General features: G+C 67.2%; 54 protein-coding genes, 1 tRNA gene and 1 riboswitch (1 of these 56 running past the window's edge). Of the genes, 26 read left to right on the top strand and 29 right to left on the bottom strand.

All coding sequences use genetic code 11. The annotated features are described in order from the left end of the window. Together NBRGI_RS31065 and NBRGI_RS31060 are read right to left on the bottom strand one after the other, a co-directional pair. Window positions 1-1,513, bottom strand: the 5' portion of a protein-coding gene (locus NBRGI_RS31065) for a glycoside hydrolase family 13 protein (RefSeq protein ID WP_370627870.1). The gene continues 89 nt to the left of window position 1, outside the view; 1,513 of the gene's 1,602 nt are visible here — the first part of the coding sequence; the start codon lies at window positions 1,511-1,513; its stop codon lies beyond the left edge, outside the window. A gap of 145 nt (window positions 1,514-1,658) precedes the next feature. Continuing rightward, a complete protein-coding gene (locus NBRGI_RS31060; protein WP_029900744.1) occupies window positions 1,659-2,087 on the bottom strand; it encodes a globin in 429 nt (142 codons plus the stop codon). 337 nt (window positions 2,088-2,424) lie between these two features. Here NBRGI_RS31060 and NBRGI_RS31050 point away from each other — a divergent pair, with 337 nt between their 5' ends. Beyond that, window positions 2,425-3,129, top strand: coding sequence for an HNH endonuclease (locus NBRGI_RS31050; protein ID WP_171904451.1), 705 nt, complete (start codon window positions 2,425-2,427; stop codon window positions 3,127-3,129). A gap of 30 nt (window positions 3,130-3,159) precedes the next feature. Here NBRGI_RS31050 and NBRGI_RS31045 read toward each other — a convergent pair whose 3' ends face one another. Continuing rightward, window positions 3,160-3,729, bottom strand: a complete 570-nt coding sequence (locus tag NBRGI_RS31045) for a helix-turn-helix domain-containing protein (RefSeq protein ID WP_036561609.1) — start codon at window positions 3,727-3,729, stop codon at window positions 3,160-3,162. 80 nt (window positions 3,730-3,809) lie between these two features. On the opposite strand from NBRGI_RS31045, the gene NBRGI_RS31040 reads away from it, so the two are divergent. Both NBRGI_RS31040 and NBRGI_RS31035 read left to right on the top strand, forming a co-directional pair. Next, complete coding sequence (locus NBRGI_RS31040) at window positions 3,810-4,553, top strand: AzlC family ABC transporter permease (protein WP_029900742.1); 744 nt, start codon at window positions 3,810-3,812, stop codon at window positions 4,551-4,553. Next, complete coding sequence (locus tag NBRGI_RS31035) at window positions 4,550-4,861, top strand: AzlD domain-containing protein (protein WP_029900741.1); 312 nt, start codon at window positions 4,550-4,552, stop codon at window positions 4,859-4,861. Before NBRGI_RS31040 ends, NBRGI_RS31035 begins: the two co-directional genes overlap by 4 nt. Before the next feature lie 24 nt (window positions 4,862-4,885). Here the strand turns inward: NBRGI_RS31035 and NBRGI_RS48810 are convergent, their stop codons facing one another. From NBRGI_RS48810 to NBRGI_RS30985, 10 genes are all read right to left on the bottom strand, one after another. Continuing rightward, entirely contained in the window at window positions 4,886-5,041 is a 156-nt protein-coding gene (locus NBRGI_RS48810) for a hypothetical protein (protein WP_200882251.1), read from the bottom strand. A 195-nt stretch (window positions 5,042-5,236) separates the two neighbouring features. Then, the gene (locus NBRGI_RS31025; RefSeq protein ID WP_029900739.1) at window positions 5,237-5,902 is read right to left on the bottom strand and encodes a hypothetical protein; all 666 of its coding nucleotides are present in this window, start codon (window positions 5,900-5,902) and stop codon (window positions 5,237-5,239) included. A gap of 15 nt (window positions 5,903-5,917) precedes the next feature. Next, window positions 5,918-6,376 carry an acyl-CoA thioesterase gene (locus tag NBRGI_RS31020; protein ID WP_256656734.1) on the bottom strand — a complete coding sequence of 153 codons (459 nt, stop codon included), beginning with the start codon at window positions 6,374-6,376 and terminating at the stop codon, window positions 5,918-5,920. Window positions 6,377-6,384: 8 nt separating this feature from the next. Continuing rightward, window positions 6,385-11,337 carry an NAD-glutamate dehydrogenase gene (locus NBRGI_RS31015; protein ID WP_029900737.1) on the bottom strand — a complete coding sequence of 1,651 codons (4,953 nt, stop codon included), beginning with the start codon at window positions 11,335-11,337 and terminating at the stop codon, window positions 6,385-6,387. 452 nt (window positions 11,338-11,789) lie between these two features. Beyond that, window positions 11,790-13,466 carry an energy-dependent translational throttle protein EttA gene (ettA, locus tag NBRGI_RS31005; protein ID WP_029900736.1) on the bottom strand — a complete coding sequence of 559 codons (1,677 nt, stop codon included), beginning with the start codon at window positions 13,464-13,466 and terminating at the stop codon, window positions 11,790-11,792. Between the two features lie 574 nt (window positions 13,467-14,040). Further along, a complete protein-coding gene (gene darG, locus NBRGI_RS46785; protein ID WP_081878308.1) occupies window positions 14,041-15,111 on the bottom strand; it encodes a type II toxin-antitoxin system antitoxin DNA ADP-ribosyl glycohydrolase DarG in 1,071 nt (356 codons plus the stop codon). A gap of 13 nt (window positions 15,112-15,124) precedes the next feature. Continuing rightward, window positions 15,125-15,820: a DUF4433 domain-containing protein gene (locus NBRGI_RS45930; RefSeq protein WP_014982531.1), complete on the bottom strand. Its 696-nt coding sequence runs from the start codon at window positions 15,818-15,820 to the stop codon at window positions 15,125-15,127. A 187-nt stretch (window positions 15,821-16,007) separates the two neighbouring features. Continuing rightward, complete coding sequence (locus NBRGI_RS44435) at window positions 16,008-16,502, bottom strand: single-stranded DNA-binding protein (RefSeq protein ID WP_036561604.1); 495 nt, start codon at window positions 16,500-16,502, stop codon at window positions 16,008-16,010. Between the two features lie 422 nt (window positions 16,503-16,924). Continuing rightward, window positions 16,925-17,878 carry a serine/threonine dehydratase gene (locus NBRGI_RS30990; protein WP_029900733.1) on the bottom strand — a complete coding sequence of 318 codons (954 nt, stop codon included), beginning with the start codon at window positions 17,876-17,878 and terminating at the stop codon, window positions 16,925-16,927. A 167-nt stretch (window positions 17,879-18,045) separates the two neighbouring features. Further along, window positions 18,046-20,103: a cytochrome c oxidase assembly protein gene (locus tag NBRGI_RS30985; protein WP_029900732.1), complete on the bottom strand. Its 2,058-nt coding sequence runs from the start codon at window positions 20,101-20,103 to the stop codon at window positions 18,046-18,048. An 82-nt stretch (window positions 20,104-20,185) separates the two neighbouring features. Here NBRGI_RS30985 and NBRGI_RS30980 point away from each other — a divergent pair, with 82 nt between their 5' ends. Next, on the top strand, window positions 20,186-20,572 hold the full coding sequence (locus NBRGI_RS30980) for a DUF4345 family protein (RefSeq protein ID WP_014982527.1): 387 nt from the start codon (window positions 20,186-20,188) through the stop codon (window positions 20,570-20,572). A gap of 69 nt (window positions 20,573-20,641) precedes the next feature. Continuing rightward, a tRNA-Arg gene (locus NBRGI_RS30975) sits at window positions 20,642-20,718 on the top strand. Window positions 20,719-20,849: 131 nt separating this feature from the next. Here the strand turns inward: NBRGI_RS30975 and NBRGI_RS44430 are convergent. Further along, the gene (locus NBRGI_RS44430) at window positions 20,850-21,503 is read right to left on the bottom strand and encodes an AraC family transcriptional regulator (protein WP_148311007.1); all 654 of its coding nucleotides are present in this window, start codon (window positions 21,501-21,503) and stop codon (window positions 20,850-20,852) included. 192 nt (window positions 21,504-21,695) lie between these two features. Here NBRGI_RS44430 and NBRGI_RS30960 point away from each other — a divergent pair, with 192 nt between their 5' ends. From NBRGI_RS30960 to NBRGI_RS30950, 3 genes are all read left to right on the top strand, one after another. After that, complete coding sequence (locus NBRGI_RS30960) at window positions 21,696-21,917, top strand: hypothetical protein (RefSeq protein WP_029900729.1); 222 nt, start codon at window positions 21,696-21,698, stop codon at window positions 21,915-21,917. A gap of 205 nt (window positions 21,918-22,122) precedes the next feature. Further along, window positions 22,123-22,992, top strand: coding sequence for an alpha/beta fold hydrolase (locus tag NBRGI_RS30955; protein ID WP_029900728.1), 870 nt, complete (start codon window positions 22,123-22,125; stop codon window positions 22,990-22,992). Window positions 22,993-23,543: 551 nt separating this feature from the next. Then, window positions 23,544-23,981, top strand: a complete 438-nt coding sequence (locus tag NBRGI_RS30950; RefSeq protein ID WP_148311006.1) for a hypothetical protein — start codon at window positions 23,544-23,546, stop codon at window positions 23,979-23,981. 62 nt (window positions 23,982-24,043) lie between these two features. On the opposite strand, the gene NBRGI_RS44425 is transcribed toward NBRGI_RS30950, so the two are convergent. Further along, window positions 24,044-24,721 (bottom strand): TetR/AcrR family transcriptional regulator, encoded by a 678-nt coding sequence (locus tag NBRGI_RS44425; protein WP_036561602.1) that lies wholly within the window; start codon window positions 24,719-24,721, stop codon window positions 24,044-24,046. Here NBRGI_RS44425 and NBRGI_RS30940 point away from each other — a divergent pair. After that, window positions 24,672-26,258, top strand: a complete 1,587-nt coding sequence (locus NBRGI_RS30940) for a flavin monoamine oxidase family protein (RefSeq protein ID WP_268808444.1) — start codon at window positions 24,672-24,674, stop codon at window positions 26,256-26,258. The genes NBRGI_RS44425 and NBRGI_RS30940 overlap by 50 nt on opposite strands. A gap of 47 nt (window positions 26,259-26,305) precedes the next feature. Here NBRGI_RS30940 and NBRGI_RS30935 read toward each other — a convergent pair whose 3' ends face one another. After that, the gene (locus NBRGI_RS30935) at window positions 26,306-26,539 is read right to left on the bottom strand and encodes a hypothetical protein (RefSeq protein WP_148311005.1); all 234 of its coding nucleotides are present in this window, start codon (window positions 26,537-26,539) and stop codon (window positions 26,306-26,308) included. Between the two features lie 221 nt (window positions 26,540-26,760). Between NBRGI_RS30935 and NBRGI_RS45570 the strand changes: the two genes are divergently transcribed. From NBRGI_RS45570 to NBRGI_RS47745, 4 genes are all read left to right on the top strand, one after another. After that, window positions 26,761-29,283, top strand: coding sequence for a serine/threonine-protein kinase (locus tag NBRGI_RS45570; protein ID WP_051728163.1), 2,523 nt, complete (start codon window positions 26,761-26,763; stop codon window positions 29,281-29,283). A 1,331-nt stretch (window positions 29,284-30,614) separates the two neighbouring features. Continuing rightward, on the top strand, window positions 30,615-31,229 hold the full coding sequence (locus NBRGI_RS30925; protein WP_148311004.1) for a hypothetical protein: 615 nt from the start codon (window positions 30,615-30,617) through the stop codon (window positions 31,227-31,229). A 25-nt stretch (window positions 31,230-31,254) separates the two neighbouring features. Further along, on the top strand, window positions 31,255-31,884 hold the full coding sequence (locus tag NBRGI_RS30920) for a hypothetical protein (RefSeq protein ID WP_029900721.1): 630 nt from the start codon (window positions 31,255-31,257) through the stop codon (window positions 31,882-31,884). Further along, the gene (locus NBRGI_RS47745; protein ID WP_148311003.1) at window positions 31,881-32,168 is read left to right on the top strand and encodes a hypothetical protein; all 288 of its coding nucleotides are present in this window, start codon (window positions 31,881-31,883) and stop codon (window positions 32,166-32,168) included. The genes NBRGI_RS30920 and NBRGI_RS47745 overlap by 4 nt, the downstream gene beginning before the upstream one ends. A gap of 4 nt (window positions 32,169-32,172) precedes the next feature. Here the strand turns inward: NBRGI_RS47745 and NBRGI_RS30915 are convergent, their stop codons facing one another. Both NBRGI_RS30915 and NBRGI_RS30910 read right to left on the bottom strand, forming a co-directional pair. Next, window positions 32,173-32,553, bottom strand: a complete 381-nt coding sequence (locus NBRGI_RS30915) for a PLDc N-terminal domain-containing protein (protein WP_029900720.1) — start codon at window positions 32,551-32,553, stop codon at window positions 32,173-32,175. A gap of 208 nt (window positions 32,554-32,761) precedes the next feature. Further along, on the bottom strand, window positions 32,762-33,076 hold the full coding sequence (locus tag NBRGI_RS30910) for a DMT family transporter (protein ID WP_029900719.1): 315 nt from the start codon (window positions 33,074-33,076) through the stop codon (window positions 32,762-32,764). Between the two features lie 8 nt (window positions 33,077-33,084). After that, window positions 33,085-33,150: riboswitch (guanidine-III (ykkC-III) riboswitch) on the bottom strand. A gap of 227 nt (window positions 33,151-33,377) precedes the next feature. On the opposite strand from NBRGI_RS30910, the gene NBRGI_RS30905 reads away from it, so the two are divergent. The 8 genes from NBRGI_RS30905 to NBRGI_RS30865 all read left to right on the top strand — a co-directional run bounded on the left by NBRGI_RS30905 (window position 33,378) and on the right by NBRGI_RS30865 (window position 42,692). Beyond that, on the top strand, window positions 33,378-34,373 hold the full coding sequence (locus tag NBRGI_RS30905; protein ID WP_029900718.1) for an aldo/keto reductase: 996 nt from the start codon (window positions 33,378-33,380) through the stop codon (window positions 34,371-34,373). Window positions 34,374-34,503: 130 nt separating this feature from the next. Then, window positions 34,504-36,102, top strand: a complete 1,599-nt coding sequence (locus NBRGI_RS30900; RefSeq protein WP_029900717.1) for an esterase/lipase family protein — start codon at window positions 34,504-34,506, stop codon at window positions 36,100-36,102. A gap of 137 nt (window positions 36,103-36,239) precedes the next feature. Further along, window positions 36,240-36,371, top strand: a complete 132-nt coding sequence (locus NBRGI_RS49725) for a hypothetical protein (protein ID WP_256656720.1) — start codon at window positions 36,240-36,242, stop codon at window positions 36,369-36,371. 63 nt (window positions 36,372-36,434) lie between these two features. Continuing rightward, window positions 36,435-39,353, top strand: coding sequence for an AfsR/SARP family transcriptional regulator (locus NBRGI_RS30890; protein ID WP_081878306.1), 2,919 nt, complete (start codon window positions 36,435-36,437; stop codon window positions 39,351-39,353). Between the two features lie 132 nt (window positions 39,354-39,485). Beyond that, on the top strand, window positions 39,486-40,397 hold the full coding sequence (locus NBRGI_RS30880) for a diacylglycerol/lipid kinase family protein (RefSeq protein WP_051728161.1): 912 nt from the start codon (window positions 39,486-39,488) through the stop codon (window positions 40,395-40,397). Window positions 40,398-40,428: 31 nt separating this feature from the next. Next, the gene (locus tag NBRGI_RS30875; RefSeq protein ID WP_029900714.1) at window positions 40,429-41,670 is read left to right on the top strand and encodes a phthiocerol/phthiodiolone dimycocerosyl transferase family protein; all 1,242 of its coding nucleotides are present in this window, start codon (window positions 40,429-40,431) and stop codon (window positions 41,668-41,670) included. Between the two features lie 195 nt (window positions 41,671-41,865). After that, a complete protein-coding gene (locus tag NBRGI_RS30870) occupies window positions 41,866-42,417 on the top strand; it encodes an RNA polymerase sigma factor (RefSeq protein WP_029900713.1) in 552 nt (183 codons plus the stop codon). After that, window positions 42,414-42,692 (top strand): hypothetical protein, encoded by a 279-nt coding sequence (locus NBRGI_RS30865; protein ID WP_036561599.1) that lies wholly within the window; start codon window positions 42,414-42,416, stop codon window positions 42,690-42,692. The genes NBRGI_RS30870 and NBRGI_RS30865 overlap by 4 nt, the downstream gene beginning before the upstream one ends. 19 nt (window positions 42,693-42,711) lie before the next feature. Here the strand turns inward: NBRGI_RS30865 and NBRGI_RS30860 are convergent, their stop codons facing one another. From NBRGI_RS30860 to NBRGI_RS30845, 4 genes are all read right to left on the bottom strand, one after another. Further along, window positions 42,712-43,620: an alpha/beta fold hydrolase gene (locus tag NBRGI_RS30860; protein ID WP_081878304.1), complete on the bottom strand. Its 909-nt coding sequence runs from the start codon at window positions 43,618-43,620 to the stop codon at window positions 42,712-42,714. Window positions 43,621-43,648: 28 nt separating this feature from the next. Then, complete coding sequence (locus tag NBRGI_RS30855; RefSeq protein ID WP_029900710.1) at window positions 43,649-44,488, bottom strand: alpha/beta fold hydrolase; 840 nt, start codon at window positions 44,486-44,488, stop codon at window positions 43,649-43,651. Window positions 44,489-44,612: 124 nt separating this feature from the next. Next, entirely contained in the window at window positions 44,613-45,506 is an 894-nt protein-coding gene (locus tag NBRGI_RS30850; RefSeq protein WP_029900709.1) for a LysR family transcriptional regulator, read from the bottom strand. 24 nt (window positions 45,507-45,530) lie between these two features. Continuing rightward, entirely contained in the window at window positions 45,531-46,349 is an 819-nt protein-coding gene (locus tag NBRGI_RS30845) for an alpha/beta fold hydrolase (protein WP_370627869.1), read from the bottom strand. Between the two features lie 275 nt (window positions 46,350-46,624). Here NBRGI_RS30845 and NBRGI_RS30840 point away from each other — a divergent pair, with 275 nt between their 5' ends. Continuing rightward, window positions 46,625-47,356 (top strand): GbsR/MarR family transcriptional regulator, encoded by a 732-nt coding sequence (locus tag NBRGI_RS30840; RefSeq protein WP_029900707.1) that lies wholly within the window; start codon window positions 46,625-46,627, stop codon window positions 47,354-47,356. Between the two features lie 84 nt (window positions 47,357-47,440). After that, window positions 47,441-48,283: a hypothetical protein gene (locus tag NBRGI_RS30835; protein ID WP_029900706.1), complete on the top strand. Its 843-nt coding sequence runs from the start codon at window positions 47,441-47,443 to the stop codon at window positions 48,281-48,283. Here NBRGI_RS30835 and NBRGI_RS30830 read toward each other — a convergent pair. From NBRGI_RS30830 to NBRGI_RS30815, 4 genes are all read right to left on the bottom strand, one after another. Beyond that, window positions 48,260-49,228: a helix-turn-helix domain-containing protein gene (locus tag NBRGI_RS30830; RefSeq protein ID WP_029900705.1), complete on the bottom strand. Its 969-nt coding sequence runs from the start codon at window positions 49,226-49,228 to the stop codon at window positions 48,260-48,262. The two genes, NBRGI_RS30835 and NBRGI_RS30830, sit on opposite strands and share 24 nt — an antisense overlap. Further along, window positions 49,225-49,956 (bottom strand): PAS and ANTAR domain-containing protein, encoded by a 732-nt coding sequence (locus NBRGI_RS30825; protein ID WP_200882250.1) that lies wholly within the window; start codon window positions 49,954-49,956, stop codon window positions 49,225-49,227. The genes NBRGI_RS30830 and NBRGI_RS30825 overlap by 4 nt, the downstream gene beginning before the upstream one ends. Window positions 49,957-50,043: 87 nt before the next feature. Next, window positions 50,044-50,181 carry a hypothetical protein gene (locus NBRGI_RS48280; RefSeq protein ID WP_158439948.1) on the bottom strand — a complete coding sequence of 46 codons (138 nt, stop codon included), beginning with the start codon at window positions 50,179-50,181 and terminating at the stop codon, window positions 50,044-50,046. Between the two features lie 103 nt (window positions 50,182-50,284). Beyond that, window positions 50,285-51,247, bottom strand: a complete 963-nt coding sequence (locus tag NBRGI_RS30815) for a hypothetical protein (RefSeq protein ID WP_029900703.1) — start codon at window positions 51,245-51,247, stop codon at window positions 50,285-50,287. A 372-nt stretch (window positions 51,248-51,619) separates the two neighbouring features. Between NBRGI_RS30815 and NBRGI_RS30810 the strand changes: the two genes are divergently transcribed. Then, window positions 51,620-52,135 (top strand): GtrA family protein, encoded by a 516-nt coding sequence (locus NBRGI_RS30810; RefSeq protein WP_029900702.1) that lies wholly within the window; start codon window positions 51,620-51,622, stop codon window positions 52,133-52,135. A 4-nt stretch (window positions 52,136-52,139) separates the two neighbouring features. Here the strand turns inward: NBRGI_RS30810 and NBRGI_RS48275 are convergent, their stop codons facing one another. Further along, entirely contained in the window at window positions 52,140-52,277 is a 138-nt protein-coding gene (locus NBRGI_RS48275; RefSeq protein ID WP_158439946.1) for a hypothetical protein, read from the bottom strand. Window positions 52,278-52,418: 141 nt separating this feature from the next. Here NBRGI_RS48275 and NBRGI_RS30800 point away from each other — a divergent pair, with 141 nt between their 5' ends. Next, window positions 52,419-52,628: a hypothetical protein gene (locus NBRGI_RS30800; RefSeq protein WP_029900701.1), complete on the top strand. Its 210-nt coding sequence runs from the start codon at window positions 52,419-52,421 to the stop codon at window positions 52,626-52,628. On the opposite strand, the gene NBRGI_RS30795 is transcribed toward NBRGI_RS30800, so the two are convergent. Further along, entirely contained in the window at window positions 52,625-53,953 is a 1,329-nt protein-coding gene (locus tag NBRGI_RS30795; RefSeq protein ID WP_029900700.1) for an MFS transporter, read from the bottom strand. The two genes, NBRGI_RS30800 and NBRGI_RS30795, sit on opposite strands and share 4 nt — an antisense overlap. A 201-nt stretch (window positions 53,954-54,154) precedes the next feature. On the opposite strand from NBRGI_RS30795, the gene NBRGI_RS30790 reads away from it, so the two are divergent. Further along, a complete protein-coding gene (locus tag NBRGI_RS30790; protein ID WP_029900699.1) occupies window positions 54,155-55,030 on the top strand; it encodes an LLM class F420-dependent oxidoreductase in 876 nt (291 codons plus the stop codon). Window positions 55,031-55,085: 55 nt separating this feature from the next. Here NBRGI_RS30790 and NBRGI_RS30785 read toward each other — a convergent pair. Beyond that, on the bottom strand, window positions 55,086-56,546 hold a 1,461-nt coding region (locus NBRGI_RS30785), incomplete at its 5' end, for a Xaa-Pro dipeptidyl-peptidase (RefSeq protein WP_036561595.1).

Genomic DNA, 56,546 nt, shown 5'->3' with positions numbered 1-56,546 from the left:
TCGGCGTGTTCGAGGCGTTCAGCACACAGACCAGCCCACCCGGGCGGCGGAAGGCGAGACAGCCGGGTGGGCTGCCGTACCACTCGATCCGGTCCCCCGCGAACTCCGGCCGCATGCTGCGCAGGTCGATGGCCATCCGATACAGCGACAGGGTGGAGCCGAGTTCTTCCAACTGCGCCTCGACCGTCTGGTTGGCCCAGCCGACCGGCATCGGCAACCACGGTGTGCCAGTGGTGAATCCGAACGGCGGCGTTTTACCCTCCCACGGAATCGGCACCCGGCAACCGTCGCGACCGCGTTCGGTGTGTCCGGACCGCTCCCACGCCGGATCCTGAAGCACCTCGTCCGGCAGGTCGTCCACGTTCGGCAGGCCGAGTTCCGCACCGTTGTAGATGAATACAGCGCCGGGCAGTGCGAGTTCGAGCATGATCATCGCGCGAGCCCGCGCCACGCCCTCGGGACCGCCGCCGTACCGGGTGACCTCACGTTTGATGTCATGGTTGGACAGCGTCCAGGTGGGCACGGCCGCCACCGGAGCGACCGCGGCGAGCGAATTGTCGATGGCGTCGCGCACGCTGTCCGCGTCGAACGTGGTCTCGGCCAGTCGGAAGTTGAACGCCAGATGCAGTTCGTCGGCGCGGACATATTCACCAAAGCGGACGTTGTCGTTGACCCACACCTCGCCGATGGACACCGCTTCCGGGTATTCGTCGAGCACCTTGCGGATCCGGCGGTGGATCTCGTGCACCGCCGGATTGTTGAAGCGCAGATCGTCGTCGTCGTTGACGAGTAGCGCGGAGGTGACCTTCGCCATATCCGGCAGGCCTTCCGGCTTGGCCATCCCGTGCGCCACGTCGAGCCGGAAGCCGTCGACGCCGCGGTCCAGCCAGAAGCGCAGCGTCTTCTCGAAATCGGCGGCTACCTCGGGGTTTTCCCAGTTCAGGTCGGGCTGCTCGGACGCGAAAATGTGCAGATACCACTGACCGGGCCTGCCGTCGGACTCGCGGACCCTGGTCCATGCCGGGCCGCCGAAGATGCTCGGCCAGTTGTTCGGCGGCTCGTCACCATTCGGCCCGCGACCGTCGCGGAAGATGTAGCGGGCCCGCTCGGGGCTGCCCGGCCCCGAGTCGAGCGCGGCATGGAACCACGGATGTTCGCTGCTGGTGTGGTTCGGCACCAGGTCCATCGTGATCTTGATCTGGCGGTAGTGCGCCTCGGCGATCAGCTCGTCCATCGCGGCCAAGCCGCCGAACATCGGATCGATATCGCGCGGATCGGCGACGTCGTAGCCGCCGTCGGCCATCGGTGACCGCATCACCGGGCACACCCATAGCGCGTCGACGCCGAGCAGTTCCAAATAGCCCAGCTTGTCCCGGATCCCGCCGAGATCACCGACGCCGTCGCCGTCGGAATCCGCGAAGGAACGGGGATATACCTGGTAGAACACGGCCGACCGCCACCATGGTTGTGTGGTGCGATCCACCGTCGCCGGCCCGGCTGGTGTATCAGTCACACAGCCAATAGTGCCAAAGATCTACGGCAAAAACCCTTAGGCGGAGCAGCAATCTCGACTTCGGGCAAATTACCAGCGAGCACGCGCGTACTCCGGCCAGGACGGGAACTACCTCGGGCCGTAGGGGTGTGCGCGCGAAACGACCTCACCAGGGTGCGTTCATCAGCGAATTCGCCGCCATCTCCATGTAGTCGAGTAGGGCCTTGCGATGCTCGTCGTCGAGCAGCTCCGGTTCGATCTCGGCGACGGCGATTCGCATGCACCGCAGCCACGCGTCGCGCTCGATCGGCCCGATCACGAACGGGTGGTGCCGCATCCGCAGCCGCGGATGGCCCCGCTCCTCGGAGTACGTGCGCGGACCGCCCCAGTACTGCTCGAGGAACATGCGCAGCCTGCGTTCCGCGGGGCCGAGATCCTGCTCGGGGTAGAGCGGGCGGAGCACCTCGTCGGCCGCCACCTCGCGGTAGAACGAGGCGACGATCCGCCGGAACGTTTCCGCCCCGCCGACCGCCTCGTAGAACGACGTCGTCGGCTCGCCCGCCGTTGCCGCTGCTGCCTGCTCGCCCGAAGTCATAGACCCTCTCGATTCGCTGGATGCGCCACCACCATTGTGCGGCCTCCGGAGTCCACCGTCACCTTGCCCCCATCCCCCTCCCGTCGCGCAAGGCGATAACTCCGCAGCCGAGCATCGCCCGCGGCAGGTGCTGCCTGATCGCTCCGCACTGGCCCCCAAAGCTCGCCCACATGGCCGTTTCCGGGGGTGGAAAATCGCGGAGCGGTGGCTCTTCAGCCACAGTTAACCGGACATTGTTGAAAATCACCGTGCAATGGCCGACGTTCCATGGTCAACTGAGTGGCAATCTCTGCCGAGCTAACAGCATGATCCTGCCAATCATGAAATTGAGGTCCAGATGAAGCAGCGGCACAGCGCCAGGTCACACGAGGCGCGGACACACCGACAACTCCAGCCCGCCGACGTCCACAATCGTGGGTCGGGGGCTACTCCGCTGCATATCTTGTCCGATCATTATCCGGGCGCGCATCACGGTCATTCCGATCATGCGCACCGCTACGCACCGCCGCCCAGTGAGACTCCGAGCTGGTTGAAGCGCCGGGTGCTGCTGCTGAACGCCACCTACGAGCCGCTCACCGCCCTGTCCGCGCGCCGCGCGATCGTCCTGCTCATCTGCGACAAGGCCGACACCGTCCACCATGACGCCGAAGGTCCGGTAGTCCATTCCGCGGAATCGGCCGTGACCATTCCCTCGGTGATCCGCCTGCGCAGTTATGTCCACGTGCCATATCGGGCCCGCGTCCCGATGACCCGCGCCGCTCTCATGCACCGCGACCGCTATCGCTGCGGCTACTGCGGAAGCAAAGCCGAAACCATCGACCACGTGATTCCGCGCAGCCGGGGCGGCGAACACTCCTGGGAGAATTGCGTGGCCAGCTGCGCGCCGTGCAATCACCGCAAGGCCGACAAGCTGCTGAGCGAGCTGGGGTGGACGTTGCGTTCGCCGCTCGTCTCGCCGAAGGGCCCGCACTGGCGGTTGCTGTCCACGACGGCCGATCTCGATCCGGTCTGGTTGCAGTACCTCGGCGAGGGCGCGGCCTGACCGCTTGTAATCGGCGAACCCGCTAGTGGCTCACGGGTATTCGTTCACCAGCACGGCCCAGGTTCCGGGCTCGAGCGCCTCGAAGACGTGCGGAAGATCGCCCGGATACGAGGTGTAGTCACCGGGGTGCAGTTCGACCGGCTCGTCGGCCAGACCGACCAGGGCACGGCCGGCCGCGAGCAGGACGTGTTCGACCACGCCCGGCATATGCGGGTCGGAGCTGCGTGCATGCCCCGGCTCGGCGGTCACCCGGAACAGGTCACGACGCGAACCCGGCGGGCTGGCCGCCAGCAGTGTGGCGCGATAGTCGGAACGTTCGGCAGCGAGCACCGGCCCCTCCCCCGCCCGGATCACCTGGACCCGCGGCCGCGGCGGATCGAGCAAGCGCGAGAACGGCATGTCCAGCGCGACGCACAGCGCCCAGAGCGTCTCGATGCTCGGGTTGCCGGTGCCCGATTCCAATTGCGACAGTGTGGACTTCGCGATGCCGGCGCGGCCCGCGACCTCGGTGAGGGACAACCCGGCCCTGGCACGTTCGCGTCGCAACGCGACCGCGATCATCGCCTGGGGTGTCGTCACCGTCGGTTCGTCCTGCGCCATCCCCAACTCCTGTCACGTAGCAGACCGCTCAACAGAAAACCATATTGACGAACCGGACGACCATGTTCACTATAAACAACATGCGTTCGATATGGCGAACACTCGGCCGGGACACGTGCACGGGGATCGCGGCGGTGTGCCTCGCGGTCTGGGTGATCGGCGTCTCGTATGGCGCCACCGCGGTGACCAGTGGCCTGCCGGCCTGGGTGCCCATCGTCCTCGGCTGCATGGTGCTGGCGGGCGGCGCCGAGTTCCTGTTCATCGGGATCGTCGCGGCGGGCGGCAGCCCGGTCGCGGCCGTGCTCGCCGGACTGGTGGTGAACGCCCGGCACCTGCCGTACGGACTCTCGGTGCCGGACGTGGTCGGAACCGGCTGGCGCCGAATGTTCGGCGTGCATCTGATGAACGACGAATCCGTGGCAATGGCTCTGGCCCAACCCGACGCCGAGTGTAAGCGTGCGGCCTACTGGGCCACCGGTTTCGGCGTGCTGCTCGCCTGGCCGAGCGGCGCCGCGATCGGCGCGCTGATCGGGTCGGTGGTGCCCGACACCTCGATCCTCGGGCTCGACGCGGTGTTTCCCGCGGTACTGCTCGCGCTGGTCATTCCGTCGCTGGCGGACCGCACCACACTGCGAGCAGTGCTGGTCGGTGTGGCTCTGGCCCTGATCAGCGAACCCTTCCTGCCCGCCGGAATGCCTGTGCTGGTGGCACTTTTGGGCGTGCTGGTAGCGATCCCGCGACGAGACGACCAGACACCCACGCCGGAGCAGCCCGTCACGGTACCCGAACGCACACCCACGAACTCGGAGGCGAATTGCGAATGATGCTGGTGGCCGGAATGTTCGCCCTCGCCGCAGGCACGTTCGCGTTCCGCTGGGCCGGACCGGCGCTGCGCGAGCGTATTCGCTTCCCCGCGCGGATCGTTCGCGTCCTCGAGGTCGGCGCGGTGGTGCTGCTCGCCGCCCTGGTGGCGGTGACCGCACTACCCGCGGGGACCGGCCACCTCGGATTCGCCTTGCCCGCAGGCGTTCTCGTCGCCGGGGTGCTGGCCTGGCGCAAGCTGCCGATCCTGGTGGTCATCCTCGCGGCCGCCGGGACCACCGCGCTGCTCCGCTTCCTCGGCGTCGCTTGATCGACGAGATCCGTTGCACGACAGTCACACTGCCGCCTCGGTGCGCAACCGATCCTGATTGATGTCGTAACACACCAGGCCGTGCGCGACCGCTCGCTCGACGCAGTAGGCCGACACTTCCTCGGCCATCGAATAGACCATGGTGAAGTAGATGTACGGGCCGCTGGCCCCCTCGAGCAACGGCCCATTTGCCCACGGGCGGTCGTCATCGTCATCGGTCCCGTCGAGATCCGGCCAGCGCTCGAGGAGATCCGCGACGAACGCGCGGATACCGTCCGTCGGCGGGACGGTGGCCTCGGTGTCGAAAGGCTAGCCAGGCGCGGCAAGATCACCCAGGCGCAGAATTCGGTGCCCCGACTTCTCGGGTGCGCGCGATCAGCTCGGAGACAGGGAGATGCCACCGCCGAGGCGGCGGGCGACCGAACCGTAGCGGGCGTCGATGCGCAGCCAGGTGCGGCTGGCCCGGACGCGGACGATCTCGGTGGGCATGATCCGCCGAGAGTCTGCCTTGTCACCCGAATGCGGGATGAAATCCATTGCGGTGAGGGCGAAGACGACTCGCATCGGAACCTGCACCTGGGTGCCCGCCCCGGAAACGGTCAGCACCGTCTGGTCGAGCAGCGAGGCGGGCGGGCCGTGGCTGCTGCCGTGCTCCTTCGCCAACTGCGCCCCCTGCTCGGCCAGTTCGACCAGGGTGCGGGCCGGAACGTCATCGATGTGCGCGAAACCGTCCGGTGGCGGCAGTGCACCGCGCCAGGCGGAATCCATCGAGTATCCGAGGTCGATCGGCAGGCCGGAGCCCAAACCGGTCAACACCAGCTCGGCGTCGACGGTGGCATCGTCGACGCCGAGTTCGGCGACCACGGTGCGCACCGCGAGCGTCTCGAAACCCGTTGCCACCCAGGCCGAAACGTACTGCTCCCCGCGGCGGCGGATACGCACCACCGCCGCGGGGTCCAGCCGCACCGCCCGAGTCAGGAACGTCGCGAGATTCTCCCGCTCCGCCGGATCGGGCACGTGCAACACACGTTGTTCTGACATCACGACTTTGCTGGATCAGTCGTTACGCCACTGCGCGAGATAGTCCCGCTCGTCATCGGTGAGTCGGCGCAACCGCTGCGCCTGCATGTCGAACGCGGCGATCTGCGTGGAAGCGATCACCGCCGGCGGCGAGTCCGGGGCGGCCGCGGCGGCCCGCACCTCGTAGCCGATGGTGAAGTCGACGGCCCGCAGCTGCTCGATCCACATGGCGATATCGAGCGGGGTGTCCTCGTGTCGCAGCTGTCCGCGGTAACGGACCCGCAGGTCGGCGAGGACGCAGCCCGTGCCGAGCGCGGCGGTGGGCCGGCCCGGCTCGAGCAGCCACGGGATGCGCGCTTCCTCCAGCAGGGTCACCATGCGGGCATGGTTCACATGCTGGAAAGCATCCATGTCCGACCACCTGACCTCGACCTGGGTGTGGAAACGCTTGGGCAGCACGGCTTGGCCGCCCTGCGCCTTCCCGTGACCGTTCAACGGACTCGTCACCGTGCTGCTACCTCCGACTGGGCGCCCACCCCGCTCACCATGCTTCGCACCTGCCGCGCTGCAACCGACAGCGTGGCGAGATCGTGGGTTCCGGACTCGAACAACTCCGACAGTGCGGCACGGGCACGCCCGAGCCTGGACTGATTCTTCGACTCCCAGTATGCAATCTTCTCGTCCGCGCTCTCCTCCGGGTCTCCGGCGGAGAGCACGTCCAGGGTCAGCGAGCGCAGCGAGGCGTACATGTCGTCGCGCAGCGCGAGCCTGGCCAGCGAGTGCCAGCGGTCGCCGCGTTCCAGGTGGCTGACCGCCTGCAACAACCAGTCGATCTTGAGGTGCTCGTTCAGCGCGTAGTAGAGCGCGCCGACCTCGTCGCCGTCCCGATCGGTGATATCGGCGATATCCACGATGTCCAGCAGCGGGAACAGGTTGAGCAGCCCGAACACCTCGGTGGCCAGGTCGGTCGGCGCCCCGCGCGCGATCAGCTCGGCCGATTGATCGGTGAGTGTCGAGACGTGGTGCCCGCGCAGCCAACCCGGCACCTTCGGCGCCAGTTCCTGCACGTCCCGGCAGTACCGGTTGATCTCGGCGCCGACCGCGATCGGCTGCGGCCGATTGCTCAGGAACCACCGCGACGCCCGGTCCAGCGTGCGCTTGGTCTCCAGTTCCAGCAGGTCACGCACCGAGGTGGTGGCGTCGGCCGCCCGGATCCGCGCCCACATCTGCGGCAGGCCGAAGATCTCGGTGGCCGCGGCGAACGCACGCACCGAGTCGGTGGCGGTCGCGCCGGTCTCCTCGCTCAACCGGTGCGCGTAGGTGATGCCGCCGTAGTCCACCATCTCGTTGACGATCATCGTGGTGAGGATCTCGCGACGCAGCCGGTGCTTCTTGATCGCCGCACCGAACCGGTCGCGCAGCGGCGTCGGGAAGTAGTCCGGCAACCGGGTGGTGAAGTAGGCGCTGTCCGGCAGATCCGTCTGGAGCAGGTCCGCCTTGAGCGAAAGCTTCACGTGCGCCATCAGATTCGCCAGCTCCGGCGAGGTCAGGCCCACACCCTCCTCGAGCATGCGCTGCATCTGCGCCTCGGAGGGCAACGCCTCCAGTTCGCGGTCCAGACCGCGGCGCTCCTCGAGATCGTCGATCAGGCGCATGTGCACGTTCAGCATCTGCGGTGCGTCGGTGCGCGAGATACCCATCAGGAAGTTCTGCGCCACATTGTCTTCGAGCACGATCTGCGCGACCTCGTCGGTCATCGAGGCGAGCAGCGGGTTGCGATCCGGCTCCGCCAGTTCGCCGCTGCTGACGACACCGTCGAGCAGCACCTTGATGTTGACCTCGTGGTCGGAGCAGTCGACGCCCGCCGAGTTGTCCAGCGCGTCGGTGTTCATCTTGCCGCCGTTGCGGCAGAACTCGATCCGGCCGAGCGCCGTCGCACCCAGGTTGCCGCCCTCGCCGATCACCTTGACGCGCAACTGATTTCCGTTGACCCGGACCGGATCGTTGGACTTGTCGCCGACGTCGGCGTTGGATTCGGTGCTCGACTTGATGTAAGTGCCGATGCCGCCGTTCCACAGCAGCTGCGCCGGGGCGAGCAGGATCGCGCGCACCAGCTCGGGCGGCGACAGGGATTCCACATCGTCGCCCAGACCCAAGGCCTTTCGCGCCTGCGGGCTGATCGGCACCGACTTCACCGTCCGGTCCCAGACGCCGCCGCCGGCACTGATCAGCTTGGCGTCGTAATCCGCCCACGACGAGCGCGGCAGCTGGAACATGCGCTGCCGCTCGGCGTAGGACGCCGCCGTGTCGGGGTTCGGATCCAAGAAGATGTGCCGGTGATCGAACGCGGCCAGCAGGCGGATGTGCTCGGAGAGCAGCATGCCGTTGCCGAACACGTCACCGCTCATGTCACCGATACCGACGACAGTGAAATCCTCTGTCTGCGTGTCGATATCCATCTCCAGGAAGTGGCGCTTGACGCTCTCCCAGGCACCCTTGGCGGTGATGCCCATCGCCTTGTGGTCGTAGCCCGCCGAGCCACCGGAGGCGAACGCGTCGCCGAGCCAGAAGCCGTAGCGCTTGGCCACATCGTTGGCGATATCGGAGAAGGTCGCGGTGCCCTTGTCCGCGGCGACGACCAGGTAGGTGTCGTCGCCGTCGCGACGGACCACCCGGGCCGGCGGCAGCACCTTGCCGGTGGCGCGATCGACGTTGTCGGTCACGTCCAGCAGGCCGGAGATGAAGGTCCGGTAGCAGGCGACGCCCTCGGCGCCCAGGGCCTGCCGGTCCGCGACCGGGTCACCAGTGGCGGCCGGCGGCTGCTTCACCACGAAGCCACCCTTGGCGCCGACCGGAACGATCACCGCGTTCTTCACGGCCTGCGCCTTGACCAGGCCGAGAACCTCGGTGCGGAAATCCTCGAGCCGGTCGGACCAACGCAACCCGCCGCGCGCGACCGGACCGAACCGCAGGTGCACACCTTCGACCCGGGGCGAGTACACGAAGATCTCGAACTGCGGCCGCGGCTTGGGCAATTCGCTGATCTCACGCGGCTCGACCTTCATCGACAGGTAGTCGCGCGGCATGCCCTCGGCGTCGGTGACGTAGTAGTTGGTGCGCAGCGTCGCCCGGATCAGGTTGAGGATGGCGCGCAGGATGCGGTCGGCATCCAGGCTGACCACCTCGTCGATCCGGCCGCGCACCTGGGTTTCCAGTTCGGCGGCGTGCTCGGCCGAGACGGTGTCGGGGTCGAACCGCGCCCCGAACAGGTCGACGAACAACCGGGCCACATCCGGATAGGTGAGCAGCACCCGGGAGATGTTCGCCTGGCTGTACGGGAAGCCCGCCTGCTGCAGGTACTTCGCGTAGGCCCGCAGGATCGAGACCGCACGCCACGGCAGCCGGGCACGCAGCACCAGCTCGTTGAGTCCGTCGGCTTCGGCACGGCCGTACCAGGCCGCCTCGAACGCCTCGGTGAACCGCTCACGCAGGCCACGCACTTCGGCCTCGAGCACCGCGGCGCGCTTGGAGGACTCCAGCAGTTCCGCGTCCAGGTCCCGGTCGAGCGCGCTGCGCAGCAGCTCCGGGCGGGCCAGCAGACCGAAGTCGTAGATCCAGCGCTCGCCCCCGCTGCTCGGGTCGCCGCCCGGCTGCGGTTCCAGCTCCAGCTGGTAGGGCCGCTCGTCCACCACCTCGACGCCGAGGCTCTGCAAGACCGGCAGCACCTGGCTCAATGAGATGCCCGCGCCCCCGACGTAGAGGGAGAAGCGCCAGCTCCCCGGATCCGAGCCCGCGTTGCGGTACAGGTACTGGTCGATGCCGCCGTCGCGCAGGTGCTCGAGCCGGACGATATCGGCCAGCGCGCGGTCGGCTGCGAAATCTTCCTTGTAGGCGTCCGGGAAGGCCACTGCGTAGCGCTGCACCACCGCCGGGTCCAGCATCGTCGAGGTGCTGACCTCGTCGTTCAGGTGGTCTTCCCAGGTGCGGCTCGCCTCGGCGAGCAATCCCTGGATGCGCAGCCGGTTGGCCTCGGAAGTGTCCGCCGCCGGTGTCGCCGCGTAGCGCGGGGCGCCGTGTTCGGCCGCGGGCATGCGCACGGTGAAATACACGCTGGCCAAATCGCTTTCGGCGACCCGAGCGGAGTAGTCGATATCGACACCGCCCAGTTCCCGGACCAGGATCTCCTGCATTTCCAGGCGCACCCGGGTGGTGTACCGATCACGCGGCAGGTAGACCATGCAGGCCACGAAGCGGCCGTAGCCGTCCGCGCGCAGGAACAACCGCACCTGCCGGCGCAGCCCGATGTTCAGCACCGCCACGGCGGTCTTGCGCATCGTGTCGTCGTCGGAGGAGAACAGCTCGGTGCGCGGGAAGGACTGGATGACCTCGAGCATCGCCTGCCCGGAGAAGGAGTCCAGATCGAACCCGCTCTCCTCGATCACCGAGCGCACACGCCGCTCGATCACCGGGATGTCGAGCACGTTCTCGTGCACCGCGGTGACCGTGAAAACGCCGATGAACAGGTGCTCGCCCACGATGGTGCCGGACTCGTCGAAATCGGCGACCCCGATGAAGTACGGGTAGACCGAGCGGTGCACGGTGGCCGGGACCAGACCCTGGGTCAGGATCAGCAGCGGCCGGTCGATCGCGTTGATCGGGACCTGGAAATCGGTTCCGACGTCGGGTCGCAGCACGCCGAGGCAGGTACCGGGCAGCGCGTTGGAGGACTGCTGCTCCTGCTCGGAACTCAACCGGTAGCGGGCGTACCCGAGCACGGTGAAGTTTCCGCTGGCCAGCCAGCGCAGCAGGTTCGCGGTGTCGACCAGGTCGGTCTCCGAGAACGGCGCCTTGCCGGACTTCGCGGCCAACTCCAGGTCCTCGGCCAGCTTGCTCTGGACATCCTTGATCGCTTCGGTGTCGCCGATGACCTGGCGCACGTCGGCGATCACATTCGGCAGGCCGGATTCGATCCGGCTCAGCTGCGCCCGGCTGGTGGCCGGATGCAGTTGCAGATGCATCCAGGACTCGCGCAGCCCGGCCGCGCCGTTGCCGTCCACCTCGTGCGGGGCGGCTTGTTCGAGGCGTCCGTCCGCGTCGCGCTCGACCTCGAAAATCGGATGGATAACTTCGCTCACGCTCACGCCGAGCCTGCTCAGCGATGCGGTGACCGATTCGACCAGCAGCGACATGTCGTCGGTGACGACCTGTACCGCCGCGCCGAGGCCGGAGTTGTCATCCGGGTGGTACACCCGTACTAGCGCCCGGCCGGCCGGACGGTGCATGGCCAATTCCATGTGCCGCCGGAAGATCTGTGTGATGCCGGTGATCGCGCAGTCCACATCGCCAGCGTCGACGTGGCGGAAATACGCCTCCTCGAGGGTCGCCAGTTCGCCGCGCAGTGCCTGCGGCAAACCCGCGGCCCACGCCGCACTGGACAATTCGGACGAGACCGTCATTTTTTCGCCAACTCCTCGGATTCGGTTCCGTAACAAAGCGACGCCGGTCCGAGAGTAGCTGTACGTCGAAGACGCGGGGGTGAAATCCCTTCCAATCCTGGGGTGTTCACCACAACCGCCGTGTTCGCCACGCGATTGCCGATCTCGAACGGATGATCTCGGCACACAGCATCGTTCGGACCCACGAACGTCAGGTGTGTGCGACAGGTGCTTTCCGCGGCGGCAACGGGGCCGACGCACCTCGGTTCAGCTCGGCCACCACCTCGGCGGTGCGGACCGCCGACTGATCGAACTGCGCCTTCGCATTCACGTATCCCACCCTAGCGAGATCCGCGCGGGTCGTGTGCGCGGGCCGGTCGCCGTTGTGCCGGATCCGAGACAGTGCGTTGAGGTACTTCGGGTATCACTCATCGGGGTAGGTGCGCGGCGCACCTACCCCGACACGACCGGGATCAGTCGCGGGTGAGCTTGCGGTGCGTGACCCGGTGCGGGCGAGCCGCTTCGGCACCGAGGCGCTCGATCTTGTTGGCCTCGTACGCCTCGAAGTTGCCCTCGAACCAGAACCACTTGGCTTCGCTGTCCGAGTCGCCCTCCCACGCGAGGATGTGGGTGCAGGTCCGGTCGAGGAACCAGCGGTCGTGCGAGATGACCACGGCACAACCGGGGAACTGCTCGAGCGCGTTCTCCAGCGAGCCGAGCGTTTCCACGTCCAGGTCGTTGGTCGGCTCGTCGAGCAGGATCAGGTTGCCACCCTGCTTGAGGGTCAACGCCAGGTTCAACCGGTTGCGCTCACCACCGGAGAGCACGCCCGCGGGCTTCTGCTGATCCGGGCCCTTGAAACCGAACGCGCTGACGTAGGCCCGCGACGGCATCTCCTGATTGCCGACCTGGATGAAGTCCAGGCCCTCGGAAACCACCTGCCACACATTCTTCTTCGGGTCGATGCCCGCGCGGTTCTGGTCGACGTAGCTCAGCTTGACCGTCTCGCCGATCTTCACCGTGCCGCTGTCCGGCGCTTCCAGACCGACGATGGTCTTGAACAGCGTCGTCTTACCGACACCGTTCGGGCCGATCACGCCGACAATGCCGTTGCGCGGCAACGTGAACGACAGATCCTTGATCAGCTGCCGATCGCCGAAACCCTTGTCCAGGTGCTCGACCTCGACCACCACGTTGCCCAGGCGCGGGCCCGCCGGAATCTGGATCTCCTCGAAATCCAACTTCCTGTGCTTGTCGGCCTCCGCCGCCATCTCCTCGTAGCGGCCGAGGCGCGCCTTGTTCTTCGCCTGCCGCGCCTTGGCGCCCGAGCGGACCCAGGCCAGTTCGTCCTTGAGCCGCTTCTGCAGCTTCTGGTCCTTCTTGCCCTGCACCTCGAGTCGCTGGGCCTTCTTCTCCAGGTAGGTGGAGTAGTTGCCCTCGTACGGGTAGGCGCGGCCGCGGTCCAGCTCGAGAATCCACTGGGCCACGTTGTCGAGGAAGTACCGGTCGTGCGTGACGGCGAGAACGGCGCCCGCGTACGCGGCCAGGTGCTGTTCGAGCCAGAGCACGCTCTCGGCGTCGAGGTGGTTGGTCGGCTCGTCGAGCAGCAGCAGGTCGGGCTTGCTCAGCAGCAGCTTGCACAGCGCGACGCGACGGCGCTCACCACCGGAGAGGTTGGTGACCGGCTCGTCCGGCGGCGGGCAGCGCAGGGCGTCCATGGCCTGCTCCAGCTGGGAGTCGACGTCCCAGGCGTCGGCGTGATCCAGGTACTCCTGCAGCTTGCCCATCTCGTCCATGAGCTCATCGGAGTAGTCGGTGGCCATCAGCTCGGCGATCTCGTTGAAGCGATCCAGCTTCACCTTGACCTCGCCGAGGCCCTCCTCGACATTGCCGCGGACCGTCTTCTCCTCGTTGAGCGCCGGCTCCTGCATCAGGATGCCGACGGTCGCGTCGGTCGCCAGGAACGCGTCGCCGTTGTTCGGCTGGTCCAGTCCGGCCATGATCTTCAGGACACTGGATTTACCAGCACCGTTCGGGCCGACGACACCGATCTTGGCGCCGGGAAGGAAGTTCAAGGTGACATCGTCGAGCACGACTTTGTCGCCGTGCGCCTTGCGAACCTTCTTCATCGTGTAAATGAACTCAGCCATACAGGGAAGCCTATCGGTAAGGGGATCAACGATTACGCCCCACTGCCCCACCCTCGCAGCTCACGGGCCCGTACATTCAACCAGCACCTGATCACCGAGATTCCCACCCCCACCGGGATCCCGCACACCCCACGGTCGACCAGTTCACCCCCGCTCCAGCTGCGGTCGTGATGCCAAGGACCGGGGCGGAGTCGCCGCGCGTTCCCACCGAGGGTGGGCACGGGGGCGAGTAGTCAAGGTACCCGACGCCAGTCGTGCCTGGCTCGCACGATCGTTGCACGGAGCGCCGACGCAGACCCCATGAGCACCGCTCAAACGTCCGCCGCCACCGCGCGAAAAGCAAGCAGCCTAAGCGCCAGACGGCACGCGAAGTCGAGTACGCCCCCTGACACCACCGATTTCGAGTCCTGTCGTGCACGGAAGCCGAGTGCCATTTCCAAAGTACGGCTGATCCATCCTTACCAGCTTCGGTACAGTGCTTGATCGCTCGAGGACCTCGTGAGATTCACAACTCCTGCGCATCGTCCGCCAGCGCCACCAGTTCCTCACGTCACCAGGTCGTCAATACCAAGTGTCAACCCTGCAGTGCACCCACAGCTTTAAGATGCCCCAACGCTGATGCGACATGCTCATCCGTGAAGAGACGCCCTTTGCGCTCGGTCCATTTCCTGACCACTTCAGCAGCTTTAGTCGCATCTGAGGCGCGATGATGCCGCGCGACCCAATCCGCACTCGCGAGCAATTCCACACCGTAGGGCCCTTCGAACCCTTCAATCCACGACATCACACGGTCGATTACAGAATAGACCTGATCGTAGTCGCCATTGGCAAGGAACATCTTGGCCTCCGAATAGCCTCGTTCAGTCGGAGCTATCGGACTTAGATCAAGCACCCTACAAGCACCGTCACCGAGGCCCGTGACGTATGCACCCTCCATTCCCTGCAGGAGGTGCCGAACACGCTCGCTATAAGGCCCGTAGCGGCCTTGACTGAAGTCCAATTTCAGGCGCGGCTCAAGCAACTCGGCGAAATACATAAGTTTCTGTATCTCAAGATGGGAGGCACCATGCTGGTCTTCCCATGGCTCAGCGATAGCGCGTCGAGCGACGTAGGATCCAATCAGCGACACCACGAGCGCACGACCCCAAGTCATATTAATATGCTCTGGCGCAACGACTGGTCGCTGAACCGACGAGGGCGAAAAGAGGAGAACCCGGACACCTTCCATTCCACTCAACTTACGTCGAATTAATGGTTCGACTTCCGCCCACGACAATCCACCGTTCCCAGCACCAAGCGGTGGTATGGCGACGGTGTTTATCCCATATTCGATCAGCACACGCTTTAGATCATCTAGACCAGATTCAATGTATTCAAGCTTCGACGGCGAACGCCAGTGACGTTTTGTCGGGAAGTTGATCACCCATCGCGCACCATCGAGTTGTTCGATAGAGCTGACGAACATTCTTCCAATCTGCACGTCACCTCTTCGGCACGCAGCCTCATACTCCTTGAATACACTTGGAAACCGCCTTTTAAACTGTAGAGCGATCCCTTTTCCCATGACGCCCACGCAGTTGACCGTATTGACTAGCGCTTCGGCGTCGGCGGCAAGGAGATCGCCGCTCGCCTGCTCAACGACCATGCGGACTCCTCCTTCAGTAGAACATTTCCGGTACTACGTGATACTCGCGTACGCCACCGACATCTTGGAACGCTACCTTGGCAACTTCCAGGGCCGAAGCCTTCTTCGCTATCACCACCTGGACCAATCGCAGGTCGAATCGGTCCTTCACCAGCACCTCCGCAGCTCGACGACTCATCCGGTTTTGATCGTCGGGTGTGTTGTACCAGTCTCTCTGGCACAGGAGGTCGAAGTCTACAAAGTGACCGAGATCATCCAGCTTGCGACTGAAGCCTACTGTCGACGTCGCAGCGTTCTGGTCCGTAGCACACCAGAGACTTCCCGAAACTGCCAGATTGCCTAATACGAAACCGAGCAACACCAAATCGTCACTGCCACCGCTGTAGTCCGCGTGCCCACGGTTAACTACGTAGAGCATGGGGGACTTTGCCGCTATATAGAACGGGACATGCTCATTCACATAGCATGCAGGGTACTCACTGTCAGGTCTCACAACTATCTGGGCACGCCGCTGCTTGACGCCAGGGTTCGCCACGTTAACTTTCGGCGTTACGGCTGAGGCTGGGAGAAGAGCCTTCTCAGACGCGATTCGGCCCAAGTTGCCAGCATGGGTGAAGTGCCAAGCCAGCCAATCCCTGGGATGCTCGCGCAGCGGTGCGCCACCGCCGCAGCTCATGAAGCCAGACGCCGGGATGTAGGCCAGATCCACGAGTGCATCCTATGCTTCGGCGCCAACGGAACGTCGTCGCGTATCTACTCGGATGACGAGGCTGGCGACCTGATCACCGAGATTTCACCCCACCGGCACTCATCGCGCCCGGTCGCAGGACGGTTGGAGCCCCGCTCCGGGCTTGGTCTCCACACCATCGGAGCGGAGCGGGGGGTTCGCGGGGCGATCAGACCGGGGTAGGTACGGCTTCGTCAGCGGTGACGTGTTGTGGCGGCTGGGTGGGCGCAAGGGGGGCGGACAGGACGCCGGACTCGGCGACCGAGAATTCCTGTGGGGGTTGGTCATCGGTCCAGCGGTCTGCGGACCAGCGGGTTACCTGGGCTGTGCAGCGGGCGAGGTCGGGGCCTACTGCGGAGGCGCGCATTTCCAGGTCGCGGCGCTCTACGCCGTCTCTGCCGCGGTATTCGCGCGAGCGCAGTTGGCCGTGGGCGAGGACGGGGTCGCCGCGGTGCAGCGATACGTCGACGCCCGATACCAAACGACGCCAGCAGGAGACGGTGAGGAACAGCGCGCCGTTGTCCACCCACTCCCCTGTCGCGTGGTCGAGTCTGCGCGAATTGCTTGCCATCCGGAAGGTCAGCACCTGCTCGCCGTTCGGCAGATCCCGCTTCACCGGATTGTTCACGATCGTGCCGATCACGGTCGTATTCGCCTCGTACATGGTGACGCCCCTTCGCATTCCGCCCGCTTGCCCGGGAACTTCCGCCCCTTGATGGGATGCCACCAGCGTCGCCGATCCGGATGCCGATCGGACGGTGCGAGCCGAGAATGTGCACAACTTTCTCGGATGTGGATAACCGTTGCTTCGCAGGCGATTTCACGTTCGCGGCCGATCCTCGCGCCTACGGCCCATCTAGCCTCGCGCCCGCTCCTCGCGCCCACGCCCGACTTCGCGCTCGCACCCGATCCTCGCGCCCACGGCCGACCTCGCGCTCACAGCCAACTCGCGTTCGCGCCCGATCCTCACGCTCAAAGCCGACCTCACGCTCACGGCCGACCCCACGCTCACGGCCGACCTCGCAGCCGTAGCCGACGCCGCAGCAGCGACCGACCGCGCTAACGCGACCGCTCTCGCGTTCAGAGCTAGAGCGCCGCGAGATCGGTGTTCGCCCCGCACAGCACAATAACGGGCCGCTCCCCAGGAGCCGGAACGTACACCCCGCTCTGCACGGCCGCCAGCGCGACCGCACCGGCCAGTTCCACCACGATCCGGAACTCACGCCACAGGTAGTCCCGTGCCGTAGTGATCGCATCGTCGGTGACCAGCAGCGAGCGGATCTCGTGCCGACGTGCCACGTCCATCGCGATATCGCCGATCCTGGTGGCGCCCAACGATTCCGCGACGATACTGGACACCGCGATCTCGACCGGCCGGTTCGCCCCCAGTGCGGCGTGCAACGTGGGAATGCCTTCCGGTTCGACGCCGATGATCTGCTGGCGCCGGCCGATCGCGGCGGCGATGCCCGCGATCAGTCCGCCCCCGCCGACCGCGGCCAGCACCGGCGGCCGCCCGCGCACCTGCTCCTCGAGCTCCAACCCGACCACGCCGGCCCCGGCGACGACCGCGGCCAGGTCGTAAGCATGCAGACGCAATGCCTTGCGTTCCACCGCCAGTTCGGTGGCGTAGTCGAGCGCCTCGGTGTAAGTCGTTCCATGCCAGAGCACTTCGGCGCCGTGCGACCACATCGCGGCGACCTTGGTGTGCGGCGCCGACTCGGGAACGACCACGGTGCACGACTTTCCGAGCTGCGCGGCGGCTAGCGCGGCGGCGATGCCCGCGTTCCCGCCCGAGGCGATCACCACCTGCTCGGCGCAGTCCGGCGCCGCCAGCAACGCGTTGAGGCTGCCGCGAACCTTGAAAGTGCCGCCGTACTGCAGGTATTCGAGTTTCATCGTGACCGGCACGGGTCCGTCCGGTCCGGCGACGCAGGTGTGGAAGACCGGCGTCTTACGGATACGTCCGGCCAGCCGCTTGCGCGCGGCCCGCACATCGGATCGGTGCACGCGGTCGATGTGGTCGTGCTCGGGGAAGACCATGGAACGCTCGTTCACAACCACACCTTGACCACATTCGACTCGACCACGACTGCACAACCATGTCCGAAAGCACAGTGTCCGATCGTGGAGCACCGTCCCGCAAGACGGATTTCGCACGATTGCCTTCGCAGGACACTGTGTCAGTGGAACACACTGTGCCACTCAAATCACGGTTGTGCCGGATCGCCCGCCGACTTCTGTGTTCCCCGATCGCGTTTGGCCAGTTCGGCGAACATCGCGTTGTGCGCGGCGAGGTCCGCGTCATGGTCGCGGTCGGCGGCCCGATCGGTGCGTTGCGCCAATCGCTTGTCGCTGCGCGACCATTGGATGAGCAGCGCGAGCATCACCACCACCAGCGGTACCTCGCCGCTCGCCCACGCCAGGCTGCCGCCGGTGCGTTGATCGCCGAGCAGGTCACCGTTCCAGTCGAGCCCGAGGCCGCGATAGAACCAGCCGCCGAGCACCGTGGTCATGCTCATCAGCGCGATCCCGAAGAACGCGTGGAACGGCAGCGAGCCGAACACCATGGCCAGCTTGGTCAGCGGCTGCACCTGACGAGGTTTCGGGTCGATACCGATCACCACCCAGTAGAACAGGTAGCCGCTGAGCAGGAAGTGCAGGTTCATCAGCAGATGCGCCCCATGGGAATCCGCGAACGTGTCGAAGATCCCGCCGAGATACAGCGCGTAGAACCCGCCGACGAAGATCACCGAGGCCACGATCGGGTGGGTCAGGAACCGCGACACCGGATTGTGCACCGCGGCCAGAATCCACTCGCGCGGTCCCGGCGCCCCGCCGCGCCCCGCGGGCGGCAGGGCGCGCAAGGCCAGTGTCACCACGCCGCCGAGCGCGAACAGGATCGGCGCCAGCATGGACAACGCCATGTGCGCGCCCATGTGCACGCTGAACATCGCGGGCGCGTACCGGCCCACCCCGGACGAGGTCGCCAGCAGCAACACCACACAGCCGGACAGCCAGGCGATGGTCCGCCCGATCGGCCAGGCGTCGCCGCGGGCCCGTAGCCTGCGCACGCCGAGCAGATAACCGATCGCGAGGACGATCGCCAACGTGCCGAAGATCAGGTCGAAGCGCCAGTCGAACAGCATCCGCCCGACCGTCGGCGGCCCGGCCAGGTTGTAACCGAGCTCCACCTCCGCGGCCGTGGGGATGCTGGTCGGCGGTGGTGGCGGCGTCCGGCCCAGGCCCACCGCGAGACCCATGGTCGCGGCGAACACCAGCACCTCTACTCCGGCGAACCGGATCAGCGCGCCGCGGTCTTTCGGGTCCGCCGCCAGCGCGGGCAGCGCGGCGCGTCGTTGCGCGTAACCGAACAGCCCGAGCAGCACCAGCGCTGCCGCCTTCGCCAGCACCAGCCTGCCGTAGGTGCTGGTGAACAGCTCGTCCCAGGGCACCCGGACCCACGAGTTGATCACCCCGCTCACCCCGATCGTGGCGAAGGCGAAGGTGGCCGTGAGAGAGAAGCGGCGCGCGGCCAGATCGGTGTGCGCGCCGCCGCGACGGGCGTGCGCCAGCAGCGCGAACAGGCCGCCGACCCATACCGCGGCCGAAACCAGGTGCAGAATCAGGCTGTTGGTGGCCACATCGTGCGCGCCGCCCGAGGAGGAATGGCCGGTCAGCGCGAGCGGCATCATCGTCGCGATCGCCGCGCCGAACAGCACCGGCATCCAACCCCAGCGCAATGCGAGCCGGGCGCCGACCGCGACGATCACCGCGAACAGCACCGTCGTGCGCCACGCGCCCGCCAGTTCGATCTGATCGATCGCCCGCCACAGCCCCACCGGATCCAGCGTGTCGCGCACCGGTTGTCCTGTGGTGTCGGACACGGTCAACGGAATCAGCAGCGCCGCACAGCAAGCCCAGAGCAGGGCGAAGTTCGAGGCGCGCCGCACCGCACGGTAGCCGCCCACGTCCAGCAGCCCGCTCGCCTGCGGCGGCACCAGAAAGGCGGCGAACAGCAGCGAGCCGACGGTCAACGCCGCGGACAGATCCGCGAGCGCGCGCACCGCGGGCAGCCCGTAGGTGGTCAACGCGCCGGGATCCGGAATACCGAGCAAACTCAGCGCCTGGGCCGCGGACAGGCCCACCACGAGTGCCGCGACCACCGCCGCGATCGCCCCCGAAAGCGCGATCACCACTGCGTATGTCGCCGCCGGCCGGTTGCTTTCCAGATCGGGGGAAGCGGACGGGTCCAGCGCAGACGACATACGACTGAGCGTAGTTCCAGTGTTATCGCGTGGCCGCGCCGGGTTTGGGCCGATATGGTGGGCTGCGGATCACGGAGGTGCTGTGTCGGTCGTGTCGATCGTGTTGATTGCCTTGGTGGCGTTGTTCTTCGCTGCCATGGGCGTTTTCGGGCTCTTGCGGCCCAGCCAACTCGTCGACCCGCTCGGGCTGCTCGCCGACCGCGCGGACGCCCGCGCCGAGGTGCGGGCCGTCTACGGCGGCTTCGGCATCGCCATCGCGGTGATCCTCGGGTTGGCCGCCGCAGATGTCGGCGACCTCAGATTCGGGGCGTGCGTGGCGGTGGCCGCCGCGCTCGGCGGTATGGCATTCGGCCGAGTGTGGTCGTCCGTCGTCGAAAGCCCGTCCGCCTTTTACCCCGTTTGGTTCTACCTGGTGCTAGAGGTGATCTTGGCCGCGATGCTCGTACTCGCCGTCGCGCTGGACCCTTAGCCATCTGGTCGGTCGCTATAATTGGCGCGCTGGACAGCACGACCAATGTCGGCCATGGTGGAACCCACTGCCTCCGTAGCTCAGTTGGATAGAGCAAGGGCCTTCTAATCCCTAGGTCGCAGGTTCGATTCCTGCCGGGGGCGCCACACCCGCTCTGACCTGGATATACTCCGGGTCAGAGCGGGGATACCCATCTCGGGAAGCGCTCAAACACCCAGAAACTGCACTGCCGGTGAGGAGTTGAGCAGCAGTTTCCCAGCGGGTCGCCTCTGCTCGCTCAGGGATCGAGGCGGTCCTGACTCTCGGGCCTCGGTGCGTTCACGGCGTGCGAGCCCGGCGCGTTGAGGGTGGTGCGCGGGGATTGGCCGTAAAGGTGCCGGTAGGCCGCAGCGAAACGGCCGGGATGGCCGAAGCCCAACTCGATGGCGATCCCGGTGACCGTGCAACCGTCTCCGGCGCAGCATTGGTCGAGTTCGTCGTGCGCGGCATGCAGGCGCAGCTCCCGCAGGTAAGCCATCGGAGTGGTGTGCAAATGGTGCCGAAACGCCATTTGGATGGTCCGCACCGACACGAAACCCGCGGCCGCGATATCGGCGATGGCGAGTTCGTCGCGCAGATGCTTCTGCATGAACGCCACCGCGCGCCGCACCGGCTCGTCGGCGGTACGCGGCTCCGGTGGCGGCTCGACCGGCACCGAATCGGCGGTCACGACGGCGTTCGCGCAGGCGGCCAGGTAGGCCGCCGCGTCCTCGGCCAACCCCAACTCGCCGGTCTCGGCCTCGACGGTGTGCTGATGCGCGATCACCGACCGCACCAACTCCACCGCGCGCATATCGGGGGCAGGCCCGTCATATCCGCCGGAACAGACCACACGCAGGAACTCCTCGATCGCGGCCACGTCCCGACCGCTGAACCGCGTCCACGATGCCACCAGCCCACCTCCTACAACCCGACGAGCACGATCCACGTGCCGAATCCCTTCCGATCAGCCTGCTCTTGGCATACCCCCATAGACAATCGGCGACACTCGGCAAACTCCCGCCCCGCGAGCGGCGCGTCCCGCACTGCGCTTCTTCCGCGGCAAACCCAACTCCGAATCGCCGGACTACTCGGCGTCTCCCAGATGCAGATCTCGCGCATCCTCAGCAGCCCCCCGTCCCGATTACGCGAACGGACGCTGGCCAACGACTGCCCCGGCTTTCTGCACCGAGGCCGCTTCGACGCGTCGGGCGACGCGATCGCCGACGCACCGCACGAAAACGAGGACCCAGATCCGCCACCGACGGGCGCGGCGATGGCTCGGTGGTTGCGTCGCCGGCGGCTGCTGCGCCGGGTGTCGACCTAGAGGCGGCGGACGAGATCAGCCGGTCCGCGGTTCCGATACTCGACATACCTTCCGCCGCAACGCCGTCCGAGCACGGTGGGCCGTTGCGGCTACCTGCCGAATGGGAGCCGACGGAAAGAGTTCCGCGGCTCGACAATACCGGGCACCGTGCGATGAGATCGGTGACCACCGATGAGTTCTCGCCTCCGGTACCGTCGATACCGGCATGACGACACACAAGCTCGAAACCTCCGGCGCGACGCTCACTTACGATGTCCACGGACCGATCCCGACCGCGGACGGGCGGCCGCCGCTGCTCATGACCGGCCTCCCGATGGACGCCAGCGGTTTCACCGCGCTCGCCGCGCATTTCCCGGACCGTACGATCGTCACCTACGACCCGCGCGGGCTCGGTCGCAGCGTGCGCACCGACGGCGAGGTCGACAACGTCCCCGCGGTCCACGCCGGCGACGTGCACGCCGTCATCGAGGCGCTCGACGCGGGCCCGGTCGAGGTCTTCGCCAGCAGCGGCGGGGCGATCGTCGCACTGGCGCTCGTGACCGCCCACCCCGACGACGTGAGCACGTTGGTGGCACATGAACCGCCGCTGCTGTCGGTGCTCCCCGATGCCGCCGCGGCCCAACGCGCGGCAGACGGGTACCGCGCCGCCTACGCGGCGAACGGTTTCGGCGCGGGCATGGCGACCTTCATCGCGATGACCTCCTGGCAGGGCGAATTCACCGACGACTATTTCGCTGCGCCCGCCGCCGATCCCGCGATGTTCGGCCTGCCCACCGAAGACGACGGCGACCGCGACCACCCGCTGCTGTCGGAGCGTTCCCGGCCGGTCCTCGACTACCGCCCAGATATCGCCGCACTCAACGCGGCATCGACCCGGATCGTCCTCGGTTACGGCGAAGAGTCGACCGGCACGGTCACCCACCGCACCTCGGCGGCGCTGGCCGATCAACTCGGCCAAAAGCCTGTGCTGTTCCCGAGCCACCACGGCGGCTTCACCGGCCCCGAGTCCGGCTATCCGGGTGAGCCCGCGGCTTTCGCCCAGGTCCTCCACGAAGTCCTCGACACGAAAAACTGATCGAGCGTTCCCGATGGTCGAAAGCCGTTGTCGCGGTGCGGTGCACAGGATCAGAACGCCGCTGTGGGCCGCACTCGCCGGGGTCGTGGTGTTGATTGCCGCTTGCTCCTCGTCGCTGACCGATTATCGCGCCGAAGCCGAAAAGCTCGATAACGAGATCTCGGCGATGCCGGGGGTGCAGCACTTCGAACTCTCCGTCGCCAGCGACTTCTTCCTCGGGGACAACTACTTTCGACTCACCGCGACCATGCCCGAGGCGACCGAGCCGCAGATCGGCCGGGTGATCGCCCGCATCGGCGAACGCCTGGGCAAGTTCGGCGGTTTGCGGGATCGGAGTTTCGAATTCGTCGTCGGCGACCGAGCCCGGGTCGGCACTCCCAGGACACCGGAGGTGGACTCGTTCCTGGACGCGGTCCGAAACGTCCGCCGTTACAGCGCCGCGAGGCGCGAGGCGCGAGGACACCATATCCTGGGAAGTGCTTCCCACACCGCGGATCTCCGTCGGGGCGGAGCGTACCGGCACGGCCGAGCCGCTCGCCGCGATCCGGGCGATGATCGGCCCCACGACCGCCGCCGACGTCTCGATCGAAGCGACCGGGCGATGGAACGTCGACCTACCGCTGTCGGTCGAGCGGGAAACGGAGCTTCGCCGCCAGTTGCCCGAAAACCCTTGGGCCACACAGTTAGTCGTCGTCAAGAACGGCGCGGTCGTCCAGCTTTCCGTGCGCAACACGACACCGTCGGCCGTCGATCCCGACCTTGCCTACACCCAATTGTCCGACACCATAAGGAAATTGGGACCGACCACCGCGCATCCCCTGCTCCTGAACTGGAGCTGGTTCTTCGCCTACACCGAGGGAAAGCGCAACGAAGGCTCCGTCCACGCCGCGGGCTGCAACTACACGATCCCCACCGCCGACGAAACACTCAGCGCCCCAGCACGAACCGTCCAGCACAGGATGCGCCAGGAGTTCGACACCTGCCGGTGAGAGCCGGATTCAGCAGAACAGCCGCGGACACGATCGGCGTCCCTGAGTCCTGTAGCGAGATTTCAGGTGGGATCGAGACCGTTGAGCACGGCGCGCAGCCCGTGGCCGAAACGCTGCACCGGGTCGGTGTTCGGATAACGTTCGAAGTAGGCGGTGACCGGCGTGACGTCTTGCCCATCGGCTGAGGTCAACCGCGAAATGTCAGCCGCGGTGAACGAACTCGCTCGACCCGCGCACGTCCAAGCGGATTCCGCGAGTGCGGCACCGAGCACGTAGTAGTAGAAGCCTGTCAGTGCCGAATCCAGGTGGCCACCGGTGAAGCCCGCGGCGGTCAGCACCCGCAGGATCGTGCCGAATTGCGCGACGGCCGCGGGGCCCAGCGGCGGGTTGTCACCGACCAGCGCGGCGGCCCACGGATGACGCACCAACGCCAGGAAGGTGCGGTGGCCGATCGCGGTCAGCGCGGCTCGCCAGTCATCCGCCACCGGGTCGGCCGCGAGCGCCTCCGCGAACACCGCGTCGACCGCGAGTTCCAGCAGATCGTCTTTGGTGGCGACGTATCCGTACAGCGTCATCGGCGCGGCATCGAGCCGGGCGGCGAGCTTGCGCATGGTCAGACCGGACACCGACTCCTCATCGAGCAGCGCAACAGCGGCGGCCACGATCTGGTCGAGGTCGAGTGCGGGCGGGTTGCGCGTCGGCTTCGCCGGGCGCAGCCACACCGAGTTCCGTTCGGGCATTGCCCGATCCTACGGCGACACGTACATTGAACGCATATCCGTACAACGTACGGGTCGAGCGTACTATGTACGAACTGGCGGACGGCAGCGTGCTCGCTCCGCCTGGATCGAGGGAGAAACTTTGTCGGGGAACGAAACTCATGAGGTAGATGTCGTGATCATCGGCGCAGGCCTTTCCGGCCTGGCCGCGGCGCGACGCCTGGTCGATAACGGCCGCTCGGTCGTGGTACTGGAAGCCAAGACGCAGGTCGGCGGGCGCACCCGCGACGGCTGGGCGGGCACGACCCGCGTCGACGACGGCGCATCACTGGTATACCCCGTGCACCACAACGTGTTTCGGCTCGCTGCGGCGCACCGGGTCGAGTTGTTCGAGGGGAACTTCGACGGACGATTCTTGTTCGTTTCCGAGGGCGTGACGCACACCCTCCGGCTCGGCTCGACACCCGGTATTCGCCTACTCGGCCGCCCCAGCTTGCGACCGTTGCTACGGATAGCCCTACGTCTCACGGCACGGTGGCTCGACCTGCCGCTCACGCCCGCGGATCTGACCGAACTGCTCGGCGCGATCGGACGTTTGGACGACTTGGCGGCCACGGTGCCGGCGCAGGCACCGTGGACCGCGCCCGACGCGGTCGCGCTGGATCGGCGCACGCTGGGGTCCTGGCTGGCCGACGAATTGACCTCGCCGTCCACACGCGCGGTAGTCGAGTCGAGCCTGGCCGGGTTCGTCCCGTTGTCGACCTCGCTGCTCTACACACTGCACTTCTTGAACACCTGGGGTGGTGTCGGGTCACTGCTGTTCGGACAGCAGCGCTCGGTCTATCGGTTCAACGGTGGTGCAGCGGGTTTGGCAGTGGCCGTCGCGGAATCACTCGGCGATCGAGTGCAGCTCGGCAGCCCGGCGCGAGCCATCCATCGACAGCGCGACCGTGTCATAGTGCATAGCGCGACAGCGGAATTCGCGGCACGGCGAGTGATCGTCGCGTTCACCCCGTCGGGCATGCGTGAAGTGCGCTTCGTGCCGGAACTACCCGGCGACCGCGCCTTGCTGCACGATGCTTGGCTACCGGTGCACGGACGTAAGATCAATGTCGTTTATCCAGAACCGTTTTGGCGCCGGGCCGGGCTTTCCGGCGCCGCGCTGGGCGATCTCGGGCCGATTCCCGGGGTGACCGATGTATCGCCCCGTGACCCCGGGGTGGGCATCCTGACCAGCTACGTCGCCGTGGACGAGACCACGGTCGACCCGGACACTCGGCGGGCCGCCGTGCTGGCGGCGTACGCCCGGCTCTTCGGCCCGCGAGCGCTGGAACCGCTGGCGTACGTCGAAAAGAACTGGGCGGATGAGCCTTTCGCCTTCGGCTGCGAAGGCGGGCTGGCCTGTGGCGCGCTGACCACGACGCGTCGCCTGCCGAAAGAACCTGTCGGCCGCGTCCATTGGGCGGGTGTCGAGACCGCCGACGCATGGATGGGATTCATGAGCGGCGCGATTCAAGCCGGCGAACGCGCCGCCGACGAGGTCCTCGCCGCAGGTTGAGCCCGGAACGGTAGCGGCCTGCTTCGGGGCGCGGTGATCGGCGTCTCTCACTCGCCGCTACTGCCACCACCGGCGTGGAATTCCGAGGATGAGGAGCTGGTTTCCTCGCTGCGCCGGACGCCGTTCCCAGCTGGCTTGTCGTCGCGGCGGCGACGGAGTCCGAGGACGCCGAGCACCACCAGCGCGGCCGCGACGAGCACGCAGATACCGGCGGCGGTCAGGGAGAAATCAACGAGCGCGGCGGCGGCGATCAGCACCACGCCAGCGACGACGAACAGCATGAGCCCTCCCGGCGAAAGCAGTGTGACCAGCATACGAACTCCGTCAGAAACGGTTCTGCAAAAACGCTGTTAACACCGGTGTACGCGATAGACGATTGCTACTACATCTGGTTGACAGCGCGACGCGGTCGGGACAAAGAAGGCCCACCTGTCCGCATCGTAAAGGCACCAGGGGAAGGAACACATGAACCCCGCCGACGCCACCGATCCGGGAACCGCTCGTGAGCACCGACGCGCATCCTGAGCGAACTTTCGCCGGGTACATCATCGAACGACTGATCGGGCAGGGCGGCGTCGGACGCGTCTATCTGGCCAGGCACCCGAGACTGCCGCGGCTGGTCGCGCTCAAGGTGCTGGACAAGATGTTCGCAGGCGATTCCGGTAGCCGAGCCCGATTCGAGCGCGAGGCCGAAACGGCGTCCCGGCTCGACCACCCCAACATCGTCTCGATCTACGATCGCGGCCACACCGCCGACGCGACCTGGATCGCGATGCAGTTCATCGACGGCACCGACGCGCTCGCCGCGATCCGCAACGGGCCGATGCCGGTCGCGCGAGCCGTGCGGATCACCACCGAGATCGCGAAGGCGCTCGATCATGCACACGAGCGCGGCGTGCTGCACCGCGATATCAAGCCGTCGAATATCCTGCTCGAACGGCCGACCGCCGACGAACCCGAGCGGGTGTTCCTCGCCGATTTCGGTATCGCCAAGATGACCCAGGGCGCTGGGGAGTTGACCGTCGAAGGCCTGTTCGTCGGTAGCCTCAGCTATGCCGCGCCGGAACAGTTGAGCGGGCAGGATCTCGATCGTCGCGTCGACGTCTACGCACTCGGCTGCACCCTCTACCAGCTGCTGACCGGCGAAACCCCTTATGGCTCAGACAATATGGCGAACCTGCTGCAGGCCCATCTGTTCGCGCCGATCCCGTGTCCGAGCCGGCATCCCGGCGCGCGCCCCGAACTCAGCGCGTTCGACTCGATCATCGAACGCGCACTCGCGAAGAACCGCGACGACCGCTTCGCGACGTGTGGAGAACTCGCGGCCGCCGCCGAGGCCGCGTTGGACAGTGCGCTGCCCGAACTTCCCACCGTGATCGGCCCCATCCAGAGCGTCGACGTCGCGTGGGGATCTCCCTCCGGCCCGAGCAACGACAGTCCGACGATCATCCAGAGCGTCACTCAGGTGACGCCATCCGCCAATCCTGTCGAGGCTTCCGGGGATTTGTGCGGGCACCGGATGGGCGGGCGCTACCATCTGCTCGAATACATGGCCCGCGGCCTTTCCGGCGACCTCTACAAGGCCTATGACGACATACTCGGCGAACTGGTCGCGGTGAAGGTCGTGCAGACCGTCGACGCCGACACCAAGAAACGACTCCAGCGAGGCGGTCGGGTATGGCTCAAGTTGAAGCCGCACCCCAATGTCGTCGAGGTGATGGATGTGCAGAATCAGCTCGGCACAGATCCGCCCTACATCGTCAGCAGAATCGTCGACGGCATCGATCTCGCCGAACTCATCAAGAACCGGGATCTGCGCCTCGATGAAGCCATCTGGATCGTCGTTCAGGTCTGCGCCGCCCTCGAACACATCCACGCCAGCGGCATCGTCCACCGCGAGATCAAGCCGAGCAATATCTTGGTCGCCGGAAAGGATCTGCTTGTCACCGTGTTGGATTCGGGCATCGCCAGACACGAGAACCCGGCGGTCGACTCGTTCACGAAAACCGGCATATTCGTCGGTGATCTCGCCTACGCGGCGCCTGAACAGATGCACCAGGGATACCAGGTCGGGCGCCGCGCCGATATCTACGCGGTGGTCGCGGTCCTGTACGAACTGGTGACCGGCGCCCGGTTGCCGTTTCCCATGCCGGATGGGTGGGAGCCGGATCAGCAAGCGCTCGCCGAGTTGCCCGAACGCCTCCGATCGGCGCTGATCCGCGGGCTGTGCCGGAACCCGAAGGATCGATTCACCAGTATCGGCGAGTTGCACGACTGCCTCGCCCCGCTCTCACGCCGCGCATCGCAGCCTCCCGCCCAGGGTCCCGTAGTTGTTGCGCTGCACGGGATTCGGACGCACGCAGCCTGGCAGCGCGCTTTCACCGAGGTCGCAGGCCGAGCGGGTCTGGGCACGCACGTCGACCTGTGGAATTTCGGGTACTTCTCCGTTCTCCGCTTCCTGCTGCCGTGGGCGCGCCTGTCCAAGGTGCGCTGGTTCCGGCAGGTGTACCAGCAGGAATTCGGTACCGGCAGTCAGGAACCGCCATCGATCGTCGCGCACAGCTTCGGCACCTACATCCTCGGCAACGCGCTACTGCGTTACCCCTACCTGCGATTCCGCAAAGTACTGCTCTGCGGATCCATCCTGCCGACCAACTTCCCCTGGGATCAGCTCATCGAACGCGGCCAAGTACAAGCCGTACGAAACGAATTCGGCAGCGAAGACGTGTGGACCCGCGCCGTCAATTGGTTCGTCTCCGGCACCGGTCCCTCCGGGCTGCAAGGGTTCACCGCACAATGCCCTCGACTGCAACAAGAGAATTTCACCTTCGCCCACAGTGAATACTTCGAACGCGGGCACATGAACAGCCGATGGTTGCCGTTCCTCACCGCCCACCTCGAGGAACGCCCGATCCACGAAACCTGCATCCCCACACCACCTATCGAGCGTCGCCCCTGGGGGCTGTACCTGTCCTACTCGGCCCTCGCCGCCTGCGCCATCCTGATCGCCCTCATCGTGCTCTGAGCCCGGACGGGGCCACGCGGCGTCACGAACACCGACCACGCACCTCGAGACCGGCCAGCCTTTTCCGCCGACCGGCTCAGAGTTCGGGTCCGTTCCCCTCATCCGGGTCTCTGCGACGGTGATAACGCGCCACAAATGCGCCCTTTGCCGTGCACGTTCGCCTGTCACTGCTGCGCCCACGCAATTCCGACTTACTCATGCTCGGCGGTACCCACCGACAACGTTCGTCTTTGCTCATACCCAGTTGGACCCGCGCACAGCATCGCAGGTTCCCCGCGACACGCACCTGTCCCCGACGTGTCCTGTCCACTGCCACCGTCAGGCACCTTCCGGGCCCAGGGACGCCACTGCGATGTGCCCCTTCAGGTTTGCTGCGCATGCTCCGCAGCCGTCGCAAAGCGGCCTCGGGCACCGCGGGCGGTGTGACGGGACAGACAACGCTGTAGTTGAATTCGCGGCTACCGCAGCCGAGCGGGGCGAAAGCGGCCATTGCTCACAATCGCAGGTCACGACCGTCCGCATGCAGACTCCCGGATGGTTGCTGAATAATTGCTGCAATGGTTCCATGGATCCTGAAGCTGCTGAGAAGTAGGCATTCCCAGGGATTGCTCCGGCTTCGGATCTAATGGGAGGGGACCATGCAACATCCGCTGGAAGACACACTTCGCCGCACACTCTGCAAGGGCGCGGTCGCACTCGCTGTACTCGGCTCGATCACGACCGGCACGGTCCTGATAGCGACGATCGACCAACCCGTCGCTGTCGCACAACCCGACATCCCCTGCGAGCAGTGGCAGCAGATGCACCCGGGCTGGCCGTGTATCCCGGTCCCGAAACCGCCGCCGGGCCCACCGCCCGGAACACCGGGCGGGCCCGGTGGACCGCCGACGACGGCACAACCGGCGCCGACACCGGCGCTCCCCGGCCAAGCCCCGAATCTGAGCGGGACCGGTGGCCGCGCAGGCGCGCTCACGCCCCCACCGGCCGGGCCGGGTAACGGAACCCCCATCGTCCCGGTCCCTGGACAAGAACCGGTCCCGCAACCACAACTCGCCGAACCGGCCGAGCCGAACCGGCCTGAAGCCGACCTACCACCGACCTCCAATCCTCCGCAGACTCCGCCACCGATTTCACCGCTCCCGCAACAACCACTGCCGGTGGCGTCGCGGGACCCCGGTGCACCGGCCGACGCCACGCAAACGTCCGCCCGAGCCGAGCCGCGCGGCAGCGTTTCACCGCTGACCTGGCTGCTGTTGCCACTGTTGCTGGCCGTTGCCGCGGGCGGCGTGGCTGTCGGACGCAGGTCGGTCAGGGACAAGGACTCACCGTCTGTGCAGCCCTCGACCTTCGACGGCTTGCCCGGCCTACCACCGCCCGTCGCGCCGGTACCACCGGGAACCCCGGTATTGACCTCACGGTTCGACATCACCCGCCTCTACCCGGGCGTCTATGCACCGCCCGGGCTGAGCTCCCGAGATTTCAACGACAACCCTGGCGTGCAAGGTGTGTACGGACCGAACAGCGGCCCCTACAGCGGATACGGCACGCCGATTCGGATTGATCCCGATACCACCCCCGGCGCGGTCGGCCCATGGTCGGGCAACGTCCTCCAGCCTGATCCGATCACCGGGAAAACGGGAATCTCCATCCCCACCGGGGGCAATGGTCCCAATCCGACGAACAACAGCCTCGATCTCGATATCACCAAAAAGGTCCAGCTACGAATCGTGGGACTGAAGCCGATGATGGTGTCGTCGTTCGACTACAACGGGCAACCGACCCTGGCAGTCACCTATGAGCCGATGTACCAGGTCCGAGATCTCTATTACGGGTGGGGCACCGGTATCGTCGGTCAACCAGGCAAATGGACCGATATCACGCTCGAGGATGTGAAGACGCTCGAAAGGATGGGCGCGTTCGTTCCCGTAGTTCCCGCGAGACAATAGACGTCGACCAGAAGAGGACGAGCTCATGAGCATCGACCGACTAAATGATGGTGGTCCGCCATTACGGTTCACGGCGCGACTCGGGCCGATCGCGATCGCTGTCATTTGCGGGCTGGTCCTCGTCGGCTGCTCCGAACAAGAACCCGCGCCGGGCACTGCGCACGGTGAGCAGCTCGATGAGAGCCGCGCGCAAGCCAGAATCCAGCAATACCTGACCGAGACCCTGAACGCATTGCCGCCTGGCGTCTCCCTCGCCAAACCACCCAGCGAAGTCGACGGAAAAAAGCTCGAATTCGATCTCGCGAATTTGCCGGCCGTGCCCTGTGACGGAAACCCGGACCATACCGAGGGGCCGAAAAAAGCGCAGGTCGCATACTTTCTGATCGGCATCCCCAAAGGCGAAGTCAACCGGTATCTGAACGACGTCATCCGGATCTGGAGCAACCGATTGTGGCAGACCTGGCCGCTGATCCCCGATAAGCAATCCAATGCCGTCACACTCGACGGCTATATGCTCGCTGCCCAGATCTCGCCGGCCAGCAGCCCCGACGGCGCGGACGGTCTCGCGCTGGCAGGTACCTCGCCATGCTTTGCGAACACAGCGACAGGGACCGCGACGCCACTACCGACAGCTATAGAACAAGCACGACGATGAATTGGCTACGGCGGGAGAGCATCTTCACCGATCCACCGATATCGCTGACCGGTGAGCAGCGACGTCGTGGGGTGATGGACGCACGGCGAGCGGCGCGTGCGGCACAACGATCGCTCACTTCGACGAAAAAGAAGCAGTATCGGATGTATCGGCGCGGGGCCGGTGCCGAATATCTTGACTGGGCTCGTTGGAAAGCTGCTTATCTGCGGGAATATCGTCGGCGGATTACGTTGCAGCCCGCGCAGGCGCACCACGAACTGGGCAGCGGGATGGGTAATCCCTGAAGGGTCAGAGTTGTTCGCCTTGTTCCCGGCGTCGATCCAGGTCGCTCTGCCGCTCTGCTTCTTGACGGCGGGCCTCGGCGCGCTGCTGTTCGGCGCGCTCGCGCAGGCCGCGCAGGAAGGCTTCGTCGGCGGCCGCGTCCTGGGCGACGTGGCGGCCGGGGCGGTCGTATTCGGCGTACGCGGTGGTCGAGCGCGGGCGGCCCTCGTGCTCGGGACGGCCCGCGAAGAGCCAGAGCAGCGCGCCGACGGTGGGGATGAGGATGACGACGATCAGCCAGCCCATCTTGGGCAGGTGGCGGATGCCTGCCTCCGGACAGGTGATGATGTCGATCAGGCAGTAGACCCACAGTGCCAACGTGAGCAGGCCAACGATCGCGTAGGGCATCGGTACCTCCTAGTACGTCTGCCAACCCGGTCCGCGCGGCGATTCGTGGCGAATCTCCCCCCAACCGGCCCGGGCCCGTGCCCGTAGCTGGCAGTTCTTCTCGAATAGGCGGCAGGATCGGCCCCCGACTGCCGCACCACGGCAGACCCTATCGGACGGCCGCGTGGCTCTCCACTCGACGCGGATGTGCGTTCGCCCACCTCACCGCTCAGTGCGCGAGTTTCAAGCCGATCACGCTGCCGATGATGCCAAGGAGGAAGACGACTTCGAGGAGGGTGATCGGCTCGGAGCCGGTGGTCATCGCGTAGGCGACGGTGAGGACGGCGCCGATGCCTACCCAGACGGCGTAGGCGGTGCCGACCGGAAGGTCGCGCATGGCGAAGGCCAGGCCGGCCATGCTGGCGGCGAGCGCGATCAAGAAGACGAGGGTGGGGATCAGCCGGGTGAAACCTGCCGATTTGCCTAGAGCGGTGGCCCAGATCGCTTCACACACGCCGGACAACACCAGAATCAACCAAGACATGACGAGCCTCCGAGGCCGTCTTGTCGCGCACCGGGTACGGCTCCCTCGTCCGGGGGCCCCTGCCGGGACCTGCCTTCCACGATGGCAACTCGGTGCACGGGTGGCAAGCAGGCAGCCGGTGACGTTTCTCTCCGAGGCGGAGGCTGCGGCGTCAGCGCGGCGCAGCAGCTGGACGACATCGCCCTGTACTGGTTCACCGGCACCGAGGCGTCGACTGCTCGCCGGTATTGGAGGCGCTGCGATGCGGGTGCGATCGGGAGGCCGCCACACCCCGGCAGTTGCCTCGTGCCACGCTGTAGCTATGCCCGCCTCCTTCCCTCCCAGTTCCCCGACCGATGCGCCGATCAGCAGATATGGACTGGGGACGGCCGCGGTGGGACGGCCGGGCTACATCACGCTCGGGCGAGAACTGGACCTGCCTGCCGAGCGCACGGTGGACGCGATGCGCACCCGCACGCACGTGCTGCTCGACGCCGCATGGGCGGCCGGGGTGCGGTACTTCGACACCGCTCGTTCCTACGGCCGCGCAGAGGAATTCGTCGGCGAATGGCTGACGGCGCGGCCGGAGGCCGCGGCAGCGGCCACCATCGGCAGCAAATGGGGCTACACCTATACCGCCGACTGGCAGGCGTCGGGCGTTTCGGCCCATGAGGTCAAGGAACACTCGGTCGCCGTGTTCGATCGTCAAATCCGGGAAACCCGTGCCGCTTTGGGCGAGCACCTGGATGTCTATCTGATCCATTCGGTTACTCCGGACAGCCCCGCGCTGGCCGATCGCGAGCTGCACGCGCGACTGGCGGACCTGGCCGCGGCGGGCGTCCGGGTCGGGCTGTCGACCAGCGGGCCCGCCCAGGCGGCGACCGTGCGCGCGGCGCTGGACGTCACCGTGCGCGGTGAGCCGCTGTTCGCCGCTGTCCAATCCACCTGGAACCTGCTCGACTCGTCCGCGGGACCCGCACTGGCCGAGGCACATTCGGCAGGGTGGCTGGTGGTGATCAAGGAAGCCATGGCCAACGGCCGCCTCGCCGGCCGCAACGCCACCGGCCCCGGCACCGCCGCCCTGCGCGCGGTGTCCGACCGCCTCGGCACCAGCACCGACGCGCTGGCGCTGGCCGCGGCAGCCGCGCAACCTTGGGCCGATATCGTCCTGTCCGGCGCCGCGACCCTGGATCAGCTGACCTCCAATCTCACCGCCGCCGAACTCGACCTCACACCCGCCGACCTGCACGAGCTGGCCGTCCTCACCGAATCCCCCGAAACTTTCTGGCGTACCCGCGCCGAATTGCCCTGGGCCTGAACTCCCGTGCGCCGCGGTGCAGCGAGCGGAGAATCCGCGGAAACGAAACGCCGGGCAGCGTGGCGCCGATGATGTGATAAGAGCATCACCGCAGGCCGGACGGCCCGCGACGGAACACCTCGGGGGCGAGATGACCACCGCGCAAGTGCACCATCGACGGTTGATCGTCTACGTACCCGGCTTGACCGAACATCCCGGGGCGATAGACGGCCTGTTCGCGCGGTTGCAAACCGAACCCGGCTACGGCACCGACGAAACGATCTACTGGCAGTTTCCGGACGGGATTCGCCGCTTCAGCCGCGGCACGCTGGTGAACCGGTGCCGGGATCTGGCGGACCGGATCGACGCGTATTGGACGGGACCGCGCAAGACGCCGGAGATCGTGCTCATCGGGCACAGTATCGGCGGGATCATGCACCGGTACGCCTACTTGCAGGCTTTGCGCGGGATCGACGGGCATCGGCTGCCGTGGGCGGACGCGGTGACGAGGATCGTGCTGCTGGCCGCGCCCAATCGCGGGGTCGATCCCGATCGGCTGCCGTGGTGGCAGCGCTATCCGACGAAGGTGCTGGCGCCGCTGCTGCGCCGGTTCACGGCGGTCGAATTGATCTGCGGCGCACCGTTCATCACCAATCTGCGGATCCTGTGGATGCGTGAGATCGCCCAGCTGGGCAACCAGGCGCCGATCGTGGTGCAGGTCAGCGGGAAGAAGGACCGGGCCGTCGTCAAGGAGGACAGCCGCGATCTGGAAACGCTGCCGACCGGTGTGCAGAAGGTGGTACCCGGCGCCACGCACGCGGACATCATCCGCATCGAAGCGGGCTTGTCCGAGGACTACGCCGGTCAGCGGTACGAGATTCTGCGCGCGGCGATCACCGAGCCGCTGCCGCCCAGCAATCCGGAGCCACTGCCCGCCGCCGAGGCCGCGAAAACCTCGGTGGTGTTCGCCCTGCACGGTATCCGCTCGGGCAACGGCGAATGGCCGAGTGAGCTGGAAGCGGCTCTGTTGGCGGCCGACAAGAATGTGCTCGTGGTGACGCCCTCCTACGGTCGGCTGTCGGCCTACGATTTCGCGCTCCCGTTCACGCGCCGGCGCAACCTGCGCTGGTTCGCCGATATGTACAGCTACCACCTCGCGCGCCACCCGGGCATTCCGTTCCATTTCGTCGGGCACAGCAACGGCACCTATTTGTTCGGCCAGTCGCTGAAACAGATTCCGGCCCTGCAGTTCCAACATGTGTTCCTGGCGGGCAGCGTGCTGCCGCGCGAGTTCGACTGGGTCCGCTGCGCCGACGCGGGGCAGATCGGGTCGCTGGTCAACATCTGTGCCAACCAGGACAAGCCGGTCGGCTGGCTGTGCAGCGGCCTGCGCGCGTTCCGGATGCGCGATGTCGGGGTCGGCGGGTTCACCGGCTTCGATTCGGTGCCGCCGGGCACCCGGCAGATCCGGCACATCGCGGGCGGACACGGCGCGGCCCTGGTGACCGACCGTCTTTCGGCCGTCGTCGACTACGTGCGCACCGGCGCGGCAGGCGGCGAAGCGCACGTGGTCAAGCCCGGGCGCGGCTTCGAACTGATGTCGCGGGTGGCGCCCAGGTTGGCCTGGGTGACGGTGGCCGCCGTGGCCGGGCTGAGCTGGCTGGCTCTGTCCACGATGGGCATTCTGCTCGGCGCGGCGATCGTCGCCGGGCTGCTCGCGCTCACCTACACCGCTTTGAAAGTCGCTTGAGCCCAACCGCTCCCCTGGCCGGGCACGTTCCGGCACAGTGGCACTGTGCCGCAGGACTTGCCGTTCACCAGTCGCGTTCATTCCCCGTTCAGCGCGAGACAGTGGCTGTTGATCCACTGTCCCTACGGTCCGAAAACATGACGAATCGGACTCCTCCGCCACTGGCCGCACTGCACGAACCGTGGGGTTGGGTGAAGCGGCTGCTGGTCCTCGTGTTCGTGGCGGTGGGGTGTGTGGTGCTCGAGGTCAAGGACCGCCTCCTCGGCTGATGGCAGACGGTGCGACGCCGACTCTTAAGATCGGGTGATCCCATGTTCCACTGAGAGAAGCCGATGGACGCTGCCGACCTGAGTTTTACGGTATTGGGCCGCGTCACGGTGCGGCGCGGTGCGCTGACGCTGGCGTCGGAACGCCTGCGGACCCAGGCCGTGCTCGCCGCATTGCTGTTCGCGGCCGGGCGCCCGCTCACCGCCGCACAGCTGGTGGACGCGGTGTGGGGCGAGGAGCTGCCCGGCGACCCGATTGCGTCGCTGCGCTCACACGTGCTGCTGTTGCGCAAACTCGTCGAACCCGATCGCGTGCGCCGCGGCGCGGCCACGGTGCTCGTATCGGTCGGCGACGGCTATGAGTTGCGCGTCCCCAGGGAATCGGTGGACGCCTTCCAGGCCCAGTCGCTGGCCGCTGCGGCCGACCGGGCCCGGGCCGCGGGCGATTTCGAGCAGGCACGGGCACAGCTCGACGAAGCGCTGGCATTGTGGCGTGGCGAGGTGCTGGCGGGTGTGCCGGGCCCGCTGGCAGCGGATCGGCGGCGGCACTTCACCGAGTTGCGGACGACCCTGTTGGAAGCCGGTTTCGAGGTCGATCTCCAACGGGGGCGACACGAGCAGGTGCTCGGCGAATTGGCCACTGCCAGTGACGAATTCCCGCTGCGCGAGCGACTGCGCGGACTGCGGATGACCGCCCTGTATCGCTGCGGCCGACGCAGTGAGGCCCTGTCGGTGTACACCGACACCCGGCGGCTGCTCATCGACCAACTCGGCATCGAACCCGGCCCCGAGCTGGCCGAACTGCACCAGCGCATCCTCGACGACGATCTGGCCCCACCCGCGGCGCACGCTGTCCGTCCTTGGCTCCGGAAGAACGTCCGGCCAGCCCAGATACCCAGGGGCATAGCGGACTTCACTGGACGCGCGGCACTGGTCGACGAGCTCTGTGCGACGTTGATCCCCGCGGGAGACACCCCGCCCATCGTGGTGCTCACCGGGATGGGCGGGGTCGGTAAAACGACTCTGGCGACGCACGTCGCGCGCGAGATCAGCGCGCATTTCCCGGACGGACAGCTCTACGCCGACCTGCACAGCATGGACGATCGTCCCGCCGAACCGGTCGGCGTGCTCGGTGCCTTCCTGCGCGCACTGGCGGTGCCGGACAGCGATATCCCACCCACCGAGTCCGAACGAGCGGCGCTGCTGCGCAGCATGCTCACCGACCGCCGCATGCTGCTGGTGCTCGACAACGCGGGCACGCTGGATCAGGTGCGGCCGTTGCTGCCGAGTGGGTCCGGCTGCGCTGTCCTGGTCACCAGCCGTGCGGTGCTGCCGTTACCGGACGCGACGTACCGGCCGCTCGGCGTCCTGTCCGCGGCCGAGGCGCGAAACCTGTTGGCACGCATAGTAGGAACGGACCGCACCGCCGCGGAACCCGCAGCCGCCGACGCGGTCGTCGCGGCCTGCGGTCGATTGCCGTTGGCGATCAGGATCATCGGCGCCCGCCTGGTGGCGCGACCGCACTGGAGCATGGCCGCCGTGGCACAGCGGCTGGCCGACGAACGGCATCGCCTCCCGGAGTTGCGCTGCGGCGACCTGACCGTGGACGCCTGCTTCGCGTTCGGCTACCGGCAGTTGCCCGCCGCCACCGCGCGGACGTTCGTGGCACTGGCCGTTCCCGCGGTGCCGGACCTCTCGGTCGCCGCGGCCGCGTCGATCCTGGGTCTCGATACCGCTGCGGCGGCACAGGTCTGCGAGTCACTCGTCGACCTTGGGCTGTTGCAATCCGTCGGCGACGATCGGTACAGCTACCACGATCTGCTGCGGCTGTTCGCCCACACCGTCGACACCGAGATCGACCGGGCAGAGGTGCTGTCGCGCCTGCTGGACTACTACCTCGCGACCGCGAAAAACATCGTCCGCCATCGTTATCCCGGCCATCGGCTCGACTATGTCCGACCCACAGCGCAACCCGGCACCGCGATCGGCACCGAAGCCGCCGCACAGACCTGGCTGGACACCGAGCGCACGGCGTTGATCGCGCTGCACCGCCAGATCGCCGTGGATCACCCCGCACTCGTGCCCGCGAGCGTGGACGTCGCGATGTTGGTCAGCGAGAGCGTCGACCCGTCGGCACAGTCCGGGCAGTTGGCCGCCGCGGTGCGCGGGCTGCTCTCTGTCGCAGCGGGATTCGACGACCCGGACACCGAGCTCCGCGCCCGCGTGGCACTCGGCTTGATCCTCGCCCTGGACCTGGGCCGCGGTGACGACGCCGTCGCCGTGCTCGAACCCGTGCGAAAGATACTGCGACCGAACGGGAGCAGTCTGCTGCTGGCCTTCGCCGAGCACCTGCTGGGCGCCGCCGCGCTCAGCGTCGGACGTGCCGCCGACGCGATCACCCACATGGCCGCCGCGGTCGAGATCTTCCACGACCTGGACGACCCGGCCTGGGAGGGATGGGCCTGCGCCACCCTCGCCGACCGGTACGGCGATGCCGCGCAATGGGATCGAGCCGCCGATGCCGCCGAGCGCGCACTGCACCTCGCCGAGCGACTGGGTGGCGCGGCCTTCGAGTCGCTGGCCCGGAGTCAGCTGGGCCGGGTGGTCCTGATGCGCGATCATGATCCGGAGCGGGCCGTGACGCTCTGCGCGGACGCGGTGCGCACGGCCCGTGGGCACGGACGCCGGTTGCTCCTGGGCTGGGCGCTGTACCGGCAGGCGGAGGTCGGCCTGTACGGGCAACACTTCGATATCGCTGAAGCCGCTGCGGCCGAAGCTGTTTCGGTACTCACCGAGGCCGCGGACCCGATCCGCCGAGGACACGCGCTGGACTATCGGGCCCGAGCACTGGCCGCGCTGGGGCGCGATATCGAAGCCCAGCAGGTGCGCGCGCAGCTCGCCGAGTTGGCCACCCGGATCGGCCGCACACCACCGAGGGCGGCCGAGTTCGACGTCGTCGGCGCGGGGAGCACCGGCCGCCCCTGACGGCCGCCCTGGACCGTCTCGCCCATCGCACCAGGTCGGGCGGGCGTTCATTCGCGGCTCAACGCCAGCTCGAGCACACCGCCCAAGATCGGATCGACAGCACGTTCCCCGGTCCGATCGGAGCAGTTCACCATGCCTTTCGCCGCCACTATCGGCAGCAAGACCATCGATGTGATCGGGTATCCGTGCAGTGCGCGCGGACGAGGGCTGCGCACGGCCGTCACGGCGGCGCACCACCTCGCCGCCCGCGGCGCCCGGGTCCGTCAACTGCGCGGCACCACTCCCGCGACGACGATCGACCTGATACGCGAGCGGCTCAGCCGGCCCGACCGTCCGGAGGTCATCGCCTGCGCAGGTGGTGACGACCTGATATCACTTGTCCTGCAAGCTATCTCCGGCACCGGGGTCGCGCTCGGCGTGCTGCCGACCGGGCACCGGGACGATCTCGCCGCAGCACTCGGCATACCGCTGAGCGACCCGCGGGCGGCGGCCGAGGTCGTACTGGCCGGACAGCTCCGCGAGATCGACGTGGGAGTGGCCGGCACTGCACCAGCCGCGCCCACCATGTTCACCACCGCCGTGCACATCGGGTCCGACACCCGGCTGCTGGAGCGCCCGTATCGGCCGTGGTCCCCCGGCCTTCCCGCGGCGCTGCTGGCACCCTCCGCACAACCGGTAAGGATCGAATTAGCTTGTGGTACTGACCTTTCCACGTCAACGGTAATCGACACCGAGGCGTCGCTCGTGACCGTGGGCAATATCGGCCGCACCGGCGGCAAGCGGATCTGCCCCGACGCGCGGCTCGACGACGGTCTGCTCGACGTCACCGTGATCGGCTCCGCGCCGCGCGGACAGACACTCCGTGTGCTGGCCGCGCTGGCCGCCGGCCGGGCGGTCGCTCACCCCGCCGTCACCTACCACCAAGCTGCCGCCGTGTCCGTGTGGTGTCCGGCGGGCAGCGCGATCGTCGACGGCACATCACTGGATGCCCGGCCCTGCACCGCGCACGTTCTGCGCGGCGCACAGGCCGTCCTGGTGCCGTGAATCTCATGAACCGACCCCTGAGGAGAACCTCGTGAAATACCGAATCGGCGCCATCGACCAGAACTTCGCACCGAACAGACTCACCGTCTCATACGTGGCGATCTGTGCGGGCGTGGTCGACACCGACCTACTGCGGCGGGCCTTCGCGCACACGTGCCGTCGCTATCCGATGCTGTGCGGGCGGCTCCGCTCGGACGCTGGCGACTGCTACGTCCACGTTATCGATAGCGACCACGACGACGCCGTCACCGAGACGGTGCACAGCAGCGTCGCCGAGTGGCTCGCACGCGGGCTCGACACAGTCGATCCGGCAGTTCGGCTGGCGACCCTGGAGATCGTGCACGCCGGCGCGACCACTGCGGTCGCACTGCGCGTATCCCACGCCATCGGCGACGCGCACCTGGGATTCGAACTCCTCACCGAACTCTGGCGGACGGCCACCGCACTCGCCGCCGGGGCACTCGCGGACCCCGCCCCGGTCCTGCCCCGCAGGCTGGAGGAATTACTCCACGAGCGTGGGATTCCCGTCCCCGACGTAGCACTGCCCGCACCCAATGGCCTCTACCGCTTCACGCCGACGGAGACACTCGGCCGACCGGGGCTGCGCCTCGCCACCGAAGAGCGGATCACGCTGTCGGACAGGGACACCGGCGCGCTGCTCCGCCTCGCCCGAGCGCAGGGCACGACGGTGCACGCGCTGCTCAGCGCCGCGGTGATCCGGGCCGAGCGGGCAATGATCGCCGAAACTTCCGGCGCCGCACCCGAAGACGAGCTGCCCATGATCATCGGACATGCCGTCGACCTGCGCCCGCACCTGACACCGCCGGCTCCGGTCACCGACACCAGCAACGGTCTCGGGTACGCGCCCACCGTCACCCTGTGCGGACCGGAGGCCGACCTGCTCACCCTCGGCAAAGAGGTGAAGGCGCAGATCGTGTACGGCATCGACAGCGGCACCGCGCTGGCCACCATGTTCGCCGCGGCCCGCAGCGGGCAGAGCACACCGGACACCGCCGTCAACATCCTCACCAACTGGGGCGTCGTGCCCGCGCTGGAGTGCCCGGAAGGGATGGAGGTGGTCGACTTCCGTGGCTTCGTCACCGGTGATTCCGTCCCGGAGCTCAGCTACTTCGTCTACACCTTCCGAGGTCGCCTGAGCATCGAGTTCACCTACGCCGAAAACCACCATCACCGCACCCGGATCGCCGCACTGCGCCGCCTCGTGGCCGGGAACCTCGCGGAGTTGATCTATGGTCTGGCCCGCCAGAACTGACCGTCCGCGCACCGCGACGACATCGGGGCTGGTGTCGCCGAATCCTTTTTCCGCCTCGGTCGCTCTTATGTAGGAGCGGCCGAAAGGGCCGGTGTCGAGGAGGATCGATGACAGTGATCGTGGTCGCCGTGCTGGCGGCGGTGTCGGTGTGCAGCTGTGTGGCGGTGCTGCGGTGGCGTGGAAGGTCGGACAGGCATGAGTGAAACGGCTACGTGGCCCGGCGACCAGCTGGTGCTGGCGGCCCAGCACGGCGATGAAACCGCCATCACCGCACTGGTTTCCGGTGCGTATCCGCATATCCGGCGGTTCGCGACGTCCCTGTGCGCGAGCAGTCAGGACGCGGAGGACGCGGCGCAGGAAGCGGTCATCGTGCTGTTCCGCAAGATCGGCACGCTGCGCGCGACCACGGCGCTCGCGTCCTGGGTGTTCCGGATCGTGCGAAACGAATGCCTGCGCCGGGCCCAGCTGTTCACGCGCCGCACTGCGCCGAGGGCGGAGGAGCTTTCGCCCTCGGCCGAGGACGACGTGCTGAGCAGGCTGGAGATCGAACGGGTGGCGGCCGCCGTGGCCTTGCTCCCCGAGGATCAGCGTCGCGTTCTGATCATGCGGGACATCCAGGGGCTACCGGGGAAGACGGTCGCCGCGTCGCTCGGGCTCAGCGCGGCGGCGATGAAGTCGCGGCTGCATCGTGCCCGGGCGGCGGTGCGGGCGCATCTGTCCGTCGTCGAGGGGAGTGAACCGAGTTGAACACCGACGCACCATCGTTCGCCAGCAGATCCCTGCCGGTCCACCTGGCCAAGGGCGCCATCGGTTTCGGCTTCCTCACCGCCTCGATGGCACTGCTGCCGATCCTCGGCTGGATCGGCCTGCTTCTCATCGTCCCGGGCCTGGTGGCACTGCGCGGCTGCCCCACCTGCTGGGCGATCGGCCTGGCGCAGACGCTGTCGCGGGGACGCCTGCAACGGGTCTGCGCCGACGGCCGGTGCAGCCTGCAATCCGGACCGCCAGGCCGATCCTCGTGACCGGCTAGCGGCTGTCCGGCTATCGAACCGGTGCCGAATCGAGAAACGAGGTGAGTAGCGGCACGAGTAGATCTGGGCGGTACATGATGTCGTAGTGGGTTGTGCCCGGGACTATTTCGAGGCGCGCGCCTTTTCCGGCGTTGAGCCGGGCGACGAGGTCGGTGGTGTGCTCGCGATACAGGGCATCGGATTCCGCGGTGAGGATGAGGGCGGATGCTTGAATTTTCGGGAGTTGCGCGGTCCAGTCGTAGTCTCGAGTGAGCATCTGCCTGGTTTTGGTGACCAGGCCCGGCCACCCCGCCGGGTCCGGAGCGACCCCGCTGTACAGCTGGTAAAGCGGAGTCTCGCGCAGCGCTTCGGGATTCATCGCGGCCATCCCGGCTCGGGTCTCGGGCAGCCAGCCGTCGGAGCGGTACGGGGCGGACGCGATGGCGAGACGGCCGACCAGATCCGGTCGGCGCGCCGCGACCTGCATGGCGACGCCGCCGCCCAGTGAGTAGCCGAACAAATCTGTCCTGCCGAGATCCAAATGAGTGATCAGCGCCGAAATGTCATCGGCCAGTGACTCATAACTCAACTCTCGCTCGCGATCGGGAGTGTGACCGTGGGCTTGCAGGTCCACCGAGATCACCTGGCGCGTCTTGGACAGCTCGGGCACGTAGGTGCCGAAGGTGGATTCAGCGGTGGCGAGCCCACCGTGCAACAGGATCAACGGCTGTCCGGTGCCGTGGGTCTCGTAGTACAGCCGCCCGCCGTTGATCTCGGCATACCGGCCCTTGCCGTCGGCAGACACCGGATCATCTGCGGCAGAACGTGTTTCCGACGCAACCGCGCCGTCGGTGTTGTCGGTACCGCCGCAGCCGGTGAGCAGCACTGCGGACAGGACCAGGGCGCTGGAGGCGGCCAATGACACGATGCGAATTCGCATGGGTGATCCTCTTCGAGATTGCTGGGCGTCAGGCCGCGAAGTGATCCGCGCCGACGAGGAAGGCGCCGGAAACCGGTGCCAGGAGAGCGATTTTCGGATCGTGGCTCAGTTTCGCCACTTCCTCGTGCCGCGCGTTCGGAAGCACGGCGGTAATGGCACGGGCGGCCGACCGCAGCAAAGCTCCACTCTTGGTGCCCGAGATGACCAGGGTCGGCACCTCGACGCTCGCCCACTCGGTGGGCCGCAGCGCCTCACCACGCATGTACGGGCCCATGATCGCCCAATCGTGGGCCGTGGCGGGAGCGGTGGCCAACAGGGCCTTCCAGAACGGGGTGAATCGCATGACCGCGGCGAGCAGCCACGGCATGCCCATGCCTTTGGTCATGTAGTAGCGCACCACCTCCGCGCGGCGGTCCGCAGCGATCATCTCGTGTAGCCTTGCTGCCAGATCCGCTGGGGGGACGAAGTTTTCCTTGTCGGTGACGAAGGGCGGTTCGTAGGCCACCACTTTCGTGATGCCGCGCACCCGCCCGGAGGCGGCAGCGAGCAGCGCCAGGCCCGCGCCCGACGACCACCCGAACACCGCCGCGCGGCCGCCGACCGCCTCGATGAGCGCGGCGAGGTCGTCGATCTCGTTCGCTACGCTGTAGACACCGGGCGAGTCGGTGCTGTCGCCGCGTCCGCGCCGGTCGTAATTCACGACCGTCAACCCATACTGTTGCGCCAAGATCTCGGCCAGCTCGACCAGTTTCGGAAACTTCCGATAGCTGAACGCGCCACCGATCAAGATGACCGTTCCGGCGCTACCGCCGACGATCCGATCGAAGGCGATGTCTACGCCTCCGGGCGTGGTGATGGTCTGCACCATTCGTGCCTTTCTCAGCAAACAATTTCAGCGGCACCACGAATCTCAACAGCCTGCGCCAGACGCAACAAGCGACGAGTCGGCAACGCCGGATGTAGCGCGGCTAAACGATCACCGACGCGGCGGCTCACGCCGAAAGCGCTGCCTCGGAGATGGTTTCGAGGAATGGCGGCACCAGCGGGTGCTGTCCGGCACGCGGCCACATCAGCCCGTATTCGATGGCGGGCGTGTCCCGGAAGGGGACGAACACGATCCCCGGGTGCGAGTGGAACCGTTCCGCGCGCAGGGCGACGGTACTGACGCCGATACCCTGGCTGACGAGCACGAGCACCTCTGCCCAGAAGGTCGTCGCGGGTCCCTGCGGAATCGGCCGGCCCGCGGGAGTCCGGCGGGGAAAGTGGCAGTCCATCCAGTAGCGCGGGACCGATTCATCCGCGAGGGTGATCAGCAACGTGTCGGCGAGGTCTTCCACCGACACCGATTCCGCCGCCGCGAGGGGATGCCGCTCGGGCACCATCAGCCCGCGCGGTTCGGTGAAGACGACCGCCCCGGTCATGATGTCGGGTTCGGCGATCGGGAATTCGGTGAGTTGGAGATCGACTGCGCCCGAACGCATCCGGCGGAGTGGGTCGGTCAGCTGGATCTCTTCGATGCCGACGCGGGCGCCGGGGTAGCGGAGACGGAACGGATCGGCCGCGCGCACGAGCAGGTTCCCGCACCATGGCGTCGAGAAACCGGCCGTGATGGTCCGTTCGACGCTACCGCCCCGGCTGGCGGCCAGGACGCTCGCGGTGATCTGCTCGTACGCGGGACGCAAGTCGTCGCGCAGCTGTCTGCCCAGCGGAGTGAGGGCGACCGTGCGACTGTTGCGCTCGAAAAGCGCGCTGCCTATCCGGCGTTCGAGTCTGCCGATGGTCTGGCTGATCCGGCTGGTGGTCACCCGCAGACGCCCGGCGGTCCTGCCGAAGTGCAACTCTTCGGCCAGCGTGAGGAAAGCCTCCAACTCGTGCCGCTCCAGCATGGGCGTTCCTCGTACGCCGGTCGATCAACGACGCGTCGGCTGCTGAGCCGACTCGGCCTCGCGCACGGCCGCGGCGACGGCGCGAAAGTCCTTGCGCAGGATGTGGGAATGGTTGCTCGCGACCTTCGCACTGACCTGGATGTGCGGGTTGCGCGCGAGCACCGGATCGAGGGAGGCGCGCACCGCTTCCATCTCCTCCTCGCCGCCGCCGAGGCTCGCCCCTGTGGCCAGGACGTAGCGCACGGGGCAGTGCACCTGATCGAGCACCGGTGCGATCGCCGCGACGATCTCGTTGATCTCGATGTTGACCTCGGCGTGCTCGGCCGCGCTCATCCGCGCCGCCATGCCGAACGGACGCGCCAGCGGCAGCAGAAAACGCATGCGGCGGAACAACTTCCGAATCCGCTCCTGCCCCTCGGCGCCGGTCAGCCCGTACGGCATCGCACCGTCCACCGACACCACGCCGAGCGCACGCTCCGGATTCCGTGCCGCCCAATGCGCCGCGAGGGTCGCACCGTAGGACCAGCCCACCAGGATCGCCCGATCCACGCCGCGTGCGGCGAGTACGGCGTCGACATCGCGCAGGCAGGCCTCGAAGGTGTAGTCCGCGGACTGCCGCGACTTGCCGCGCGCCCGCATGTCGTAGCTGATGTGCCGGTATCCGGTACCGAGATCGGCGATCACCGGCCGCCACGGGCGCTGATCGGCGTAGGCGCCGTTCAGGTAAAGGATGACCGGGCCCGAACCACCCGTGTCGGTCACCGCGAGTGCGGTGTCCTCGACCGGCACCAGGCCGGTCCAGGTCGAGTCGGCGGTCGAGTGCTGCGCGGTCATGGTCCTCATCAAAATCTCCTCGGTGCGTTTGTCTGCGCTTCGAGATCCCATGTTCGGAAATCTCTGAACATCGTCGACCGTACATTGCGTTCAGAGATTCGTCAACATTGAATTTGCAATAGAAACGGCGATTCAACTCGAAGTTCTATGCTCCATTGCAATGACATTGAGGATGAACGCAATGCGCCTCGCTCACCTTCTTTGCAATGAGGTCCGGAAGGCGACATACTTGGGCAGCCAGCGGCGGGCCTCGCCCACCGACACACCGAGGAGATCGGGACCGTATGCCCGGAGGCAGGCTCAGCAACGAAGATCGCCAGCGCATATCCACCGGCCTGGCCGAGGGACTCGGCTACGCGGAGATCGGCCGACGACTGGGCCGGCCCGCCTCGACCATCATGCGCGAGGTCACCCGCAACGGCGGCGCCGACGGCTACCGCGCGGATCGGGCGGAAGAGGAGACCCGTCAGCGTGCGCGCCGGCAGAAGCGACCGCAGCCGACGACGCGCCCCCTCCCGGACAGCGATTACGGCCGCGACCCGCAGCAGGTCCAGGACGCCGCCGACTCCTTCACCGCGCTGCTGGTCGGCCAGGGCCTCGCTCGGATGGAGGCGCGCGTGCTGGCCTGCCTGCACTTCACCGACTCCGGCGCGCGTACCGCCGCCGAGTTGGTCCAGCTCCTCCAGGTGAGTCCGGCGTCCATCTCGCACGCCGTCGCCTTCCTCGAACAACTGGGCATGCTCCGGCGCGAACGAGTGCCCGGTGGACGCCGCGAGCGCTATGTCATCGACGATGACCTCTGGCTGCGCAACCTGCACGCGACGCGGCAGATGAACGAGGCCCTCGCCGCCGAATCCCGGCGCACCGCAGAGATTCTCGGCGTCGACACCCCGGCGGGGGCCCGGTTCGTCGCCTCGACCGAACTCCTGCTGCTGGTGAACGAAGCGTTCCAGCACGCGATCGAGCAATGGACCCGGCGCACCGCCGCCCGAGCGCCTTCGGACACTGCCCGGTAGATCCGCGCCAATCCGCTGGAACGTTCCCGCCACCAGGCCTTTTGCGATGGCATTGGGCCAGCGCACCGCTCTAAGGTCCCGTGCATGAGCTCTGTCGAAGTTTCCCGGTATCCGGTCCAGTGCGATATCCAACCGCGGCAGGCCGATCTAGGCCGAGACGGCACCGCGAGCACAACCGCGCTGGCGCAGTGGCTGCTGGAGGCCCGCAGACGGCTGCGATTGCCTCGATTCGAGCGACTGGTGCACTCCGGTGCGTTCGGTCCCTTCCAGATCGTGCTCGTCGGCGAGCGTGCCGAACGGCTCGCGCCCGTGCGCCTCTCGGACCCGGATATCACGGTGCACACCGGAATCCGGCGGTTCGGCCGGTCGTCGTTCACCTACGAGCAAGCGGTGTTCGCGGGCGCCGAGCAGGTAGGTCGCGGCGGGGCGACGATCCTGCTGCTCGGCCACGCGGGACCGCTCGCACTGCCGGAGGAGATGATCGCCGATCTCACGGAGCTGTCCCTCCCGGGTTCGACCGAACCGGCGCCCGCTCGGCCGGCGGTCGAGCGCCGAACCCGTGGCCACTACTCGTTTTTCGCGCCCCTGCGGGCACGGATCGCCGACGTCGACATCAATCAGCACGTCAACGCCATCGTCCTGGCGACCTGGTACGACGAGGCGGTCGCCGCGTTCACGGCCACGGCGCTCGGCGCGGCGGGCCTGGTGCCCGATCTGGCGCCGACGGCGCACCGTATCGACTACATCGGCGAGGTCACCTATCCCGGGGATTATGAAATCGGTGTCGCGGTCAGCTCTTTCGAGGCCGATACCGTGCACTACGAACTCGGCGTCTTTCGCGGCGACGCGTGTCTGGGCGTCGCCGACCTCACCGGACCGCGCGGCCAGCTGACCCCTGCACCGTCAGCAACCGGCGTCCCCCACTGAGCGGGCGTATTCGACCGGAGTCCGGCCGTAGCGCTTCTTGAACGCGCGGACGAAGTGGCTGCTGTCCGAAAAGTGCCAGCGCGCAGCGACTTCCGCGATGGTCGGCCGGCGGCCGGGGCGCGTGAGCGCACGCCGCGCCGCGTCCAGTCGCCGGTGCCGGATGTAGGTCGCCGCGGGCTCCCCCGCCTCGGTGAAGGCGCGTTGCAACGTGCGCACCGAGACATTGAGTTCCCGCGCCAACATCGCGGGACACAGGTCCGCATTGGTGAGGCGACGGTCTGCGAGGTCCTTGGCCGCACGGACGAGCGCGGGCCGGAGCTCGGCCTCCGCGTCGTCGAACCGCCCCACCAGCACGGCCCGGGCGAGCTCCAGCAGGGCGTCGTGCGCCGCGTGCACACCCGCGGGGCCGAGCACGGTCACGGTCTCCTGGACCATGGTCGTGTGCGCCATCAGCAGGCGCATCTCGGCCGAATCCACCGAGCCGAGGCTGCTCTGATTCCGCAGCCGCGACTCGAGCACGGCCGAGGGCAGCGTCAGGATCCGCACTGTGGTGTCCGGCGCCGCGCCGAAATGCAAGGGCGCACCGGAGCGCAGCAGGAACTGTCCACCGGTCACGCGGTATTCCTCGCCACCGGGCGTGCCGCCCAGCGCCCAGGTGCCGCGCCGGACCACGTACATCCGTATCTGATCCGCGTAGCCGTACGGGGTGCCCGCGGTGCGGATGACGGACATGCTGTCGAGATCGGTGACGGCCACGTCGCGCACCTTCGCGACCCGGGTCCGTACCCGGAAGTCACCTCGGGTGGTGGAGCTGAACGTCGGCAGCGGGAAGGCCGAGCCGACCTCGGTCAGCCACCCGTGCCGGAAGATGTCGAAACCGCGCGCGACGCGATCCGGGTCCGTGGAGTCCAAGACGAAACCGCCGCGCGTATCGGTGTTGTTCATCGGCGGACGCCGTCACCCTCGGGACGCACCGGGTCGAGGTCGGCGTCCGGTGCGCTGGGCACGCGCTGGTGCGCGGTCAGCAGGACGTGATCGATCCGGGTGCGTAGCGCGGTCGGAGCCGCGCCCGAACCGGTGACATCGGCGATGAACTGCTCGGACAAGGCCCGCAGTTTGATATTGGTCTCCTGGGAACGCCAGCGCAGCACATTGAAGGCTTGATCGGCATCGATGCCGTAGGCCAGCATCAGCATGCCCTTGGCCTGCTCGATCGCGGCGCGGGCCTCGACGACCTCGGGCAGCGTCTCGGTGAGTACCGCCCGTTTGTCGGTCGCGACGGTCGCGGTGATGTCGACGTAGTACCCGGTGGTGCCGATGACCTGCCCGGCGCCGTCGTACAGATGGTCACCCACCACCATCACGTGCCGGACCGCGCCAGTGGCGTCGACGAGGCGATGCCTGCTGCTGAACGGCTGTCTGTTCTCGACCGCGGCGGCGATCGCGGCGGCGACCTGCTCGGAATCGTCCGGATGCCGATGTGCCAGTAGCAGTTCCGTGGTCGGCTGCACGGTCCCCGGCTGATATCCGTGCAGTTCGGCGACTTCGGGCGACCATTCCCAGCGTTGATCGGCGAACCAGTACCAGAAGGTGCCGACCCGCTGCGGCGTCCCGCCGATCACGTGCTCGAAATCCTCCGTACTCGCTCGAGCTGGCAGCGCATCACCGGTCACGCGATCCAGTATCGCTTCGAACGGCACCGGAAGCGACGTGCCCGGACGAATCGCCTGGCTGACCGGCGAATCTGCACGACACGCCGGTCACCACCGCGAACGGTCCACGGTGGCCGGCACCAGATCGTCGTCGGCGCTTGCGCCGACGACGTGGAAACCTAGGGCGAGTTCATCGGCGTGCTGCCGTCGATCCTGCGCCGGGCCGCTGCCCGCGGTGGCGGCCACGATGCCCGCGGCGGGACCGATCTGTCCCGGCAGGATCTCCTGAATGGACGCGCACAGGCCGGCTCGAATCCGAGCCGGCCTGTGCCAGTGGCGAATTGGGCTATCAGTTCAAGCCGGTTACCTCTTGGGCGATTGCGGCGAGCCGGGTCTGCGCGGCAGAGATGACACCGTGCCGATCCTTGTGCTCTTCCTCGTAGGCGACGATCGCGCGGATGTCGGCGGGTGAGGTCAGCTCCTTGATCGCGGCGACGGCCTGGGTCACGTTCAGGTCGGCGTAATCGGCGATCGGCAGTTCCGCCGGTTCGAGCACGCCCGTGCTGGTACGCAAAGAGTGCACGGCCTCGGCGGCACCACGCGCCCCTTCGCGCCGGGCGACCTGCTCGGCGGTCTCCAGGACCGCATCGCGGGACGCGGCAAGCGTTTTCACGGCGACATCCCCCGCGTACGCACCCCTGGCGAGCAGTTCTTCGAGCGCGGGCGGCGCGCTGCGGAAGGTGTCCAGCGCCCGGTCGATACCGCGGGCAGACCACGTCACCGGGATGTTGACCAGCTTCACCGCGGTGCCGGCGGCCGCCTGGAACGGCGTGCGGCGCAACGCCGCCGGGCCACCGAGGGCGTCCTCGGCCAGCACGGTGGTGAGCCAGTCGACGGTCGCCGAGTGCGCGGCGATCAGCCGGTCCGCCAACGCCACGATCCCGGCGTGCTCGGCGGTGGTGGCCAGCGCCTTCAGGTAGCGGGCGCGGTCGAGCAGCTGATGCTCCAATGTGAGATCGCCCAGCAGGGCTTCGTCGAAAGGCTGCGCCTGTTCGCCCATTGCCTTGACCGCCGCGACGGCCCGGCCGAGGAAGGGGCCGATTCTGGTTGGTATGCCGCCCAATTCGCGCAGCGCGGCTTCGATGGCGGCGGCGCGTGCCCGGGCGTTGTCGGCGTTCTCGGACAACTCCCGGCGCACCGCGTCCGTACGCGCCTGGGCGATACGGGTTTCGGCGACCTGGATTTCGGTGTTGGTCAGATCGCGGACAGCGCGCAACTGCGCCAGCAGGGTGGTGGTGTCGCGTGTGCTCATGAAAATCTTTGTCCTTCGACGTGGATATCAGGTCGGCGCAACGGTGCACCACTGATACGACTACCCACCTGGCCCGTCCGAAACATTGCGCCCCAACATCTTCGGCGTCAAGCCGCCTGACAACACACTGGTCAGACACCGATTGCGGCCGATCGGAGTCGGCACCGATCGGCCGCAGCGGCTCAGCAACACCGAGCTTTGCGATCAGGGCTGGTCGAATTCCTTGTACTTGCCACTTCCTTGTACTTGCCACAGCACGTCGCGGTACTTGCCACAGCACGTCGCGCAGTTCGATCTTGCATATACGTATACATCTACGTATAGTCAGGGCGTCGCCGGAACCCGGCGAGACCTACGTGCGATCGGAAGACCATGACCGTCCTGCAGACCACCCACCCGGGGGTGCTCCCCGGCACCAGCGCGTACGCCGCGCTGGCCGCTCGGTACCTGGTGCTGCGCACGGAATGGCAGGCGGCACTCACCGGAGCACTGCGGCACCTGCGCAGCGAACACGCGCTGGCCCAGCTCGTTCGGTTCGCCCTGGTCGGCGGGGCCAGCAATATCGCCTACGTGCTGCTGTTCCTGGCCATGCACGGCAGCGGTCCCCTGGCCGCCAACGTCGCGGGCTCCCTGGTGAGCACAGCGATCGCGAACGAATTGCACCGGCGACTCACGTTTCGCGCGGCAAGCCGCGTCACCTGGTGCACCGCGCAGTGGGAGGGCGGCGGACTGGCACTGCTCGGCCTCGGCGTCAGCACCGCAGCCCTCGCGGGGCTGGACTTCTGGGCACCGGGCCTCGGCGAAACCGCACAGGCGGGCGCCGTCCTCGCCGTCATGGCCGCGGTCGGCGGTCTGCGCTTCCTGGCCCTGCGCACGCTCGTATTCTGAGGCGTCAGATTCGGTCGTCGCCTTCGTTGGCCGACGGGTTCCCGGTCGAGAGTGAGGTGTCGTCCTTGCCGCGCGACCGCTTGCGCACCAGCAGCACGGCGGCGACCACGACCACCAGCGCGATGATCACGATTATCTCCATGATCAGGTGCTACCCGGCATATCGATGGTTATTCGCCGCGGCGGCGATGCATCTTTTACCGCACCCCGGGTACGCAGCGTCAAGCACGCCGAACCCATTCGGCGGTGCCGAACGACGACGGACTCGAACACAGGAGGATTGATGGTCTCCCAGGACACGATCGCGCAGCTACGCCAAGACCTCACGACGGCCTCCGACGCGGGCGACGAGGCGGCAGTGACCCGTCTGCGCGGTGAGCTGGACGAAGCACTGAACGCCCAGAGCTCCGAAACCGAAGCGCTCGACGATCCGACCGCCACCACCGAAGATCCGGCCGCGAAGATGGACTACGAGGGCGACACCCCCAACTAGGCCACCTTGGTGGGGTCGTCTTCGTGCGCGATGGTGCGCAGGTCCAGACGGCGGGTCTCGCCCGCCCAGAGGAATGCGGTGGCGGTGCAGGCCAGCATCGCGCACAGCAGCAGCGAGACGGGGACGGTGGACGGGTACCGGTCCAGCAGCGCGACACCGATCAGCGGGGTGAGCGCGCCGCCGACGACGGTGGCGAGCTGATAGCCCAAAGATGCTCCGGTGTAACGGACTTCGCTCGGGAACAGTTCGGCGAAGAACGGCGCCTGGATGCCGGTGAGCAGACCGTGCATGGTGAGTCCGACGGTGATCACCACCGTGATCACGGTCCACCGGCCTCCGTCCACCAGCGGCAGCGCGAGGAAAGCCCAGAGCGCGATCAGCCCGGCCAGCAGCACGCTCGTCGGCCGTCGCCCGAACCGGTCGCCCACCGCGCCCCCGGCCACGATGGCAGCCGCCTGGAAGCACGAGGCGATCGTGATCGAGGACAGCACAGTGCTTTTCGGCACGTGCACGATCTGGGTCAGGTATGCCAGCAGGAAGATGCTGAAGGTGTAGTAGGTGGCCTTCTCACCGACGTCCGCGAGCGCGGCGATGAGCACCTGTTTGCGAAAGCGGCGCAATACGATTCGCACCGGCGCGTGTCCGGACCGAGCCTCGGCGCGCGCCTGCGCCTCCAGGAAGATCGGTGACTCCTCCACCGCGTGCCGCAGCCAGACGCCGACCAGCACCAGCACGATCGAGAGCAGGAACGGGATCCGCCAGCCCCAGGCCTGGAATTCGGCATTCGACACACCCAGCCCGAGCACCGCGAGAACGCCTGTGGCCAAGAGGTTTCCGAGCGGACCACCGGTTTGCGGCCAGCTGCTCCAGAAACCACGATGGGCGGGCGAACCGTGCTCGGCCACGAGCAACACCGCGCCGCCCCATTCCCCGCCGAGCGCGATGCCCTGCACCAGTCGCAGCAGCACGAGCAGCAGGGGCGCGCCGACGCCGATGCTGGCGTAGGACGGAAGCAAGCCGATCGCGACGGTCGCACCGCCCATCAGCAGCAACGTGATCGATAGGGTCCGCCGCCGCCCGAGCCGGTCGCCGAGATGACCGAACAGCACGCCACCGAGCGGCCGCGCCAAGAATCCGACCGCGTAGGTCGCCAAGGCCAGCAACACCCCGACCAGGGGGTCGTCCGCCGGGAAGAACACCTTGTCGAAGACCAGCGCGGCGGCCAGCCCGTAGAGGAAGAAGTCGTAGAACTCGATGGTCGTCCCCGCCACGCTGGCGGCGACCACCCGGGCGAAACGAGCACCCGAGGTGGGAGTGTCGGTCATAGTCGAGCATCCAGTCGATCAGTGGTCGCGGTGACCTGTCGACTATGCCGCCCACGGTCGCCACCCGTCCCGAAATTCGTCCGATCAATTCGCCCGGCCTGGTGCGCCGCCGAAAAGCGATCGCATGCGAACACTTGACTTGGAGTGCACTCCAAGTCGTAGCGTGCTCACCGAGAGTCTTCGACAGACAAGGGGCTGGTCATGGAACTCGGTTTGCATCTTCCGATCTTCGATATCGACGGTGGCACCACTGCCATCGCCGGTGAACTCGCCAGGGTCGGCGCCGCCGCGGAGGCGGCGGGCGCGACCTGGTTGTCTTTCATGGATCACTACTTCCAGATCGAGCCGACGGGTCTGCCCGCGGAGGCGAACATGCTGGAGGGCTACACCTCGCTCGGCTACCTCGCCGCGCACACCTCCACCGTCGAACTGGGCCTGCTCGTCACCGGCGTGACCTATCGCCATCCCGGACTGCTCGCCAAGATCGTCACCACCCTCGACGTGCTGTCCGGCGGCCGGGCCGCGCTCGGCATCGGCGCCGCGTGGTTCGAGCGCGAACACCGCGGGCTCGGGGTGCCGTATCCGCCGCTCGGCGAACGGTTCGAGCGGTTGGAAGAAGCGTTGCAGATCTGCCGGCAGATGTGGGATCCGGCGAACAACGGACCGTTCGAGGGCACGTATTACCAACTGGCGGAGACGCTCTGCGCACCGCAGCCGATCTCGAAGCCGACGGTGCTGATCGGCGGCAGTGGCGAACGCAAGACCCTGCGCCTGGTCGCACAGTACGGGGACGCCTGCAATCTGTTCGGCAGCTCCCCGGAGGACGTCCGGCACAAGCTCGACGTGCTGCGCAGACATTGCGACGACGTGGGCCGGAACTACGACGACATCCGGATCACGGTGATCGCCAACAATCCGCGCCCGGACCCGGCGCGCCGCGACGAATTCGTCCGGCAGATGGCCGATTACGCCCCGCTCGGCGTGCACACCGTGATCATCACGCCGACCACGGGCGCACCCGCCGCGTGGATCGACGCCATGGCGCCTGCGGTCAAGCAACTCGCCGAACTCGGCTGACCCGCAACGAGTCCGGCCTACCCCACTGCGGTAGGCCGGACCGTGCGAGACCGGACTAGCCGGTCGCGACGTTGAACACGCCCTGCCCGCCGACCACCGGGAAGCTCACCTTGGTCTCGGTGAGGTTCACCGAGAACCCGGGGCCCGGCTTGGGTCGCAGGGTGTACTCGTTGTCACTGGACAGGATGACCACGCCCAGCTTGTGTCCTTTCGGCAGCAGATAGTCGTGCGGCTGCATGGACAGGTTGATCGAGTACTGCGTGCCCGGCGTGATCGGGGTCGTCTTGCCGAGCGAATCCCGGTTCTGCGGATCCACCCAACCCCTGGTGATGATGCGGGATCGACCGTCCGGCCCCCGATCCACCAGCAGCGCGGTGACATTGGCCGCGGGCCGCTGGAAGGTCATCCGGAACGCGACATCGACTGTGCCGCTTATCCGCAGCGCGGACCTGGTCGCTTTGGTGTAGTAGGCCAGGCGATTCGGGGAACTGGGCGCGGCGACGAGGTCGGCGGCCGTCTTGCTCGCGTCGTCGTCGAGGGATTCCGGCGGCGCACCGTTGGCCCCGCCGACCGGCACGAGCCCGCCCGCGCTGCGGCCACCGGGTGTGAACTGCGCGATCGCCGCGGCGGCACCGGGTGCGGGCCACTCCGCCTCGTTCACCCAGGACTTGTCCTCACGCTGGATGGTGGCCTTGGGTTCGCGATCGATCCCATTGTTCTGGCCGAGCAGATACTTGCTGAACCAGCGGTTCACCGTGCGCAGCCATTCGTCCCGGCGCAGGCCGATCGGGTCGACGTGGCCGGACTGGTGCAGCCAGATCTTGTGCGGGATATTGGCTTTCGTGAGCGCCGCATACCACTGCGCGACATGCTTGGTCTTGACGTTGAAGTCGTTGAGCCCGTGCACGGCCAGCACCGCGGCCCGCACCTTGCCGACGTCGTTGAGGTAGTTGCGCTCCTCCCAGAACTTGTTCACGTCACCGGTGATCCGGTCCTGGTCTCGTTCGAGCTGGTCGATGACCGGCTTGCAGATGTTCTGGTCCGCCCTGGTGTAGACGTAGCGGGCCAGCACGTCGGTGTCTTCACCCTGGTACGTGCCGGGCGCGACCACTGCACCGGCGGCGCGATAGTAGTCGTACCAGCTGCTGATCGCGGCGATGGGCACGATGGCCTCCAGCCCGGGCACGCCGGTCGAGGCGACGGCGTTCGGTAGCGTCCCGTTGTAGGAGACGCCCATCATGCCGACTTTGCCGCTGGCCCAATCGGCTACGGCGCGCTTGCCCTGCTCGTCCCTGGCCTCGGCCCGGCCGTTGAGCCAGTCGATCGGGGCGCGGGCGCCGATGGTCTCGTTGCGCGCGCCCGAGGTCGGGCAGCCGGTGGACTTGCCGGAGCCGAGCGATTCCCCGTACATCACAGCGTAGCCGCGGGACAGGAAGTACTCCTCGTACTGCCAGGTGATCTGCCCGTTGCCCAGCGTGATACCCGCGACCCGCAGGTCTTCGGCCACCCGTGCGCG

Source organism: Nocardia brasiliensis IFM 10847 (assembly GCF_000710915.1).
Lineage (GTDB): Bacteria > Actinomycetota > Actinomycetes > Mycobacteriales > Mycobacteriaceae > Nocardia > Nocardia brasiliensis_A.
Note: the sequence above shows the minus strand (reverse complement) of the source record. Positions and strands in the feature narration are given on the sequence as shown.

Bases quoted from the DNA above. Each gene is read 5' to 3' on its own strand.
- NBRGI_RS31060 (WP_029900744.1), bottom strand. From the start codon at position 2,087: ATGACTTCGGGCGAGCAGGCAGCAGCGGCAACGGCGGGCGAGCCGACG.
- NBRGI_RS31050 (WP_171904451.1), top strand. From the start codon at position 2,425: ATGAAGCAGCGGCACAGCGCCAGGTCACACGAGGCGCGGACACACCGA.
- NBRGI_RS31045 (WP_036561609.1), bottom strand. From the start codon at position 3,729: ATGGCGCAGGACGAACCGACGGTGACGACACCCCAGGCGATGATCGCG.
- NBRGI_RS31040 (WP_029900742.1), top strand. From the start codon at position 3,810: ATGCGTTCGATATGGCGAACACTCGGCCGGGACACGTGCACGGGGATC.
- NBRGI_RS31035 (WP_029900741.1), top strand. From the start codon at position 4,550: ATGATGCTGGTGGCCGGAATGTTCGCCCTCGCCGCAGGCACGTTCGCG.
- NBRGI_RS31025 (WP_029900739.1), bottom strand. From the start codon at position 5,902: ATGTCAGAACAACGTGTGTTGCACGTGCCCGATCCGGCGGAGCGGGAG.
- NBRGI_RS31015 (WP_029900737.1), bottom strand. From the start codon at position 11,337: ATGACGGTCTCGTCCGAATTGTCCAGTGCGGCGTGGGCCGCGGGTTTG.
- ettA (WP_029900736.1), bottom strand. From the start codon at position 13,466: ATGGCTGAGTTCATTTACACGATGAAGAAGGTTCGCAAGGCGCACGGC.
- darG (WP_081878308.1), bottom strand. From the start codon at position 15,111: ATGGTCGTTGAGCAGGCGAGCGGCGATCTCCTTGCCGCCGACGCCGAA.
- NBRGI_RS44435 (WP_036561604.1), bottom strand. From the start codon at position 16,502: ATGTACGAGGCGAATACGACCGTGATCGGCACGATCGTGAACAATCCG.
- NBRGI_RS30990 (WP_029900733.1), bottom strand. From the start codon at position 17,878: ATGGTCTTCCCCGAGCACGACCACATCGACCGCGTGCACCGATCCGAT.
- NBRGI_RS30985 (WP_029900732.1), bottom strand. From the start codon at position 20,103: ATGTCGTCTGCGCTGGACCCGTCCGCTTCCCCCGATCTGGAAAGCAAC.
- NBRGI_RS30960 (WP_029900729.1), top strand. From the start codon at position 21,696: ATGCAGATCTCGCGCATCCTCAGCAGCCCCCCGTCCCGATTACGCGAA.
- NBRGI_RS30955 (WP_029900728.1), top strand. From the start codon at position 22,123: ATGACGACACACAAGCTCGAAACCTCCGGCGCGACGCTCACTTACGAT.
- NBRGI_RS30950 (WP_148311006.1), top strand. From the start codon at position 23,544: ATGATCGGCCCCACGACCGCCGCCGACGTCTCGATCGAAGCGACCGGG.
- NBRGI_RS44425 (WP_036561602.1), bottom strand. From the start codon at position 24,721: ATGCCCGAACGGAACTCGGTGTGGCTGCGCCCGGCGAAGCCGACGCGC.
- NBRGI_RS30935 (WP_148311005.1), bottom strand. From the start codon at position 26,539: ATGCTGTTCGTCGTCGCTGGCGTGGTGCTGATCGCCGCCGCCGCGCTC.
- NBRGI_RS30920 (WP_029900721.1), top strand. From the start codon at position 31,255: ATGAGCATCGACCGACTAAATGATGGTGGTCCGCCATTACGGTTCACG.
- NBRGI_RS47745 (WP_148311003.1), top strand. From the start codon at position 31,881: ATGAATTGGCTACGGCGGGAGAGCATCTTCACCGATCCACCGATATCG.
- NBRGI_RS30915 (WP_029900720.1), bottom strand. From the start codon at position 32,553: ATGCCCTACGCGATCGTTGGCCTGCTCACGTTGGCACTGTGGGTCTAC.
- NBRGI_RS30910 (WP_029900719.1), bottom strand. From the start codon at position 33,076: ATGTCTTGGTTGATTCTGGTGTTGTCCGGCGTGTGTGAAGCGATCTGG.
- NBRGI_RS30905 (WP_029900718.1), top strand. From the start codon at position 33,378: ATGCCCGCCTCCTTCCCTCCCAGTTCCCCGACCGATGCGCCGATCAGC.
- NBRGI_RS30900 (WP_029900717.1), top strand. From the start codon at position 34,504: ATGACCACCGCGCAAGTGCACCATCGACGGTTGATCGTCTACGTACCC.
- NBRGI_RS49725 (WP_256656720.1), top strand. From the start codon at position 36,240: ATGACGAATCGGACTCCTCCGCCACTGGCCGCACTGCACGAACCGTGG.
- NBRGI_RS30890 (WP_081878306.1), top strand. From the start codon at position 36,435: ATGGACGCTGCCGACCTGAGTTTTACGGTATTGGGCCGCGTCACGGTG.
- NBRGI_RS30880 (WP_051728161.1), top strand. From the start codon at position 39,486: ATGCCTTTCGCCGCCACTATCGGCAGCAAGACCATCGATGTGATCGGG.
- NBRGI_RS30870 (WP_029900713.1), top strand. From the start codon at position 41,866: ATGAGTGAAACGGCTACGTGGCCCGGCGACCAGCTGGTGCTGGCGGCC.
- NBRGI_RS30860 (WP_081878304.1), bottom strand. From the start codon at position 43,620: ATGCGAATTCGCATCGTGTCATTGGCCGCCTCCAGCGCCCTGGTCCTG.
- NBRGI_RS30855 (WP_029900710.1), bottom strand. From the start codon at position 44,488: ATGGTGCAGACCATCACCACGCCCGGAGGCGTAGACATCGCCTTCGAT.
- NBRGI_RS30850 (WP_029900709.1), bottom strand. From the start codon at position 45,506: ATGCTGGAGCGGCACGAGTTGGAGGCTTTCCTCACGCTGGCCGAAGAG.
- NBRGI_RS30845 (WP_370627869.1), bottom strand. From the start codon at position 46,349: ATGAGGACCATGACCGCGCAGCACTCGACCGCCGACTCGACCTGGACC.
- NBRGI_RS30840 (WP_029900707.1), top strand. From the start codon at position 46,625: ATGCCCGGAGGCAGGCTCAGCAACGAAGATCGCCAGCGCATATCCACC.
- NBRGI_RS30835 (WP_029900706.1), top strand. From the start codon at position 47,441: ATGAGCTCTGTCGAAGTTTCCCGGTATCCGGTCCAGTGCGATATCCAA.
- NBRGI_RS30830 (WP_029900705.1), bottom strand. From the start codon at position 49,228: ATGAACAACACCGATACGCGCGGCGGTTTCGTCTTGGACTCCACGGAC.
- NBRGI_RS30815 (WP_029900703.1), bottom strand. From the start codon at position 51,247: ATGAGCACACGCGACACCACCACCCTGCTGGCGCAGTTGCGCGCTGTC.
- NBRGI_RS30810 (WP_029900702.1), top strand. From the start codon at position 51,620: ATGACCGTCCTGCAGACCACCCACCCGGGGGTGCTCCCCGGCACCAGC.
- NBRGI_RS48275 (WP_158439946.1), bottom strand. From the start codon at position 52,277: ATGGAGATAATCGTGATCATCGCGCTGGTGGTCGTGGTCGCCGCCGTG.
- NBRGI_RS30800 (WP_029900701.1), top strand. From the start codon at position 52,419: ATGGTCTCCCAGGACACGATCGCGCAGCTACGCCAAGACCTCACGACG.
- NBRGI_RS30795 (WP_029900700.1), bottom strand. From the start codon at position 53,953: ATGACCGACACTCCCACCTCGGGTGCTCGTTTCGCCCGGGTGGTCGCC.
- NBRGI_RS30790 (WP_029900699.1), top strand. From the start codon at position 54,155: ATGGAACTCGGTTTGCATCTTCCGATCTTCGATATCGACGGTGGCACC.